The organism is Clostridia bacterium, from assembly GCA_012840125.1.
In the GTDB taxonomy this organism is placed as follows: Bacteria; Bacillota; DULZ01; order DULZ01; family DULZ01; genus DULZ01.
This window is the reverse complement of record DULZ01000061.1, coordinates 1-57,671: the sequence shown is the minus strand read 5'-3', so window position 1 is coordinate 57,671 and position 57,671 is coordinate 1. Positions and strand designations below refer to the sequence as shown.

Below are 57,671 nucleotides of genomic sequence, written 5' to 3'. Positions count from 1 at the left end.
TTAGCAGTGACGTAGTCAAAGTACAGAATATTGTTTTGGAAGAAGTGCCCCAAGGTACCATTGTTAATATGGATTTGACGGTTCGTTACGGCAAACCTTTTCCGCCTCTTCTGGATGCCGTGCAGGAACGAGTCAAACAGGTGCTGGAGCATATGACGGCCTTGCACGTGGTTCAAGTGAATATTTATGTACGAAAACTGGTGCTGCCTGAGGACATGAAAAAGACCTATGCCCATGCATAGGTCAAACATGTGCCAGGTGGCTTATGGTTGCGGGCCTTCGTCGATTAAGCTCGCCAAGCGGTTCAGCAGGTTGTACAGCCGGTAAGTGTCTTTCTTGCCGGTGTGCCGGTCGATAATGCCGGTCAGCCGGTGGTAAATACTTTGGGCCATATCATAAAGGGTTTCTCTGGTAACAGCGGTTTCAGCAGCCGGTTCCGCCCATTCTTCGGGAACTAGGTCATATTGTGCCAGGTATTTGGGGATAACTACTTCTGTCTTGAGCTGTTCCCTTAAAAGTTCGGCCAATGCAATCGCGGATTGGGGTTCCCCGTGGGTGACAAATATTCTTTGCGGCGGCTTCTTGAAGTTGTTCATCCACCGCAAGATGCCTTGCTGGTCTGCGTGGGCGGAAAAGCCCTCCAAGTTGACAATTTGAGCTTGCACTTTGATTTCTTCCCCGTGGATCCTAACCTGCTTTTCGCCGTCGATGAGACGTCTTCCGAGGGTACCGGGTGCTTGGTAACCAATAAAAACTACAGTTGACTCCGGCCTCCACAAATTATGCTTTAGATGATGTTTGATCCTACCTGCATCGGCCATGCCGCTGGCTGAGATGATAATGGCCCCGCTTTTAATCCGGTTAAGGGCCATGGATTCTTCCGCCGTCCGGCTGAAACGAAGTCCGGGGAGATACAGGGGGCAGTGGCCTTGCTTAGCCCGCCTCAGTTCGGCAAATTCTTCATCAAACAGGTGCTGGTGCCGGCAGAAAATCTCCGTGGCTGTGATAGCCAAAGGGCTGTCAATGTAAATGTCTTTTCCTTGAATTTTGTTTTCCTCGATGAGAAGGTGCAAGTTGTATAACAAGTCTTGGGTTCTTTCGATGGCAAAGGCAGGTATAATGACATTGCCTCCACGTTTAAAGGTGTCATGAATGATCTCGGCGAGGATCTCCCGGCGGTTTCCTATCTCCTTGTGCCGGCGATCCCCATAAGTAGATTCGATAATCAAATAGTTGGCATGATCGATGGGAGATGGGTCGTTAGTCATTGACCTGTCGAAATTGCCTAGATCTCCGGTAAAAACTAATTTGCACGTGCCGGTTCCGGATTCAAGCCAAATCTCCACGATGGCGGAACCCAAAATATGCCCGGCATCTTTAAAACGAACGGTGATGCCGGGTTTGATTTGCCAAAATTCATCATAGTTGACGCCTTGGAAATATTGCAAACAATGCTGCGCTTCAGCTGCGGTATAAATAGGCTCTAAAAGGGGGAGGCCGGAGCGCTGGTATTTCCTGTTCTTGCGTTCCACCTCCATCTCCTGAATAAAACCGCTGTCCGGCAGGACGGCGGTACACAGTTCCACCGTCGGGGCCGTAGCGATGACGGGTCCTTTAAAGCCGTGTTTATATAGTTTGGGGATCAGACCGCAATGATCGATGTGCGCATGAGTGAGCAGCAAAAAGTCAACTTCTGACGGATCGAAAGGGAAATCGCTGTAGTTCCTCTCTTTAATGTTTTTTCCACCTTGAAATAAGCCGCAATCTACTAAGAACTTGTAGATGCCGGTGTCCACCATATAGCAAGAACCGGTGACTGTTTCGGCAGCGCCAAAGAACTGAATTCTCAAAGCAGCACCCCCTGAAGAGACATACTGCTTAATGATTTCTGGATGCGCACCGGTTTTCCTCTAATTGGCCACCAGTTTTAACTGGTGTCTTTTGATAAATCGTTGGATGCGGTTCATGGCTTCTTCCAAATTGGCGACTGAATTGGCATAGGAAATGCGAATATGTCCCGTTCCGGAGGTGCCAAAGGCTTCACCGGGCACTACCGCTACTTTTTCTTCTTCTAGAAGTCGTTGCGCAAACTCTTCTGATGTAAAACCTGTGCTCGCTATGGAAGGAAAGATATAAAAGGCCCCTTTCGGTTCAAAACATTCCAAACCCATGGCTACAAGCCTGGAGTACACCAGTTTACGCCGGAAATCATAATGTTCTACCATGTGCTTGACTTCCGCAGCGCCGTGGCGCAGACCTTCCAAAGCTGCTTGCTGGGCCATGATCGGCGCACATAAAATGGTATACTGGTGAATCTTGGCCATGGCATTTAAAATCTGGGCCGGTGCGGCGGCAAAACCGATACGCCACCCGGTCATGGCAAAGGATTTAGAAAAGCCGGATACCAGGATGGTTCTTTCCTTCATGCCCGGAAATTCAATGATGCTGGTATGCTTGTTTTCATAGGTAAGCTCGGCATAAATCTCGTCTGACAGCACCAGGATGTTATGCTTTAAGATAATATCGGCAATAGGTTTAAGATCTTCTTTAGTCATCACGGCACCGGTAGGGTTATTGGGGTACGCTATGATGACCAGCTTGGTTCTGGGTGTAATAGCTGCTTCCAGCTCTTCCGGCATTAACTTAAAATCATTTTCGGCCTTCGTCTTAACGAAAACAGGAACACCGCCGGCCAGCAAGGTACAAGGCATGTAAGAGACGTATGCAGGTTCAACAATTATTACTTCATCTCCGGGACAGACTACAGCACGCAATGCTAAGTCGACAGCTTCGCTGGCGCCGATGGTTACCAAAATCTCGTTTTCCGGGTCATAGCTTACCTGGTGTTGTTTGCACAAGTAGTCAGATAGAGCTTGTCGAAGCTCAGGAGTGCCTTTATTAGAGGTATAACTGGTTTCGCCTCTATACAAAGCTTCAATGCTAGCCTTGCGGATAGACAGGGGCGTACTGAAGTCGGGTTCTCCGACACCTAAAGATATGACGTCAGGAGCACCGGCGATCAAATCAAAAAACTTTCTAATCCCTGAAGGAGGTAAAGATTTTACAACCGGAGAAATCATACTTTCCAGATTGAGAGCCATATGCAACACCTGCCATACAGTAGTCAAAAGATGGTTAGGCAAATAAAAAAACCTCTCATCCGGAAGGGACGAGAGGTATACCCGCGGTACCACCCTTATTGGCAAAAACCCAAACTCACCCTGAAAGTGCACTCAAATCAAATATATGCACTCCCAGACATTGATAACGGAACTACCCGGCCCGGCTTACTACAATTTCAGCCGGCGACTTAGGGGCGGCCTTCACTGGCGCCATCATACTGACTTGCACCAACCGTCAGCTCTCTGGATGTGGGAACCAGTTACTCTTCCCCTGCATTGCCTTTAACTCGGATAAAATTTTACTATCAGTATAGCAGGTTCTGATGACTCTGTCAAACGTTTTTACGAAATATTTTGGCTGATGTTTTGGGCTAATGACAACCTTAAGCTTCTGACTATGTGACGGATGCGTGAGTTTTCTTGCATGGCGATGGACAGGAGTCTAATGTTTTCTTGCCGGCAGTAGTATTCTTTCCAAATGGTTTCTTTTTTGTCCGTGGGATTGAGGTCAATGGCGATGGCGTATTCCGGGATGTAGTAAGAAAATGCCAACCCTTTCACGGTATGGTTCTTGATGATCGTGGCCTCGGGGAAAACCAGCTTCAAGGCCGCTTGCCAGTGGTCCTGGTCCGTGTCGTTAACTGGGATGCTTGCCTGGTTTTCACTGGTGTCTGCAGCGGACAGGCAGTTCTCACCATCTGCCGGGGGACCGGTGGCGCTGCCGGTTTCAGGTGTCAAGCTGCTGCTTGCCTGTTCTGAGGCAGGTGCAGGTTCTGGGGGACTTGACACGTCAACTTCATGATCCCATGAAGAAGGCATAAGACCGGCAGCAGGCTCAACATGGTTGTCTGTCTTAACCGTTTCCTCTTCTGCTCCAGTATTTGTGCTATGATGGGCTGGGGTCGTGACTGTTTCAGCTGGTTCATCACAAGTAACGGTGCATTCTTCCCCTGTTCCTCCTGCGCCGGAAGGGACAGGAGATGCCTCCTCGACAGCACCCGCGTCATTGGCTTCTTCCGGTTCTGTTGGTGCAGCACCGGTAATGTCTTCGGGCATTGGCCGGTTTTCATGGTAGAGCCTGAGACCATGATGAATGGCTTCTTCCAAGTAAGTGCTGAACTCGCCGAAACTGGCTAAAATGTTTTCATCCGGCAGCTTCTGCCTGGCCAGTTCCTTTATCACCTGGGCAAAGTGTTCCGGGGACCCGCCTAAATATGCCTCCAGTACAGCCGCCAGCTGGACAACAATATTGACTCCTTCTGCTTGTTTTCGTTCCAGTTCCTCTCCCGATAACATACTGATTTCGATGGTATTCTCGATTAAACGGTCGGTAAGCGCTAGTATTTCTCGTTCCAATTCCTGTTGTTCTCTTTCGTGTGACAAACGGGCTCACCTCTTTCTACAGAGTCCTTCTGTAGAAAAATATGCACGGCACAAGGGTTTTATGATAAGAATTACGGGATTGCCGGAACCCTCGGAGGAGACTGCGGCCAAAAAAAGCGGCATAGACTTAAGGGTCTATGCCGCTATTCCGGGTTATCCTTGGATGAAAAGCTTTACGTAGGAGTCGCAGTAGATTTTTTGGTTGAGCAGTATTTCGCCTGTAGCCGCTACCTCCATTAAGGCTTCATCATTGGCATCGGCAATGGCTGCATCCAAGCCGCAGGCCATGGCCATGGCCAAATAAGTCCTATTAATCAATGGGCGGTTCTGGCACCCGTTGGATACGTTGCTGAGACCGATGACTGTCTTAGGAGCCGGATTGGCCAGCATTTTAATCTGCTGCAAAGTCTTCAGCACTTCCGGAGCATGGTCTTGTGCTACATTGCAGGGCAGGATTAAGGGGTCAATGTACAGGTCTTCCATGGGTAACCCAAACTCATCGGCTGCTGCGACCAATTCCATGGCGAAGGCCAGCCGGCTATCGCTGTCTTTGGGAATCCCTTTGTTGTCCATGGTCAGGCCGATTAAGCCGGCACCGTATTTCACTGCCAGGGGAAAAGCGACTTCAATCTTGGAACGTTCTGCCGAAGTGGAGTTGATAATGGCCGGCTTCTTGCACAGCTTCAGCCCTTCTTCAATGGCATTGAAATCAGTGGAATCAAGGCACAGAGGCAGGTCGGAGACTTCTTGGACTACTTCTACCAGCCATTTCATGGCGCTGACTTTGTCCGATACAGCCGGTCCGACGTTGATATCCAGGTAGCGAGCCCCACCTTCTTCTTGACGTTTGGCCCATTCTTGCACCGGCTTAGGATCTCTGTCCTGGATCGCTTGTCTGATGTCCTTAAACATTCCGTTAATACGTTCACCAATAATAATCATGAGAACTCCTCCTTTTTAAGCGGTTTCACGCTTAATACTCGTTGGACATCATCAGTTGGTCAATGTGCTTTTTCACAATGGCGGCGGACTTGGGATGACGCATCAGCAGGATGTGGACACCGGACTGCAACAACGCTGTTGCGCAAGTGGCTTCCCACAGGATGCCCCGGTCTTCTTCGGCGCCCCAACCGGGATTCTCAGCCTGGCTCAAGTTAGCTTCCTTGGTCCGCCAGGATTCGTATCCTACGGTAGCGATGACAGGCATTGACAGCATTTTATCACCTTGGAGAGCTCCGAGGCGAGCCCTTTCCAAAATGGAATAGGCATACTCGATACCGTAACCCAATCCACCGATAGTCGGGTCAATGACAATCTTGGACAAGGGCAGGTTCATTTCGCTAATTAAGATGTTTAATTGCTTGCAAATGTTAATGTCTAGAGGAGACCTGGCAATGATATTATGCTTGTGCACCATACATGCGGCTGTAAGAGATTTATAGTTGTCTTGTTCAGCATTGCCTAAAAGCAGGTTTTCCCCAGCAGCCGCTTCGGCTACCGCGACCATTAAGTCGTGATCCTTTTCTTCGTCTTCGCAGCCGACAACAATCAACGGAACTCCTACGGCCTTCAGAACTTCTTTCAGTGCTGCGACACACTCATCAACGGATTTGTTGCCATTATCAGGGTGTGCCCCGTTTAGTTTCAAGTAGATCAAATCTGCGCCGTATTCTTCCACGCACTTTTTGGCCCATTGCCCGGGATCGTTCCACACATCGCGATAGTACTTGGCCAGGTTTTCGGGCCAATTGGGCACGATGTCCTGTACTTCCAAAGCGATGACCGGCCGGTGTTTAGTTTCTCCCTCAAAGTGATGGAACGGGAGAGCGGAATCTCCTCCCACGGTGATAGTGTGGGTTCTGGTGCCGCCTTGTTCCGGAGTGGCACCGAGGGTCACTTCCAGCACGCTAGCCCTACTCTTTTCCCTAAGAATTTCTACAGCCATTCGCCATTTCTCCTTTCCTAGCTTCGAATACTAACTAAAGATCAATTTTTTGTAAAATAGCCTCTACTGCCTGAACGGCCTTAGAGTCCGGAGGCAATCGGAACAGTGGTTTTCCTTCCGTATCGAATTGCACGACTAATGGATCTAAAGGAATCGTGCCAATCAAATTCAATCCCGTGTTCCGGATTTCCTCGGATAAAGGCTCTATGCCCTCTTCACCGACTTTGGAAACCACCAAATAAAGATTCTCGACTTTGCTGCCCAGGGATTGAACCAATTGGTGTACGCGTCCCGCCGAACGAATGCCCCGGGCCGAAGCATCGCTGATAACGAACAGGTGCTGTACCTGAGGTAAGATACCTCTGCTGATATGTTCCAATCCTGCTTCATTATCGACGACCAGGTATTCATAGTTTCCTGTTAAGTTTTCAATCTGCTTCCGCAGCAAATCGCTGGGGTAGCAATAGCACCCAGGTCCTTGCGGGCCGCCCATGACCAATAGGTCAACCAATTCATGTTCCACCAGCGCCTGGGACAGGCGGTAATCAATGAAGAGATCTTTACTCATGCCAGGGGGAATGGCTTTAGGATCTTTGGTCTCTGTAAGGATGTCAGATATAAACTGTGTGACTTCCAATCCTAACGCTTCATTAAGGTTAGCGTTAGGATCCGCGTCGACAGCGAGAATACTTCGCTTGTTGTGTTCAATAAGGTAACGGATTAGCAGAGCTACAAAAGTGGTTTTTCCCGTTCCTCCCTTTCCTGCTACGGAAATGTGTATTGCCAATTAAATCCCTTCCTTTCCTCAAGCTAACCTGCTACCGAGGGAAACAAGCTCAAATCGGTATGTGGCAGGAAGAGCGCGGAAACGAACTCGTCCATGAAGGTATTTCCCACTGAAAGCTCGATATAGGTCATTTTTCGTCCTATTTCAACGGCATCCTGGTAAGCTTGCCGGGATAACAAGCTTAGATGGGCACCTTTGACCGAGGTGTTCCCCACGAATTCATATTTTTCCAGTGGGACGTCAGGCAGCAAACCAATTTTGATAGCATCTGCCAAATTGAGATAGTTACCGAAGCCCCCGGCAATTAAGATCTTGTCAATTACATCCAAGTCCATTGCCACCATTTGCAGCAGGGTCCTGATCCCGGCATAGACAGCGCCTTTGGACCGAATCAGGTTTTTCACATCTGCTTCGGTAATCACGATATCCTTGTTGATACCGGAATTTTCGGCCCATACCAACACGAATTCCGGGCTTTCGTCATTCATGCGGAACCGGTTGGAAGGGACCTGTTGGAATTTACCCGTCCTGTCGATAATGCCGGCGTCCCGCAGCTTGGCAATGCAATCGATTAACCCTGAACCGCAAATGCCTATCGGTTTGCCGTTGCCAATGGTTTGTACCGCAACCTCATAGGTAGCAGTGTCAATGTCGATCCGCTCGATGGCTCCTTTCATAGCCCGCATCCCGAAAGTGATACCGCCACCTTCAAAAGCAGGACCTGCTGAACAAGCACAAGTCATCAGGAATTCTCGATTGCCGAGAACCATTTCCCCGTTGGTGCCGATATCAATGAACAAGGTCATTTCATCGGACTGGCTGATCCTGGTGCAAAGAACACCGGATACGATGTCGCCGCCAACATAGCTGGCTAAGGCCGAGAAGCTAAAGACCCAGGCTTCCGGGTTAATAGCCAGCCCTAAATCCTTAGCTGTAACTGGAGGCAGATCCGACGCCGTTGGAATATAGGGATCCAAACGGATGTATTTCGGTGTCAACCCCAGGAATAGGTGTGCCATGGTTGAGTTGCCGGCGGACATCACCACATTGATGTTGGCCTTATCAATTTGATGCTCGGTGCAAAGCTTGTCAATTAATTCGTTGACCGTACCGATAACGGCATCGTGAAGCCTTTCCAAGCCGTTGGGCTCATTGGCATAGATCATACGAGAAATTACATCATCACCGTAGCGTGCTTGCTTGTTATAGGTACCGGCCTTTCCCAGTACCTGACCCGTAGCCAGGTTGACCAGGTAGGCTACCACCGTAGTGGTACCTATATCAACGGCCAAACCGAAGGAAGTGGAAGCGGTGTTCCCGGGTTGGATGTTGACAATATGGGCATCGCCTTCGAAACATATCACCGAAACCGAAACCTTCCAATCGGCTCCCCGCAGCGTTTCTGCCAATTTCCGCAGGATGGATAACGGTATGCGGACGTCCCGGCAGTCAAGATGCTTTTTCAGTTCTCCTGTTAACCTGGTTAAATCGCTGGCGTTTTCCGTGATGGTGGGCGGCGACAATTCTAAATAAACGGTGCGGCAAATGGGATCAAATTCATAACCTGCTAAGAGATCTAACTCTTTTTCGACCAGTATTCCTTTCTCCTGTGTCCCGCCAACTAGTACCTGGTGTTCATCCAATCTGGATTCCTTTGGTATCTCGACGACAACGTCCCCTTCTACAAAAGTACGGCAAGCAAGCACGTGACCGGTATTACGGAGGCGGGAGGAAAGATTTCCTCCCAGGTTATTCACTTCGCCTCCGAGAACCTTAACCGCACATCTACCACACGTACCTTCTTCCCCGCAAGTACTTTTGAGCTCGATGCCTAAAGCGGCCGCTGCTTGTTTAATGGATGTCCCTTTTTCGACCTCAATGGAGACATTTTCGGGTAAAAAGGTAACTAGACACTTTGACATTCAATCACTCCTATGCAAAATGGCTCTTGGCAAAAGCGGGAATACCGGAAGCTTCCCGCGGGCCTACGATGACCTTCCAGCCAGAGGCCTCTTCAAGCTTGCCGCTTAAGACTGCCACTAGGCCCGGGATAACGATGTTGCGATGATTGACTTTTTCTTCCAAGCCGACTTTCTTCATCACATTGGCGATCTTATCCGCCTCAAATTTACCGTCAGCATAGGCGGTGAGTACTGATAACCCGTCGGTATCCACGGCCAAGATATAGCTCGGGATCTTGCTGGCCTCTACCTCGCCTTCCACTGAATAATATGTCAAGGAGAAGTTGGTGGTAATGTATACCGGCGAATCCGGTGTGACGTTGCCTACTTCATGGAGTTTTTCCTCTACCCTAATGGGAACCTGCGGGTCTGTGTAGAGGTTCTGTCTCCAGCTCAGCAACGGCAAGATATGCGCTTTATCCACTGTATTCATGACGATCAAGCTGGCATACTTGCTGACGTAAGCGGTTGCTTCGGCCACTTCGTCGAGGGGATCCGCTTCCGTGGTGAAAGCGATAATTGGGAACCCAAACGGGCGGAATCTCTTCTTGATGGCTTGCCGCCGGATTTGAGTGAAATCAGCGATAGCTATTGATACGTTCCTGGCACCGGGATCCAGGACCAGATCCTTCTTGCCCAGGGCCGTTACCTTTTCTACCAAAGCGGCCAGGCTTTCTAAATTGTCAGCCTTAACGGCCAAGGGGCAGTTTTTCTCAATGGCCAGTTTGGTCATGGCTTCGTAGTTGTCCTGATTGGCAGCGTAAATTAAAGGTTTGACCAACCCGTCGGCTGCCAGGGCTTTCGTCATGGCATCAACGTTTTCTGAGATGAGAACCAGGGGCAGCTTGGTGTTTTTCGCTACCGTTGCTACCGCTGCGGCGAATTTATCCGCATCGCCGGAAGCATTTTCCACAGCGATGCCTTGTACGCGGTATTCCAGGCCGACGCGGACAAAGACAAGATCGTTGATTTGCTCGGTCCTGGCCACGATGTCGCTTTCACTCAAGGTATCTTCGATTCTAAAAGCAATGGCGGTTTCATGATAGAATTTCTTATCATGCCGGAAGAGTTCCGTTTCATCACCCATGACGACTTGTCTTTCTCCGGCACCGAAGATGACTTTGGCAATAGGCGGTGCCGCTGCGGATTCCAGGGCAGCTCTTGCCTCATCAGACACGTAAGGACAACTGTCTAAAGAAGCTTTACCTCCGGCCAAAGCCATGGCAAAGGCCAAGCAAGTTGGGGGACCGCATTCTCCACAGTTTTTTTTCGGCAGTTGTTTGTAAATTTCCAACCCAGTTAAAGCCATCTTCCTTACTCCTTTCTGCAAATTAAACGTTTAATTTTACATGAGGGGATCCATGGTCAGAGCTGGATGACCCTTTTCTTCTAAGAAAGGAAGAATTTCTTCAACAGTGGTACCGACTGTTTCGTCAGCAATCATGTCGATAAAGTCTTCGGGCAGTCCTTCCTCAATGCTGCGTTTCACGAAATCTTCCCGCAAGAATTCTTTCAATTCTTTCGGCATCCACACGATTCTCTTGATACCGCCGTCGGCGGTGATAAACTTGCGGCTGACAATATAACTGCGTCCTACACCCATGAAACCGGGAGTCTGAACACCGCCACCCACCATGCCGGCCAGAGTGGAGAAGGTCATACCGCAAGGCGTTAAACCGCCGTGCTCCCGGGTGGTGATCATGATGCCGTTGGCTTCCGGCACAATGGCCAGAATGGCTTCAAAGCACCCACAGGAAGTCATGGGATTTTCCATCAAAGTGTAAAGACAGACCTCTTCCAGGTTGCGGTTGGAAGCGGTATATAAATAGTCGTTAACGGACTGCCACATCCCTTTTACTTCATCAATGGCTTCTCCTTTCGGGATCGGCTGGTTCGGACCCGTATTGTCAATCTCGTAAGAGGCTCTTGCATCCAACCAGGTGACGGCACCGCACAACCCTACCCGCTCAGGAGTCACGATACAGACATGGTTGGGAGCAAATGACTGGCACAGGACGCAGGAGTAGAAAGTATCCACGGCATCATCAGTTAATCCTCTCATGCGGTCGTCTCTCTTGCGATACCGTTCCCGGGCCAGTTTAATGTTCTCTTCCACTGCCTGCTGGTCCGTCAGGATGGTTACTTGTACCCTGTCCACGATGGCAGGGAATTCTTGTTTCATCTTGGCGACGAGAATTTCACCCATATGCCGGAACTTGACGCCCTTGGCGACGGCGTCTTTACTGATGCGCAGCCAGTTGATGTCCCGTTGGGCGGTATGCCATAAACCTTCGCCGTAGTTGATGAAGTCGTGAATCCGTCTTTCTAACACGCCTTCAAAGTCTTCCTGCATCTTGCGTCCATAAATATCAACCATGATGCCGAACGGGATCTTTTCGCCTTCGGCAATTTCGTCAAGCTCTCTACCGATGACGGTGACTTTACCGTCTTCGATTTCGTTTTCGGATACGCTGCGCACCAATTCAAAGGACATGGTGCGGCCGCCACCCATTTCAACATACATATCGCCTTTGCGAATGGTTTCCCCTTCGAAAGCAGGACCGAAGTTAATGGGGATATCCAGTTGGATATTGGTGAGCTTAATTCCCCTTACTTCGAGGGCTGTTTGCACAATCTTGTCATAATCGGGTACCGAGATGTACCAGTCGGGAATCTGCTCATCTTCAGCTAAGGGTTGATCGGTGATCACCGGGAAACCTAGGAAAATAGCACCCAGTTCGGCGGCCGTCTTGACGTAATCCCGCTCTCCCAAATGCAGGACGAAGGCACGGATACGGCGCCGCTGGTAGTCCCTGTGTTCCTCTCTTAAGCCTGGCGCAATGCCTCCAAACATCATACCGGCCCGTAAAGCATAGTTTACGGCATGTACCACTTGAGTGAAGTTGCCCAGCGGGAAAGCAATATAATCAATGCCCAGCTTGACGTTTTCTTCTAAAAGTTGTTCGATTACTTCATCAGCTAGGAACAGCATGAAACCTTTGCCCATCAAGTCTTGGACAATTTTAGCCAGCTTCTTGCTGTCCTTCGCCCGGCCGAGAATGACGGCTTCGCCCGGGATGGTCCAGTCAACCATTTTGATACCAAAGCGCCGGACCACGGGGTCGCCGATGAAGTTGGTCCAGGGTTCCACATTCTCGACTTCTCCCCTGACGTAACGGAGGGCTTCAATGATCTCGGCAGCATACAGCGTAGACTCTCCGGCCAGGCGAGCATTTTCGAAGGTATATTCGTAAGTTTTCACCTGGTTACGCATGCGGTTGAGAATGGGAACCAGGTCCTGCAAACAAGTCACTTCTTCACCGCTCAAACAGCGGATGACGGGCAAACCGTAAGCAGTATCGGGATATGCTACCGGTTTATCAGGACCGTATTTTCTAATGGCTTGATTTAATAGAATTTCAGCATAGCTGAGAGCAATGAGACTCCCTTCTACTGCTTGCCTAAACAACTTTTTGGGCTCTTTACCTTCTTGAACAGCGCCTTCATAAATCTTATCGAAATCCAAGGCCATTATGTCTCCCCCTTCTCTATGGCAATGCTCATGTCATTAATAATTCTGGCACAGAGCTGTTTCGTATCTTGCCGCTACATCCTTGTGGACACCCAGTTTCCAAGTCCGGTATTCCAGGGCACTGAGGATCTTCTTGGCGGCTACCGCAGGATCCATCTCAAAGATGAAGTACCCGCCGTATACGTCTGAGGCAATCTGGGTGAGGATACTGTAGAACATGTCGCTGCCTTCCACAGGAGGCATGGTTCCCACGTGAGTAGGAGCTCCCATAGCTACAAACCAGGTACCGATGGCGGTTGCTTTTCCGCTCATGGCTTCCGGAGCGGAGGCCACAAAAGGTACCTTAGGTGTATCCACGCCCAGCTCTCTAGCCATATCCATGAACAGAGCAGCGGCCCGGGAATTGTCAACACAAGAACCGAAATGGAAAGCCGGTGGTAACGGAGTGGCAAGGTTAGCTTTCTCCGAGATTCTCTTCAAGAACGCTTTTAATCCCTCCCCGGCGTACTGTTCGGTAGCTTCCGGTGACAGCAATCCATACTTGGCCATGGCTTGAGCAGAACACCCGGTGCAGACCACGAAGACATCGTTCTTCAACAATTCCTTAACAATTTCAATGTGGCTGTTGTCCTGGAATGTCTTGAGGTTATTGCAGCCGCAAAGGTTAACTACACCTTTGAGTTCTCCCGCCAGAATGGCGTCTGTTAAGACACTTACCGGCCGCTCGGGGTTAACCGTGGCAAACAGTTCCAACAATCTTTCGTAAGCAAAACCGGCTACGACAGTATTCTTAACCTTCGGAATATTGACGCGACCGCTGTTTCTCTCCCTGAAGGCCTCAATAGCCAGTCTGACAACTGTCTTGGCATCTTCTAATGCTCGTTCTGTGTTAAAGTCAATGTGATACGAACCAGGAATCTTGGCAATGGGTGATGTGGTGATCAATCTGGTATGATAGCATTCCGCTGCTTGCCTGAGTCCGGGCATAATGCATTGTACGTCAACTACCATGGCATCAACAGCCCCGGTGGCAATAGCTAATTCAGCGGAGGCAAAAGAAGTAACTAACGGCACACCTTTCCGCATGAGAATTTCGTTACCGGTACAGCAGATACCTACCAGGTTAATTCCTTCCGCCCCGGCAGCTTTCGCTTCATCTTCCAGTTGACTGGCGGCCAGGTAAACCATTTCACTGAGGAGCGGGTTATGTCCATGAAGTGCAATATTAACCTTGTTTTCTTTCAAAGTCGCCATGTTGGCTTCGGTGACAACAGGTTCCGGCGTACCAAAGAAAATGTCAGACAAATCGGTGGCGATAGCCATGCCTGTAAAGTCCGTTAAAGCAGTGCGAATCGCGCTAAAAGTCAAGTTAACGGCATCGTTGTCGTTGCCGGTATGGGCTTGGGCCAAAAGGTCCGAAATGGTGCCGTGAATGCCGGAAGGCATCACATTGCACTGGTCGAATTTCTGGTAGCGCTGTTCAATGATGGACGCTTTGGTCCAGACAGCGTCGCCTTCACCAGGCAACCGTTCAAAGTCCTTAAGAGCAATAATGGCTACTTCGCGGGCAATTTCCTCCGGCGTTTTCCCGTCGGTTTCCACATTCAGCTTTTTAGCGACGGCCATCAGTTTTTCTTTGTCTGTGATTTGATAGTCCTTGGCTCTCCCTTCAGCGCATGCTAACAGGGTTTCGGCAATATGCCTGGAGTGTTCACAGTGAGAAGCGGCACCTGTCAAGATCAGGGTACCAACGCTTCTGGCCACGATGGTCCATGGCGAAGCACCGCATATACCCCGACTGGCAGGTCCTTCGTCGAATCTAATGCGGCAAGGTCCCATCAGGCAGAAACGGCAGCAGATTCCCTGGTAGCCGAATTGACATTGCGGCTGTTGCGCCAAAAACCGGTCAAATGCAGTTTCGACATTGTCTTGCTTGGCCTTTTCCAGCATTTCCAAAGCAGCAGGGTCAATGGTTCTTTCTCTTTTTTTTCTTTCCAGGACCCTTGGTGCTTGGGAAGGCCGTGAATTGTGTTCAGGATCTCTAAATCTTGGCACTTGAAGATACCCCCTTAAAAATATTTAGCAAATGGATTTGGATAGGCTAGTTAACGAGTACCGACCTCCTTTAGCAGCCTCTCCCCCATCTCGCTCAATGAACTGGCTAACTTTTGGAGGTTTCCTGAATCTGGGTTCATTGACAGAATATTTATACTTTCCTGAAATTGGAGAAGGCCCAAAAAATTATGAGCTCCCAGATTCTTCTTCAAATACTCAGCTTCTTCCTGCCTGCGAATCTTGTTGCCAATGTATTTAATATGTTGAATGCCTAAATCGCTGGCCAATCCATGCACTGTTTTGGCAGTGTGGATACTGGTCCGTGACGGTTCGGTGACGATGAGCATCATATCTACGCCTTGAGCGGTGCCGCGGGTCAGGTGTTCAATACCTGCTCCCATATCTAAAACCACCACTTGATCCCTTCTCAGCAACAGGGACGCCACTAGGGCATGTAATACTGTGTTCTCACGACAATAACACGAGGAACCTCCCTGTTTCAGCGCCCCCATTTTAAGGAAGCGAATATTTCCTATGGGAATGGAAAACTCATCGATAATGTCATCTACTTCGGGGTTAAGGGTAAAAAAAGCTCCGTCGCCTGTTCTTTCTACAATTAGATCGCGCATATCAACGATAGGTTTTATGTGCTCAATTTGCTCATCGGGTAGTCCAAGCACCGTGCCCAGGCTTAGATCGGGATCGGCGTCAACCGCAATAACTTGATAGCCCCTCTGCTCAAAATACTTGATTAATCCTGCGGCAATGGTTGTTTTTCCTACCCCGCCCTTTCCGGATACGGCAATCTTCAACGGCGTCACCTTCTTTGTTGAGTTAGAAACGGTTCCGAGAATAGAGAATATCTCATTTATTAGTAACAATAATTATTTATAAGCCTAACATCCAGGAGAGTAGTTCAACATAAAAAGGTATTTTCCTGCTGGGTTTGTACAAAATTAATTTTTATTTTTAACTCCAGCGGTTATATACGGCCCGTCTATGGATTTGTACTAAGGGTGAATGGTAATTCAGTTACAAGCTCTCACATTAATCACACTATATGGAAACCGGAAAATTTAACTGGGCATAAAATTTGCTCACGATATCTTGACTAATGACGCGAGATTAGCTATAATTCAATATGCACGTTTCGGGGCGTGGCGCAGCTTGGTAGCGCACTTGGTTTGGGACCAAGGGGCCGGGGGTTCAAATCCCTCCGCCCCGACCAGGATAAGAAATATAATCATGGCCCGTTAGTCAAGTGGTTAAGACACCGGGCTTTCAATCCGGGATCAGGGGTTCGAATCCCCTACGGGTCACCACTTGCGGAGCTGTAGTGTAGCGGTCTAACATGTCGGCCTGTCACGCCGAAGATCGCGGGTTCGATTCCCGTCAGCTCCGCCACATGCCGACGTAGCTCAATTGGTAGAGCAGCTGACTTGTAATCAGCAGGTTGCGGGTTCGAGTCCCATCGTCGGCTCCATTTTTGGAGAGGTTCCCGAGTTGGCCAAAGGGGGCAGACTGTAAATCTGCTGGCACTGCCTTCACAGGTTCGAATCCTGTCCTCTCCACCATTTTCGTTGGGGCGTAGCCAAGCGGTAAGGCTGCGGACTTTGGATCCGCCATGCGTTGGTTCGAATCCAGCCGCCCCAGCCAGTTGAAAAAGTTCCCTTGAATTTTATCAAGGGAACTTTTTTTGTATCCCTTCCTTTTTGTTTCACAGTTTCGTTACTATCCTGATTTCCTTGTGAGCAGCTTCATGGAGCCGCCGGGTATTCAAAAAGGGAGCAGCCGGTATTCATGTGAATACTGCTGCTCCCTTCCTTCGTATAAAAAGACAAAAATAAAAAGCTCCAAAACAGAGCTTTTTTAAATGGTGCGGCAGAAGGGACTTGAACCCCCACCCTGCTAATCAGGACTAGAACCTGAATCTAGCGCGTCTGCCAATTCCGCCACTGCCGCATGTTCGTGACACGAGTATATTATAACAGCTTTGATGCTGCTCGTCAACACTATTTTTCGACCCAGCTGATGCGAACAACATCACCGCTGTTGATGGGGGTAACAAAGCTTGCCGGCTGGCCGTTTACCTCGAGCAATAGTTTTCGGCCATGGCCAGCTCTTGTATCAAAGTCAATAACTTTGAAGATGTCAGTCAGGATGGCTTGTTCTCCGTCGGCCACCGTTAATCGAACCGGTTGTTCGTTGACCTTAATCTCTACATAGTTAGCTGGCTCAACTGGTGGTTCATTTTTTTTTATGGCTGCTTGGTCAGGCAATATTTCTAATACGTCGCCCGGGGAAACCGGTGTTTCGTAGTTAAAGCATTCTTGACCGTTAATGATCACCCGGAGTGATTCGGCGGGATCATACCCTAATACCCTAATTACCCGGGCCACTGAGGTTAGGGCAGTGAATTCTACTTTGCAGCCGTCCCTCAAAGGAAGATGCAGACTATTGACGTAATGATTGTCCAGTTTAATCTGGGAAAGCATGGGGACTCTTTTGCTGTTGACGTAGATTTCTTTACCGATGAGGTCTTGCGGCAATACATCCATAATAGTCCCTTTGCCGGCGGCGCCGGTAGTGCCAGGGGTAAATGTGATGCGGTCCCCTTCGGTTATCTCCGTGGTAAGCTCCCCATCCTGATCGTTTACTCTGATCTGGCCGGTCTGTCCGGGTTGTCCCTTGACGAAAACTATTTCATTATTGACTTCCAGAGAAATGGCGGGACCCATGCGGCCTAAATACTGGCTGGGAGATATCCCTGCAGCCACTAAGGCATCCCCGACAGTGAGTTTGTTTGCCGCAAATAAGCGGACCGGTCTATGATTGACGGAAACGGTCATAATGTCCAGGGACCGGTGAAATAGGGCATCCGCTGCAATTGCCAGCGGGGTCACCCCTTGAGGAGATGCTAAAGCACCAGTTAGTTGTTTTATCGGTGCCGTGATGTCATCACCGATCACAGCCACCCTGTTTTCCGGCAGGTTTAATGCTTTGGCCAGTTCTTGCGGCAGGGTGGGTGTAAGGCTGCCGCCACCTACCAGCAGCACAGCCTGCGGGGGACGACCGTTGATTTCCAACACTTTATCGGCGATCTGTCGTACTAAGAAGGTTACGGTATCTTGAATGGCCGTTAATACTTGTACCCGGGCAACAGACTGCTGGTGCCTGGTAATGTCGTAAAAAGTAACGGTTTCATGGTGGCTGGACAACTGCCGTTTTACTTCTTCTCCCGTATGAAAGTCCAGCAGGAAGGCTTCGCACAGGGCCTCGGTGACTTGGTCGCCGGCCATGGGAATCATGCCGTAGCCCCGAATGGTGTTCTTGTCTACTACGGCGATGTCTGATGTGCCGGCGCCGATATCAATCATGGCGATGTTTAATTGTCTCATACTGTCAGGCACGGCCAGGTTGATAGCCGCAATTGGCTCCAAAGTAATATACTTCATTTCCAGCCCGGCTTTGTTGATGGCTGTATGCAGGGAATCTACCACCACCCTCGGCAAGAAAGTGGCAATGATCTCGACGGCGATTTTTTTGCCAATTTGGCCTAACAAGTTCTTGATGGCCACATCGTCCAGGTATTGGTGGAGCAAACTGAAACCTACACAATGATATTCGTTGCCCTGATCTGTACTTTTGATCTGCTGCTGGGCCTGTTTAACCGCTTCCAACTGCAGGGTCAGCAGTATTTCTTCTGTTACTTCCTGGGGAAAAGTGTAGGACAGTTCGGCTTTGCTGCAAGTGGATAAAAGGGAGCGACCTGCCGCTGCCACGGCCGCGCCGTGCAGTTTAGTGCCTAAGCGCGTTTCCAGGGCAGTTTTGATGTCGCTGATGGTCCTGGCCACCTTCGGGATGTCATGGATTTGGCCGCCGAGCATAGCTCTTTCAGGATGTTCCCTTACTTCGATATCAAGCACTTTAATGGTACCGTCATCTTCGGGTTGAGCCACCAGTCCTACCACCGTTTTCGTACCTATGTCCAAAGCAAAAACTTTGCCTTCCTCCAAAGAAACCTCCTCCCCCGACTTGTCCATCTAATCATATGTTCGACTGCCCGGCGAGAAAACCTTTCTTCCGTTGACATACTTTTCTATCCTTTGATAGAATTAGTACATATTGACATCAATGTGATTCTAGCAGGTGATCATGTGTTTTGGCAAGGATTTGCTTTAGGTAGTAGAGCTGCTTTGCCCATCGTCTTGGGGTATTTCCCTCTGGGACTGGCTTTTGGTGTTCTGGCAAGGGATGCAGGTTTGAATGTAGTTGAAGCTGTGGCTATGTCTTTTTTGGTTTTTGCAGGGGCAGGGCAGTACATTGCCATTAGTTTGTTTAAAGCCGGTGTGGACATGATTGCCATAATTGCCACTACATTCTTGGTTAATTTGCGCATGTTGCTGATGGGTATGGCATTGCAGCCTAAGTTAAAAGGTTGGTCAAAGCACAAGCTGGCCGTCATTGCCGCCGAAATCACGGATGAGACTTTCGTTATGGCCAGCAATCATTATGAAGAGCATGAGCCGTCCTGGCCTTTTCATTTAGGGCTGAATATGACGAGCCATTTTGCCTGGGTTTGCAGTTCCGGATTAGGGGCGGCCCTTGGCAATTTGATTCATGAACCATCCCGGTTCGGTCTCAATTTCGCCCTGCCCGCTATGTTTATTGCTTTGTTGGTCGGGCAGGTAAAAAACAAGATCGTCTTTATGGCAGCCTGTGGTGCGGGTCTCACTTCCTTGCTGGCCAAAATGCTGATTCCAGGTAATTGGCATGTCATGCTGGCCACCGTGGTCGGGGCAACTTTAGGGGTGGTGATTGATCAATGGAAGGGCAAGTCCTGCTCATGATTTTGGGTATGGCAATTGTTTCTTATCTTCCCAGAGCTTTACCTCTGCTGCTGTTCAGTAACATGGAGTTCCCTCCCTGGTTGGTGAAATGGTTGAGTTTTATCCCGGCGGCCGTTCTGGCGGCACTATTGACGCCGGACTTGTTTTTGCATGATGGAGAATTGCTGTTAACATACCGCAATCCTTACCTGCTGTCCGCCATACCTACCCTGCTGATTGCGGTGAAAACCAAGAGCATGATCTGGGCTCTGGTTGGCGGCATGGGGTGCTTTGCTCTGGTGCAACTATGGATATAAACAGAGGAGTGTCTCAGCGACACTCCTTCCTTTGTTTTTCTAGCGGCGCACCTGCCGGAAAGCATTTGCTGCTGCCTCGATGGTCCGATCGATGTCTTCATCGGAATGGGCTAAGGAGACAAAGGCTGCTTCAAATTGGGACGGGGCGAGGTAAATCCCCTGCTCCAGCATTGATTTAAAGAACTGGGCAAAGGCTTTGGTATCTGAAGTAGTAGCAGTGGTTAAATCAACGACCGGTTGATTGGTAAAGAAAGTGGTAAACATGGAACCGACCCGGTTGAAAGTGGTTGTTATGCCGGCGGCACGGGCGGCTTCTTTGAGGCCGTTTTCCAGCTGCTGTGATTTTCTCTCTAATTCTTCATAAACACCGGGTTCCTGCAGGATGCGCAATGTGGTTAATCCCGCCGTCATGGCTAGGGGATTGCCTGATAAAGTGCCTGCCTGATAAACGGGTCCTTGTGGAGCTACCATTTCCATGATTTCCCGTTTGCCCCCATAGGCGCCTACCGGCAATCCGCCGCCGATAATCTTCCCTAGGGTAGTCAAATCCGGTTCTACGTTGTAAAGGTTTTGCGCCCCGCCAAAAGCAACTCTAAAACCCGTCATTACCTCGTCAAAGATCAATAAAGCACCATATGCTCTGGTCAGCTGCCGCAGGCCTTGGAGGAACCCGGCCACAGGGGGAACGCATCCCATGTTGCCGGCAATGGGTTCCAGTATGACGGCGGCAATATTTTCTCCTTCTTGCCGGAAGATTTTTTCTAAAGTGTCCAGGTCATTATATGGAGCTACGATGGTGTTGGCACCGATACTGGCCGGAACGCCTGGACTCGTTGGCACACCAAGAGTTAGGGCGCCGGAACCGGCTTTGATGAGGAGGTGATCCGCATGACCATGATAACAACCTTCGAACTTGACGATCTTGTCTCTTTTGGTATAAGCGCGGGCCAGCCGTAGCGCGCTCATGGTGGCTTCCGTACCGGAATTGACCATGCGTACCATTTCCACAGATGGCAGGCTTTCCACCAGTAATTTGGCTAATTCGGTTTCAATTTCCGTGGGGGCGCCAAAGCTTGTCCCGATTTCCAGGCATTTGGTCAACGCCTCGACGACTTGGGGATGCCGGTGCCCCAGAATTAACGGTCCCCAAGAACCCACATAGTCGATGTAACAGTTGCCGTCAACGTCATAAATTCTGGAGCCTTCGCCTTTTGCAATAAAGGGAGGGTTTAGTCCCACGGATTTAAAAGCCCTTACCGGGCTGTTGACGCCACCGGGAATATACTGTTGTGCTTCTTGAAATAGGCTTAGGGATTTGACCAAGGTTGCCATGATCTTAACTCCTTTCCTCCAACCATTTGGCTGCCTCTAAAGCATGATAAGTAATGATGATGTCCGCCCCGGCCCGCTTCATACTCAATAGTATTTCCATGACAATGCGAGCTTCATCGATCCAGCCGTTTCGCGCCGCCGCCTTGACCATGGCGTATTCGCCGCTGACATTGTAGACCGCCAGGGGGACATTGAACTCTTGTCTTGCCCGCCGTACCACATCCAAATAAGAAAGGCCGGGTTTGACCATAATGATGTCAGCCCCTTCTTCAATGTCCAGGGCAATTTCTCGCATGGCTTCGTTGGTATTGGCCGGGTCCATTTGGTAAGTAGTCCGGTCACCGAATTTAGGTGCTGAATCTGCCGCATCCCGGAAAGGACCGTAGAAGGCGGATGCGTATTTGGCGGAGTAAGCCATGATAGGTATCTCGTGAAAACCGTTTTCATCCAAATTGCAGCGGATTGCGCCAACCCTGCCGTCCATCATGTCTGAAGGAGCGACGATATCGGCTCCGGCTTCCGCATGGGAAAGGGCAACATTGGCCAGCAGCTCCAAGGTCAGATCGTTGACCACGTATCCGTCTTTGATTAGGCCACAATGACCATGGCTGGAGTATTCACAGAGACACACGTCGGTGGCGACCAGAAGATCGGGAAAGTTCTTTTTCATAGCCCTGACGGCCCGCTGCACGATCCCCTCTTCATGATATGCTTCACTGCCAACTTCATCTTTATTAGCCGGAATACCGAAGAGCAGAATTGACTTGATTCCTTTTTCTACGACTAACTCTACTTCCCGCAACAGTTCATCTACCGACAACTGGTAAACACCGGGTAGAGACGGCACTTCATTCCTGACCTTTTTGCCGTCGATAACGAACATGGGATACATTAGATCTGATTTGGCCAGCTGGGTTTCTCTCACCATTTCTCTTAAAGCCGGAGATTTTCTAAGGCGACGCATGCGATGTACAGGAAATGCCATCTTTAGACCTCCTTACCTTAAAATTTGCGGACCTGGACGAAATCGGCCAGGCGAGTAAGAGTTTCTCGATGGTCAGGCGAAGGAATGTTTTTCAGTTCAGTCTTAGCCTTTTTGATATAGGCTTGCGCAATATTAAATGAGTATTCAATGGCACCGCATTCCTTGATGATGGCGATGGCCGTTTCAATATCACGGTTCGTTTTTTGTCGATTGGAAATAATGGCCGCCAGTTGCTCCGCATCCTTGGAATGTTTGAGGGCATAGATAGTGGGCAGCGTGATAATGCCCTGGCGCAGGTCACTGCCTACGGGCTTGCCCAACTCATCTTCATCGGCAACAATATCTAAAATATCATCGGTGATCTGAAATGCCATGCCTAAATAATGCCCATATTTGGTAAGGGAACGTTCCAATACAGGGTCAGCGTTGCTGGCTACTGCACCAAGCTGGCAGCTGGCGGAAATCAGCATCGCCGTTTTTCTCTTGATGCGATAAAAATAGTCTCGTAGGGACTGGTTCAGGTCAAAAGCGGTAACGATCTGTTGGATTTCTCCCAAGCACATTTCGACGCTTACATCAGCCAGGATTTTAGCGATACGGAAGTTCTTATACTGGGCGATCAACAAAAGAGACTTGGCAAAAAGGTAATCCCCGGTATGCAGCGATACCTTATCCCCCCATTGTGCCTTTACCGTGGGAATACCGCGACGGGTCAGAGAGTTATCAATAACATCATCGTGTACCAGAGACGCCATATGAATCAGTTCCAGGGCCACCGCTAAAGGTAATAAACGTTCCAGGCTTCCACCACAACACTTGCCTGCTAACAAAGCAAAAGCAGGTCTTAATCTTTTCCCACCTGCTTTAAAGAGATGCAAGGAAGCCTTTGTCAAAAGCGGTGATGAGGACTGGACGTATTCCGCGAGCCGGCTTTCTACAATTTTTAGATCAGATTTTATGCCATTGAGGAACTCAATGTCGAGCATGGTACCTCCGCTCCCATAATGCGTGTTTCAGTTCGTTTAGAGTCTATTCTGCCTCAACATCTTGAATCCTGCAATAGATTTGAAATAAAAAGCCCGCTTGTGCGGGCAATATGACAGTTATTTATTTGCTAAACCATTTAGAGAAGCTGTAGATGGTGGTTTCCCGGTTCAATTCGGCAATGGAGGTGGTCAAAGGCACATTTTTCGGGCAAACTTGCACGCAGTTTTGCGAATTGCCGCAATCAACGATGCCGCCTTTCCCCATAATGGCTTCTAACCGTTCGTGTTTGTCCATTTGACCCAGGGGATGCATGTTGAACAGCCGTACTTGACCGAAGGGGGCCGCGCCCATAAACTCTGATTTGCTGTTTACATTGGGGCAGGCCTCCATACAGCAGCCGCAGGTCATGCACCGGGATAATTGATAAGCGATTTTCCGCTGGTGTTCCGACTGGCGCGGTCCTCTCCCCAAGTCGAAGGAACCGTCAATATTGACCCAGGCTTTTACCTTTTTCAGGTGTTCGAACATGATTTGCCGGTCCACTTTAAGGTCTCGAATGACGGGAAACTTGGTCAAAGGCGCCAGGATAATCGGCTGCGGTAACTGGTCTATTAATGCTGAACAAGCTTGGCGGGGTTTGCCGTTAATCAACATGGTGCAGGCACCGCAAACCTCTTCTAAACAAGCGCAGTCCCATACCACCGGCGTTGTTTTTTGCCCGAAAGCATTGACCGGGTCTTTGCGCAGTTCCATTAGCACTGACACCACATTCATGTTTGGTTTATAAGGAATCTTAAACTCTTCCCAGCGAGGCGGCTCGTTGGGGCCGTCTTGTCGTTTGATTTTCAAATGAATATATTTGGACATTACTTTTCACCTCTGGCTACGTCGTACCGTCTTTTCACCGGCGTAATCAAAGACACATCTACATCGGAATAACTGAACTCCGGCCCGTCCGGTGTCCACCGGGCCCGGGTGGTTTTCAGCCATTCCTCGTCGTTCCGTTCCGGATATTCAGGTTTATAATGAGCTCCCCGGCTTTCATTTCGTTGCAAAGCTCCCAGCGCAATTACTCTGGCCAATTCCAGCATAGGCCATAATTGTTTAATAAACATGACCGTCTGGTTGGCCCACCGGCCGGTGTCGGATAACTTGATGCGCTTGTAACGATCCATGAGTTCTAAGATTTTCTCATCAGCTTTCATCAAATTATTGTTATATCGGATAACACCGACATTGGTCATCATGTTGTCGCCGAGTTCCTCATGGAGCTTGTAAGGATCCTCATATCCGTCCATCTTATAAACGGCTTCATCTAATTCAATTTGCCGCTGCTTTTCTTGTTCAAAAATGGACTGAGGCACATCGCCGGCACTGCGGTTCAGGTTCTTAACGTATTCAACTATTTTTGGCCCCACCACATATCCGCTGTAACTGGCGGAAAGCAATGAATTGGCTCCCAAACGATTGGCGCCGTGATACATGTAATCGCACTCACCGGCGGCAAACAAACCGGGTATGCCTGTCATGTGATTCCAATCTACATAGATGCCGCCCATAAAGTAATGGGGTGCCGGGAAAATCTTCATGGGTACCTTGCGGGGGTCTTCCCCTGTGAATTGTTCATAGATCTCCAGAATGCCGCCGAGGCGGTTTTCCAAGAATTCCGGGTCCAAATGGGTCAGGTCCAGGTAAACCTGGTTTTTCCCATCTATACCCAGTCCCATTTCCACGCACACTTTATAAATGGCCCGGGAAGCAATATCCCGCGGTACTAGATTGCCGTAAGCCGGATACCATTCTTCCAGGAAGTACCACGGTTTCCCGTCTTTATAAGTCCAAACCCGGCCACCCTCCCCGCGGGAGGCTTCTGACATGAGCCTGGTCTTGTCATCGCCCAACATGCCTGTAGGATGGAATTGGACGAACTCCCCGTTGGCAAATTCCACACCTTGGAGGTAAACCCTGCCCGCTGCGGCTCCGGTACAGATGACGGAATTGGTACTCCGTCCGTAAATCATACCCGCGCCGCCTGTGGCCAGCAGAACCGCGTCAGCGGCAAATGCCTGAATCTCCATGGTCGTCAAGTCTTGGGCGACAATGCCCCGGCAAATGCCCTGACTGTCGATGACGGCAGATAAGAATTCCCAGCCTTCATACTTGGTGACGAGGCCTTTGTCTTCGAACCGGCGTACTTGGGAATCCAAACCGTATAAGAGCTGTTGGCCGGTAGTTCCGCCGGCGAAAACAGTCCGCCTCTTTTTGACGCCGCCAAACAAGCGCAGGTCTAACAGACCTTCCGGAGTCCGGCTGAACACTACGCCCATACGGTCATACAGATGAATGATGCCGGGCGCGGCTTCGCACATGGCTTTGACCGGCGGCTGGTCGGCCAGGAAATCACCGCCGTAAATGGTATCGTAAAAATGTTCCCAGGTGGAGTCCCCTTCTCCTTTAGTATTCAGGGCCGCGTTGATGCCCCCTTGGGCACATAGGGAGTGAGAACGTTTCACGGGAACCAGGGAAAACAAATCCACATGATAACCTTTTTCGGCAATGCGCAGGGTAGCCATTAATCCGGCCAGTCCCCCGCCCACTACAATTACCTTTTGTGGTGCCATAACTTATTCCTCCTGTCTTTCTAGATAAAGGCAAACAGAGATTGGATACCCATTAACGAGAGAACGACAAACATGATGCCTGAGATAATCGTAGCGACCTTTTGGGAAAACGGGCCTACAGTGACACCCCAGGTAATGAGAAATGTTGCCAGCCCGTTGGCAAAATGGTAAACGGCAGCCACCAGGCCTATAATGTAAAATGCCAGCACCCAGGGATTGGATAAGACCGTGGTCATGGTGTTAAAGCTGATTTCCAGACCAAACAAGACCCTGCTGATGCTGAGGGTGTAAGTATGATAAAGGACGTAAATGAATGTGATGACGGCAGTCACTCTTTGTAGATAGAACAGCCAGTTACGGTAATATGTGTAAGTGAGTGCGTTATTTTTTGCCAGGTAAACGATCCACAAACCATACAGGGCATGGAAGGCAATGGGAACGGCGATCAACAGGATTTCCACTACCGGTAGAAACGGAATGCTGTGCAAGATAGCGATGGCTTTGTTGTAGGTGTCGGAACCCAACATGCTTAAGCTGTTAATGGTCAGGTGTTCCAGTAGGAAAATACCGACGGGTAGAATGCCGGACAAAGAATGCAGCTTACGGATAAAATAATGATGCTTCTCCAAATCCATGAATACAACTCCTTTCGCAAGTTTTTCAAATATGACAGAATATTATAACACTCATAAATATTCTCTAAACGGCTGGAAACTCCTCCTGTGGTGCAAGCTACTTTCCTTGACCTTTATGAACAAAAATGAAAGAAAAAACCCCTATGGGAAAATAGGGGTCAAGGACGCCAATTACTCAAGATGAAAGGTTTCTCCCGGCCGGAGGATGAGACAGCGGCTGTTGGTGGTTGCTTCTACCTGCTGTTTAAATAGTTCAGGATCTTGTTTGATAATGTCAAATGTGTTGTAGTGCATGGGAACGACTGTCTTGGGCCGGATCAGTTTAACGGCTCTCGCCGCATCTTCCGGGCCCATGACATAATTATCTCCAATGGGCAGCAAGGCTACATCAATGGGATATTTTTGGCCGATAAGCTCCATGTCGCCGAAAAGACCGGTATCACCTCCGTGATATATGTATTTACCCTCCAATTCTACGATGAAACCGCAGGGGCAGCCCAAGTAAATGTTGTCTCCCAGGATCGAAGATCCGTGCCAAGCGGGTGTCAACTGGAGGCGGCCAAAGGGAAACCGGTAGCTTCCGCCGATGTGCATCCCATGGGCCTTGGCTCCCTGGTTGGCGCAATAGGTGGCCAGTTCGGCGACACCGATGATGGTTGCTCCGGTTCTCTTGGCAATGGCGACGGCATCACCCAGATGATCAAAATGTCCATGGGTCACCAGCAAGTAATCACATTCCACTTCCTCCGGCTTTACATCGGTAAGTGGATTATCAGTAAACCACGGATCGATCACCAATTTGTGCCGGGATGTTTCCAAAGCAAAGCAGGAATGACCGAAAAAATGAACAGAAACCACTTCCTCCACCTCCTTTTCATAATCATAATATAGTTTACAATGAACTAGTCCAACCTGGCAACAATACCGGTTTTTCCTCGTTGATAATTCTGTTAGAATAAGACTGGTGATCAGGCAGAACAGGAGGTTTTATAAATCAATGTATATTCCGGCGGGAGCTATCAAAGATTTAGAACTCCAATTCGGAACCCCCAAAGAAATAACCATGGACCACTTCATTACATCTCCGGAAATGACCATGCTCAGAGCCAGTCAAAAACACGGGCGGGCTCATGACTTTACCTTTTTTATTATTGATCGTGACAACCGGGTAGCAGTGATCAGCAAACACAGCCATCCACCCGGATTTTACAGAGCTCCCAGCGGTGGTGTCAATCCAGGGGAAGATGTGCTGCAAGGCATGTATCGAGAAGCTTTTGAAGAAACAGGGATCAGAATTGATATCAAGCAATATATTTTGAGAATTAATGTGACATTTAAGTGCGACCGGATAGCCGTACCCTGGGTGAGTCACATTTTTACAGCCGCTCCCCTGACGACTCTGATGAAACCCATTGATACGAAGGAAATAAAAGAAGTGAAATGGGTTAGCTGGAAAGAATTGCAGGGTCCAATCAGAGACAACTTAAGCAAAAGCCCGGCGAAGTTGTTTCATTACCGGGTATTCCTAACGGATGCCGTGGCCCAATTACTCGGTGAACAGCCGGGCAGCTGCTTGTTTTAAATAGCTGCGAAATCCTTCCGCCACTTCTTCTCGGGTTAACGCTATTTCTACCGTGGCAATCAAAAAGCCCAATTTGTCGCCTACATCGTATCTTTTGCCTTGAAACTCATATCCGGTAATGGATTGGTGCTGGAGCAGTTCTTTCAAGGCATCGGTAAGCTGGATTTCTCCATTGCGACCCGGCGGAATTGCTGCCAGGATGTCAAATATCTCCGGCTGCAATATGTAGCGGCCCATGATGGCGAGATTAGAAGGAGCCTGATTAAGGGCCGGTTTTTCCACTAAGTCTGTTATTTGGTGCATGGACGGGGCAATGACCTTCGATGCTACTATCCCATAACTACTGACTTGTTCTTTGGGGACCGGCCTAATCCCTATGACATTTCCACCCACTTGCTGGTAAGTATGGATCAGCTGCTTTAAACATGGTTCGGGATTGACGACGATATCATCTCCCAGCAGGACGGCGAAAGGTTCATTGCCGATAAATTTCCTGCCGCAATAGATGGCGTGTCCCAGGCCCTTTGCTTCTTTCTGCCTGACATAATGAATGTCCGCCAGTGCCGAAATTCGACGGATCTCTTCTAAATGCTTAGTGTCGCCTTTTTGTTCCAAGATTAGCTCCAGTTCCACCGAGTGATCAAAATGGTCTTCGATGGCTCTTTTATTCCGGCCGGTAATGATCAAAATGTCTTCAATACCTGAAGCCACGGCTTCCTCAATAATGAATTGAATGGCGGGCTTGTCCACCACGGGCAGCATTTCCTTCGGTTGTGCCTTAGTAGCAGGTAAAAAACGCGTCCCTAAACCGGCCGCCGGGATGATTGCTTTCTTTATCTTCATCTAAACAGCCTCCAGCGCTATATTCCTCTTAAACTTACTGGGGTTTTGTGCCTACATGAACGGCCACGATGCCCCCTGTTAATTCATAATAGGCAGCGTCTTTCAACCCGATGTTGGTAAAGAGGTCCTTGATTTCCTTTTGATGAGGGAAAATCTTGACGGAATAAGGCAAATAACTATAGGGCCCGTCAACGCCAACCCTAAACCTGCCCAAGAGGGGCACGAATTTTTCAAAATAAAGCCAGAATAGCTGTTTAAATACGGGGGCTGACGGCTTGGCCAGTTCCAGGGAAATCACTTTCCCGCCCGGCTTTACTACCCGCATCATTTCTTGCAAAGTCTGAGTGATATCTGGCACATTCCTGAGGGCAAAACCGATGGTAGCGCAATCAAAGGTATTGTCGGGAAAAGGCAAATCCATTGCGTTTCCGTGTACCAGTTCGATTTGGGAACCCAGCGGGTGCTTGCTTAAGTTTTTGTCCGCCACCCGCAGCATATTTTCACAGAAATCCAATCCTATGACTTTACCTGTCTTCCCGACTTTTTTCGCCAGTTCTAAACACAGTTTACCCGTGCCGCAGCAAACATCGAGGGCCGTGCTGCCTTCGGAGAGGTTGGCTTGTTCTACGGTAAACCGTCGCCAGTACTTGTCCCGGTTGAATGTCATGACGGTGTTCATCCAGTCATATTTTGAAGCAATGGATGAAAAGATCTGGTGAACGTATTCTTCCTTGTTCTTGCTCTGATATACACCTGGTAATTTCATGCACAAACTCCTTTTCCTAACCCGCTAAACAAACCTGGTGTAATTCCTCTTGACAAGCGTCCAACAATCCCCATAAAATAGTTTTTTCAGTCTTGTCCGGCAGTTTGCTAAGTTCTTTTTCCGCATCGGACAAGAGCTGCCTGGCATGAGGCAGGTGTTGCTTTTGCTTGACCAGTTTTAGAGCTGCACCAAGATTAAGCCCAAAAGTTTTGAGCGGGGTTTCGTAGATAGTATTGCTTCCCGTCGCTTTAACACCAAAAGTACTGCATGTACCTAAGAGACTTGATTGTTTCTTGAGTAAACTAATATAGCTGTCCACATTTGATGATAGGGATTCTTGGTTTTCCGTTTCTCTTATCCCGGCATCGTGAACGTCGTTGATGACTTGAGCTAGCTCCGGCAGCCATTCCAGGGCCTCGACATTACAGAGGTAACTAAAAAACTTGGCATAAAAATAGTCACCAATTAAGACCGGTAATCCCGGTCGCTGGTCATATTCCCTGTAATGGATACCGGTGGCAATGTGAATAAACTGTACCACACAGGCCAGGTAAAGCATTTTCGGATGGGTATAGCCAAACATGCGACCGGACAGGATCAATACCGCCGGGTGCAGGTACCTGTCCCACCAGTGCAGCTGCAGGTTAATAAACTGGGAGATATGTCCCGCTTTAAGTTTCATTTCTTGGTGCATCCTTTGTTCCACTTGCTCTAAGTCCTTCTTTAAAGGTAACAGAATCTTAGGAAACACGGTTTCCAAGGATAGCGCTCCTTCCTGACTTTAACAAGCAGTATTTTGATCTATTCTCGACTCACTGTTAAATTCCTTCTGTTAAGCAGTGTGGGAATGCGAGAATAAATATAAGCCTTACAATACTCTCCCGTAGTACTGCAAGGCTTACGTTAAAGCTTGTTTTTTAAATTGAATAAAATAAATATCCCTCCTATTGATTTACCGCTTGCCGGTGAGGAGGTATGATGACACCGCGTTCTACTTCCCTTGCGTCAACATGTTGAGCTTTAAATTGTTCAGTGAGAAATCTGCAGGCATCCCACGGATTAACCCGTTCGCCGCAAGTAAACACATCAACAGCCGCGTAACCCAACTCAGGCCAAGTGTGGATGGCCAAATGGGATTCGGAAATCACAACTACGCCACTGACACCCTGCGGGCTGAACTTGTGGAAGACGAACTCACGTACCTCGGCACCGGCTTCCAAAGCGGCATTGACCATAATCTCTTCTACTTTCTTGATGTCGTTTAGAATACTGAAATCGCACCCGTAGATTTCAGCTAAGATGTGGCGGCCCAATGCGTTCAATTATCATTCCTCCTTTTTATATCAATCAAATTCAATTGTAATCACCTCGATAATGTTTGTCAACAAAATTCTACTTAGCTTATCTTTCTCCGCTGCCCGTCAATGTCACTTAAGGCTAGACTCAACAAAGGGTAAACGCAGAAAATCATGGCGGTCGCTGCGGCTACAATGCCTGAATCGTTCCATACCAAAGCGGTCATACTTCCTAATAGTATGGCGATGGAGGCTTCATAGATGGGTCGGCGTTTGTCAAATAATCGTTTCATGAAACCGGCCGGTTTGTACAACAAGATTCCCACAGCCAGTAAAGCTGCCAGGAAGACTTTCGTCCAAGGTGTATAGCGAATCAACTTTAAATTCATTTCCAGTTTTCGCAGCATGATGTACCAGAGCTCCTGAAGCCCTTCTTGCTGCACCAATTGTACCGTTCTCCCGATGTGAGAAGGCCGGTCATGCTGGAATCCCAAACCGACAGTGATGACGAAACCTAAGATGACCAGGCACAGAAGACATGAATAGCCGAAGTGTTGTTTTATATTGTCTTTTTGCCAGCGCCAAAACCAACAGCCGCAGGCCACCAGTAAAGTGATGGTACCTCCTAGGTTGGTGCCGAAATCTGCGGCGAACATAAGCCAGATTAGCAAGCTAAAATAGACTATGCTAAGGAGTATACTGATGGGTGCTTTCCGTTCATGGAAATATACACCAAATCCCATAAAAGAGGAACCTACTAACACTCCCATGTATTCATTGCCAATACCGTAATAACGTGCCCCGGCAATGGGATCGTAGCCCAATAAAGACTGTTTCATCAAGAACGAACCGGCAGCAAGATCGGCAATGATTAACCCTGCCGTGAGCATGCTTAACAGGACAAACGGGCGAATACTTCTATCGGGAAACAGGCCGTTGCACAATAAAGCCAGTAAGGCAGCCAATAATGCTAATATTATACTATATACAACAAGGTTTTCATGGGTGAACAGTTCTACCAGTAAAAGAGCCGCCGGGCCGGCTGCCATGAGAACCAGCAGGTACCGGTAATAAGGAATAGCTTTATGTGGCTTAAAGAACATGGGAATAGCACCAAAGATGGTTATGATCTGGAGACCTATATAAGGCTTAATGATGTTGGGACGATTTTGGTAAGTGAACAGCATTTCTTCGTGCATCTCCGCAAGATAACGCCAGGGGTTTCCCCGGTCAAAAGACACACCTGAGACTGGTTGGCCGGTTACCTGCGGCGTGGGCTCAATGCCCAAAAAGGCCAGAATACTGGCTGTTAAGTCTGTATTAGTGATCAAGCCGGGCCTGCGGGTGGTATTGCTGTATACGAGCCCAGGTGCTAACCGGCTGTTTGAGATGATTATTGGCACTAGAAAGTCCTTTTGCTGTAACTGGGCCGGGGATGGCGTGGTTGAAGCCAGGATCAAAAGGGTGTTCTCCGGATTCACCCTCTGGTATAGCTCATGGTAAAAGTCATTGATATCTTTGATAATAGTCTTCCGGTCTCGCAGCACCACGTCTTCAGAACCGTAATGCCGGGTGCTTTCAAGCCGGAACAGGTCTCCGGTGTCGATGACTACCAAGCTGGCGGTTTCCAAAGTCGCCAGTGTTTGCTCCAACAGCGCTTGGTAGTCGGTACGAAAAGGGAGAAAGCCCTTCGCAGGACGGGTAATGTCTCCGCCGACTTGACCGGATGGTATAATGCCCTCGAGATCGCTGGCAATCAGTCCTGCCGGGCGATGGACCGCAGCCGGAGTGTCAGAGTTGCCCAAAATCGCTACGGATAGACCGGCATCCTTCAGTTTCTCCCCCAATAAGCCGGGTAATGGTGCAGGCGGGCGCAGGTTTCCGTTGGCGCGCTGGATCTGGGGCCAATTGAGCACCAGCACATCAGTTTCTTTAGGTGTATTACCCGTATATCTGGTATAAAGGGATCCTGCTGTTTCTCCATCCATCCTTTCCCGGGCCGGGTAAGCCAGCACATAACCGGGTCCCCCCACCGCCGGCCTGCCGGCGCTGATCGTGGCATGGGTGTGGGGATGGGTGCGGGTACTATGGGCTGTATTGGTATTCATGAGGCCAACGGTACTCTTGAGAGCTGCTTCCTGCAGGAATACGGCCTCTTCTGACAACAAGTCATTTAAAGTTAAATAATCAGCCATCACAAAAATCACTTGTTTGTCTGGTTTGCCTTGGGCCGCCTCCGGGAAAGCATGCCAAACAAGACTGCAAGCAACCATAGCCAGGGCTAATGCTCTCTTAAGTTGTAGCCGCAAGGGAATCCGTCCTCCCCTTCTCCAAGTTTGCCAGTGCCTTTTGGTAAACAGCTTCCGTTTGCGCAATCATGTTTTGGACGGTAAAGTTTTGTTTGGCTCTCAAGTAGCCATTGAATCCTAAATATGCAGCATAGGCAGGCTCATCAAGCAAGCGTATCACTGCTTGTGACAAGCGATAAGTGTCGTATGGAGGAATCAGTATGCCTGTGTGACCGGGAATGATGAGTTCCGGCAGTGCCCCTACTCGGAAAGCCACCACCGGTTTTGCTCTGGCCATGGCTTCCAACGTGACTATAGAAAAACCTTCGGTACGGGAAGGGACCACTATCACATCCAGAGCATCAAGGAGTTGGACTGGACGCTCATGCATGCCGAAAAACTTCATGTTGGGCAGCAGACCTAGTTCCGCCGCTCTTTGCTCCAGCCTACCCCGCTCGGGTCCGTCCCCGGCCACCCAGAACTCGGCTTCCGGTTTACTTTCTTTGATGAAGCAAGCGCATTGAAGGAATAAATCAGCACCTTTTTCCTCTACCAGGCGGCCCATCATACCAATGACCTGTTTTCCGGTCGTAGACAGGGATCGATTTAAGAGTCTCTCATCCAGAAAGGCTTCTGTCTCCAATCCGTTGTATATTACTTCAATCTGATCCGGTGAGATGCGTTCCTGTTCGACTAACTGCCGTTTTAGGGCTTGGGAGACCGCGATGAATTGGTAGGTGTTGGAATTTAACAGGCGATTGCTCATGGCTATCAAGTGTTTTTGCCAGGCTGGGTAGGGACGGTCATAAATAAGATTGTGATAGGTGCAGATGACTACCGGCGTGCGAGACAACCTGGCCGCCAGCCGGCCCACCAGACTGGCCTGTACTCCATGGCAATGAAGGATTTGAATTTGATGTTCCTGCAGGTAGGAAACCAACCTGCCAATTTCTTGCGCCTTGCCCACGGGATGCAATCTCTCATTTATATCAAGATGCAAATGAGGTATGGCAAAGCCATGAACGGCTTGGGCCAACCCAGAGGGACCGATGCAATGGATGTCAAACCGGTCACGATCAAGATGCCGCAGTAATTGCAAGACATGTTTTTGCATACCGCCCTGCACGGGGCGGGTAAGGATCGCTACTTTGACAGGTGCCATATAGGTCTCTCCTTATTTTGCCAGCTAGTATATATCATCCCCTAAGAAACGAAAAAAACACGCCGATGTTTCATGTGGTCGCCCGGGGCGCAAATATAAACGAAACAAGCAAAAAGGCCGCTGCCCCCCAACGTTTAGGGGACAGCGACCTTCTTGCATGCTCATTTCGCCTTACGCAACCAATGAAAAAGGGCTTTTGGACTTTGCCAAAAACCCATTAGGTCTCATTAAAGAAATGGTCGGAGCGACTGGATTTGAACCAGCGACCTCTACCACCCCAAGGTAGCGCTCTACCAAGCTGAGCCACGCCCCGACAACCAGTATAATACACTGTTTTGCGGCTTATGTCAAGGCTTTATGAAATTAAGTTGGTCCAATCCAAAAGCTTCGTGCAATGCCACCACGGCACTGTCTGCTTGTTGTTCGTCAATGACACAGGAAATCTTAATCTCCGAGGTGGAAATCATCTGGATGTTGATGTTTTGCTTATATAACACCTCAAACATCTTAGCGGCGACACCCGGATTCGTCGTCATTCCGGCTCCTACAATACTGACCTTCGCCACGGTGTCATCAAAGGACACACCCTCGGCGCCGATCTCGTCCGCCACTTTCTTGGCAATCGCTACCGCATGTTTCTTGTCATCGCGGGTTACCGTAAAGGAAATGTCGTTCCTTTCGTCTTTTTCATGGCTTTGGATGATCATGTCCACATTAATATTTTCCCCAGCCAGGGCATTGAACAATTGGTACGCGATACCGGGCCTGTCTGGTACGCCGAAAACGGCAATCTTCGTTACGTTCTTGTCACAGGCAACCCCGGTTACAACCATCGCTCTTTCCATATTCTCATCAACCTCCTGAACAATGGTGCCTTCGGTGTGATTGAAACTGCTCCGGACGTGAAGTTTAACGTTGGTCAACTTGGCAAATTCTACCGCACGAGGTTGCAGCACTACCGCTCCCAGGCTGGCCAACTCCAACATCTCATCGTAAGACACGTAAGGTAGCTTGGCGGCGTTAGGGACCACTCTGGGATCTGAAGTGTAAACACCGTCAACATCCGTGTATATCTCGCAAACGTCAGCGTTAAGAGCAGCGGCCAACGCTACGGCTGTGGTATCGGAACCGCCGCGGCCCAGAGTGGTAATATCATTGTCCTCAGATATTCCTTGAAAACCTGCTACGATAATGATATTACCGCGGGACAACTCGGCTTCCAATCTTTTCGTGTCCACATCCAGGATTTTGGCCTTTCCGTGGGTGGCGTCGGTCTTGATCCCGGCTTGAGGACCCGTCAAAGAAATCACCTTGTAACCCTCGGCTTCAATGGCCATGGCCAGCAAAGCGATGGAAACCTGTTCACCGGTGGCGAGGAGCATATCCATCTCCCGCGGCGAAGGGTCTGCATTGATCTGCCTGGCCAGTTCAATCAGTTCGTCAGTAGAATCTCCCATGGCCGAAACCACGGTGATCACTTGATGGCCTTGACTCTTATACTCAATGACTCTTTTCGCTACATTCTTAATTCTTTCAGCATTTGCTACTGAGGAACCACCAAATTTCTGTACCACTAAACTCATCTTGTTCAATAACCCCCATTGATTACCCGCGCCCCTTGATTGTCGGGTAATAGTTTCATGATCGATACCTCAATCCCTTGTTCCTGAAAAGCGGTTTCCATGGCATGACATACCTCATCAATATTATGCTCCCCACAAAAGGCTACCAGGGTAGGCCCGGAACCGCTCAAGGCCACTCCCTGAGCTCCGGCCGCTCTGGCTCTTTGCAGCGCCTGTTCCATGCCCGGGATCACGGAAGAACGGTACGGCTGGTGGAGTTTGTCTTGCATCCCATAGGTCAACAAATCAAGCCGGTCTTGAAGGAAAGCCGTAATGAGAAAAGCCGTGCGGCTGATATTATATACCGCATCCTCTAAAGGCACTTGTTTCGGCAGCAGCTGGCGCCCCTTCTTGGTGGATAGAGGGAAATGCGGGATGACAGCGCCGATCCTGATGTCCGGCCTGATTTCAATCTTATGGGCATAAATGTGAGCACCGTCCACAATGCTCATCACCAGACCTCCCAGTAAGGCGGGAGCTACATTGTCGGGATGTCCTTCGAATTCTGAAGCCAATTTCAGCAGCTCCGTGGTAGACAGCGGGTAGCCGGCCAAGGCGTTGGCGGCTACAATGCCGCCGGTGATGGCAGCGGCACTGGAACCAAGACCACGAGCCAAAGGAATATTATTTGACAGTTTGATGTGCAATCCGGGATAGGCAAAACCGCATTTGTTCCAAACTTTTCGGGCGGCTTGGAACACAATATTGCGGTCATCGGTGGGAATGCTGGCTTTCCCCTCCCCTTCCACTTCAATGGTTAAACCTCGGGAAGATAAGCGCATTTCCACGAAATTGTACAGGTTTAAAGCTAATCCAAGCACATCAAACCCGGGGCCGAGATTAGCGGTTGTTGCTGGAACGCTAACTAAAACCATTAGTATTTCCTCCATATTATTACATGTACCAACCACAACTATTATACACTCAGTGTTTGCGAAGGGTGAGCGGTTTTAGGTACCGGTTTCTACGCGGATGATACTGTTGACTTGTTCGACGGTAGGGATGTTCTTAATCATGCTCATGGCATTGTTGAAACCTGCTTCCATGACTTGATGGGTAATAATTACAATCTCAGCAGAATTCCCTATGGTGCGCTTTTGCAGAACCGACGCAATGCTCACCTGGTTTTCCGCCAAAACTCCGGCTATGTTGGCCAGCACCCCGGGTTGATCGCGAACCAGTAACCGCAAATAATACGAAGACCGCACCTGGCCGATAGGCCGGATTCTCTTTTGATAGAAACAAGTACAGCCGGTTAGCTGCCCGGTAACACCCAGCTTAATGTTCTTGGCAATGGCCATGACGTCCCCTACCACGGAGCTGGCCGTGGGCATTTGCCCGGCTCCTGGGCCGAAAAACATGGTTTGCCCTACCGCATCTCCTTCCACGAACACAGCATTATATACATCGTTCACTGCTGCCAGGGGATGGGAGGCGGGAATCATCACAGGATGCACCCGGACCTCTATCTCACCGTCTACTTCCTGGGCCAATCCCAAGAGCTTGATGCTGTAGCCCAATTCCCTGGCGTACGCAATATCTAGTTGGGAAATGGACCTAATACCTTCCACATAGACTTCGTTGACGGAGACTCTCGTTTGGAAAGCAATGGAAGCTAAGATGGCAATTTTCCTGGCTGCATCCAGGCCGTCGATATCGGCCGAAGGATCCGCTTCCGCATATCCCAATGCTTGTGCTTCTTGTAATGCTTCAGCAAATTCCTTTCCTGCCGCGGTCATTTTAGTCAGTATATAATTGGTGGTCCCGTTAATAATCCCCATTACCCGGTGAATCCGGTTACCCGCCAGGGATTCTTTCAATGGTTGAATAATGGGGATGCCCCCCGCGACACTGGCTTCAAAACGCAAATCCTTTCCGTTTTCCGCTGCCGCATCAAATAGTTCCTTGCCATGGGCAGCCAGAAGGTCTTTGTTAGCCGTTACGATGTTTTTTCCTTTCTGGAGGGCAGTGACAACATAGCTTTTGGCCGGTTCAATACCGCCGATCAATTCAATGACGATTTGAATCTCGGGGTCTTCCAATATGTCGTTGACATCGGCAGTGAACAGCTCCGCAGGTATTTCATGTGGACGTTGCTTGGTCAGGTCCCGCACCAGGATCTTTTTTATTTCCAGTTGACAGCCTGTCTTCAAGGCAATGTTGTCTTGATTGGACATTAACTGTTTCACAACGCCCGAGCCGACAACCCCGCAGCCCAGCAGCCCAATTCTGATTGTATCCAATTTTATCGTTCCCTCCTACCATATATCAGCTGACAATTTCTACCTTGGAAACCCCCTTAACGGAGGCTAAACAAGACACCAGGTGGTCCGGTGAAGTGACGTTGTGATCAATTTCGGTAGTAATTGAAACGTTGGCTACACCTCTTACGGGAATATTCTGGTTAATCGTGACAATGTTGCCTCCGAGTTCAGTAATGGTACTGATGACACGAGATAACACCCCGGTTTGGTGGTTTAACAGTAGGGATAAACCGACCAGCTTTCTCTCGGCCGGCGGTGTATAAGGATAAATCCCGTCCTTGTATTTGTAAAAAGCGCTGCGGCTAATGCCCACAAGCCGGACGGCTTCGTTAACGGTCCGGGCTTTGCCTTGGGCCAGGAGTTCTTTGGCTTGAGCCGTTCTTAACAAGGCCTCGGGCAGTGCTGAGGATTTTACTAAGAACAATTGGTCAGTCATACCGCATCACCTATGTTCAGTAGAGAGAAACATATGCTTACACACAGTAGACATTATAGCATCATTGAGAGACTCACGGCAACAGGAATTTTAACCTGTGATTTGTGCTAAGAAGCGGCTGATTATGCGCTCTTGCTGTCCAAATTCAATCAAGAAGCCGTCATGGCCGTAGGGTGAATGGATCTCCTCGTAATAGGCCTGCCCTCCGGTTTTGAGAATCATCGAGACGATTTCTTTTTGCTGGTAGGTGGGATAGAGGAAGTCGCTGGATACCCCAATGGATAATACAGGTACTCGGATGCGCTTAAAAGCCTCTTCATAACTGTTAAACGGGTGTCCTATGTCGTGGAGATCCATGGCTTTCGTCAGGTACAGATAGCAGTTGGCGTCAAATCTCTTGACTAGTTTTTCCCCTTGATACAACAAGTAGTTTTCCACTTCAAAGCGCTGGTGCAATTCGTAATAATCTTCCGGACGCATTCCGGAAAAGGCCCTGGCAAACTTGTTATCCCAGGCTTGAATACTTTTATAGGTAATCGTTCCAATCATGCGGGCCAAAGCCAAACCTCGTCTCGGGGGTTCCCCCTCATAGTAATTGCCTTCCTTCCAATTGGGGTCCAAGTAAATTGCTTCCCGCTGTGTTTGGTTATAAGCTATGGTCTGGGCAGCCAAGCGGCCGGCGGTGGCAATGGGGATGGCCGAACGCAGCATGTCTGGGTAATGAATCGCCCATTCCAATACCTGCATCCCGCCCATGGACCCGCCAATGACCGTGACCAGCTGCTTGACTCCTAAATAATCCAGCAACGCTTTTTGGACATGCACCATGTCCCTGATGGTGAACACGGGAAAAGACATGCCATAGGGTTTGCCGGTTACAGGGTTGATGGAACTGGGGCCGGTGGTCCCGCTGCAACCACCCAGCACGTTTGAGCAAATGACAAAGTACTTGTCGGTGTCCAAAGCTCTCCCAGGGCCGATTAAAGGGTCCCACCAACCCGGCACTCGGTCTTGGGGGGAATGCCAGCCGGCGGCATGGGCGTCCCCGGTCAGGGCATGGCAGACCAAAACCCCATTGTCGCCGGCTGCGTTTAGAGTGCCGTAAGTCTCGTAAGCGATGGTGAGCTCCGGAAGTGTCTTCCCGCTTTCCAAAACCCAAGGCTTTCGGTCAGGGGAATAATATGCTGTTCTCACAATGCCGATATTGCCCATGTTGACTCCTTCCGTTTGCCATACTAGATGTTGTTGAATGCTTGCTCCAGGTCCGCTATTAAGTCCTCTGTTCCTTCAATGCCTATGGAAAGCCTAATCATGTCCGGCGAAATGCCGCCGGCTTCCATTTGTTCCGCTGACAGCTGTTGATGAGTGGTGCTGGCGGGATGGATAATCAAGGAACGGGTGTCCCCGACGTTGGCAACCAAATTGAACAGTTTGACACTGTTAATGAACTTCTTGCCGGCTGCCAGCCCACCTTTGATGCCGAAGGAGAGGATGGCGCCGAAACCATGCCGCAAGTACTTCTTGGCCTTTTCGTGGTCCCGGTGGGAAGCAAGACCGGGATAGTTGACCCAGCTTACTTTAGGATGCTGCTCCAGATACTCAGCGATGGACAGAGCATTGTTGCAGTGCTGCTGCATCCTCAAAGGAAGGGTTTCTATCCCTTGCAGGGTGAGAAAGGCGTTAAAGGGGCTTTGGCAGGCGCCCAGGTCTCTCATTAACTGCACCCTCGCCTTCACAATGTACGCCATCGGACCGAAAGCCTTTGTGTACGATACGCCGTGATAACTGGGATCCGGGTTAACTAATTCCGGAAACTTGCTGTCGTGCCAGGGAAACCTGCCGCTGTCCACAATAATGCCGCCGATGCTGTTGCCGTGGCCGTTGATGTACTTGGTGGTGGAGTGGACGACAATATCCGCCCCCCACTCAATGGGCCGGCACAAGTACGGGGTGGCGAAGGTATTATCCACGATCAACGGAATACCCAGGGAATGAGCCACCTTCGCATATTCTTCTAAATCGGCAATATCCAAGCCGGGGTTGCCGATGGTTTCCACAAAGAAAGCTTTAGTTCTCTCATCAGCGGCGGCGGCGAAAGCCTGCGGGTCGTTGGGCACCAGTTTGAACTCAATGCCCCATTTTGGCAGGGTATTGGCAAAGAGGTTGATGGTGCCGCCGTAAAGGTTGTTAGCTGCAACAATATTATCGCCCTGTTGGGCAATGTTATAGATGGCCAGGGTGATGGCTGCTTGGCCGCTGGAAGTGGCGAGGGCTCCCACGCCTCCCTCCAGAATAGCCAGCCTTTTTTCCAAAGCATCGACAGTGGGGTTCATGATCCGGGAATAGATGTTGCCTCCTTCTTCCAAGGCAAATAACCGGGCAGCGTGGTCAGCGTCCTGAAACTGGTAGGCTACTGTCTGGAAGACCGGTACAGCCAGCGCACCCGTCGCCGGATCAGGTGAATGACCGCCTCGCACCGCCAAGGTGTGAAAGCTCCAGTGTTTTTCCATGTGTCATCTTCCTTTCTTTTCTGCAAGATTTAAAAAAAAATCCTCTTCGACATGAAGAGGATCATTAGCCATGCACAGCATGGATCTTCCTCTCATCTCTCAGGTTACACCTGCAGGAATTGGCACCTTTCCCATCAGGGATGGTTGCCGGGTTTCATTGGGCCAGTCCCTCCACCTCTCTTGATAAGAGTTCACGCCTATGAAATTTTAATCATAGCATATCAACTGGACTGATTCTTGTCAACAACATTTTATAACAAAAAAGAAAGCCGGGCTAGCCGACTTAGATGATGATACAGATTAGACCACCACTTCCTTCATTGGCGATGCGTTCCAGAGTTTCTTGCAACTTGATTTGGGCGTTTTCCGGCATGTGGTAGAGCTTGCCTTGGATGCCCTCCCGCACCAGATCGCTTAATGTCTTACCGAATACATTGGTTTCCCAGATTTTCTGCGGGTCTTTCGCGAACTCTTCCATGATGTAGTCAATTAAGTCCTGGCACTGCTGCTGGGTACCGATGAGGGGAGTTAGCTCGGTAGTAATATTAGCCCTGATCATATGGATGGACGGGGCGGTAGCTCGCAGGCGTACGCCGTAGCGGCCCCCCTGTTTGATTAACTGGGGCTCCTCCAGTTCCATATCACCGACAGTCGGGGATACGATGCCGTAGCCGGTGTTTCGTACCTCTTGCAGCCCTGCCGCAACCTTATCAAATTCTTGTTTTATTTTGCTCAATTCAACCAGATGTTTCAGGATATGATGGCTGCCGGACAACTCATAACCGGTGAGCTCGCGCAGCACTTGATAGAAGAGGTCTTCCCTGGTGTTCATCTCAATAGTGGTGCTGCCGCTGCCCAAGTCTACCTGTTGCAGGGTTACTTTATCCACCCTATTGTTGTGCGCCAGTTCTTCAATTACCCGGTCAATGTCCCGGAGCCTGGTCACTTTATTAACCGCTTCCCTGACCGCTCCTTCCAGTTCAGCCCGCAGCCAGTAATCTGTTTCCAATTCTTCCACCCATCTTGGCAAATTCACTGTGACTTCCGTAACCGGGAATTCATATAATGCCTCCTCCAGGATATGAATGACGTCTTCGTGGGTTAAGGTAGCAACATTCAAGGGCAGCACTGGAACATCATATTGTTCCTCCAAGGAATGAGCCAAGGCCACAGTATCTTCCCGGTCGGGGTGCAGGGAGTTCAGCACTACGATAAAAGGTTTCTTGCTTTCTTTTAATTCATAAATGACCCTTTCTTCTGCATCCATGTAGTTCTCCCGGGGTATGTCGGAAATACTGCCGTCGGTGAAGACGGCGATGCCAATGGTGGAGTGTTCCGCAATGACTTTTCTGGTGCCGATTTCCGCGGCTTCCTGAAAAGGTATGGCCTCTTCGAACCAAGGAGTCCGCACCATGCGCGGCTGGCCGCTGTCTTCATAACCAACGGCTCCTTCGACATAATAACCTACGCAGTCCATCATCCTGACTCTCACGTTCAATCCTTGCTTAATGGTTACTTCCACCGCTTCTTTAGGAATGAATTTAATCTCCGTGGTCATAATGGTTCTGCCTGCTCCACTCTGGGGTAACTCGTCCCGGGTCCGGTCCCGCTCATTTGGATTCTTGATGTTTGGCAAAACCAAGAGTTCCATCATACGTTTTATTAAGGTGGATTTACCGGTCCTTACCGGGCCGGGAAATCCCAAGTAGATGTCTCCGCCCGTTCGTTCAGCAATGTCCATTAAAATGTCGGGTTTTTCCATGTTTTTCCCTCCTTTGAATAGGTCATCCTGCATCTTAGGTGAATAGCTACCCCATCCCTCCTTAACCAGAGAGTGATATCCCTTAGGCGTTTATGAGTGGTCATAACCTACGTTATTTTGACAGCCGTACACACTATATCTATATGACTTGACCATGGGAATATTACCCTAAAATAAAAAAAGTGCTGAAGAAAAGCACTTTTATTCAAACTGCCAGCTCTGGTCAAAAGCCATGGCTATTTCTTCCAATTCATGGGTTTTGCTTCGTCTCATTAAGCTGTCTACACTTTGCAAGGCGTCTTTGCCTTCAAACAAAATGTGGTACATTTCTGTCGCGATGGGCATCGGTACTTGGAGCTTCTGGGCCAGTTGATAAACGGTTTTGGTAATGGTAACTCCTTCCACCACCATGCCCATGGATGCCAGCACTTCCGCCAGGGGTACTCCTTTGCCCAAGGCGATCCCAGCCCGGCGATTGCGGCTGTGCATACTGCTGCAGGTAACAATCAAATCCCCAATCCCGGCTAAGCCGGCAAAAGTGAGGATCTCCGCCCCCATTTTGGTGCCTAACCGGGCAATCTCGACGGCTCCCCTGGTCATTAAGGCTGCCCGGGTATTGTCACCAAACCCTAACCCGTCGGCAATGCCCGTGGCCAGGGCGATGATGTTTTTCAGGGCACCCCCTAACTCCACCCCGATTATGTCCGGATTGGTATAGACCCGGAAGGCGGCATTCATGAATAAATCCTGTACCAGTTCCGCCGTGCGCCTGCTGAAAGACGATACCACTACGGCGGTGGGAAGCTGCCGGGCTACTTCTTCCGCATGGCTGGGGCCGGACAAAACGGCGATTTGATGCTTCCAATGAGGCAGTTCTTCCGACAGTACTTCGGACATGCGATAATAGGTATTCTGTTCCAAACCTTTGGCTGTGCTGATGATGAAAGCATCTCCCTTTAACAAAGGGCGAATCTGCACGGCTATGTGCCTGATGGCTTGAGACGGTACAGCCAGGACGACGAAATGGGTTTCACGCAAGGCTTCCTCAAGCTGTGCCGTGATCTTAAGCTCCCGGGGTAAGGCAATGCCGGGCAGGTATTGCCTGTTTTCCCCGTCGGCTATTAGTCTATCTACGGTTTCCGGTGAGCGAGCCCATAAGGTTACTGGAATCCCCTTGCTGACCAGATGGCATGCCAGAGCAGTGCCCCAACTGCCTGCTCCAAGTACGGCTGTTTTACAGTCCATGTTTATCTCTCCTTACGCTGGACCTTTTCTCCAAATTTGTACTCGGTTCCGTTCAGGAGTCTCTTGATATTAGGACGATGCCGGTAAATAACGAAGACTGCGGCTAAGAGTCCAAAAATAAACAATAACCAGGATTCATGAAATATTAATATTAAAATAGGTACAGAAACGGCACCCAATATTGAGCCTAAAGACACATAGCGGGTCAAGGCAATGGTAATGAGCCAGATAAGAGCAGCAATGCCGATGACTTTCGGAGCCAGGGCCAGAAAGACCCCCGCGCCGGTAGCCACGCCGCGCCCGCCGCTGAACTTTAAGAATAAAGACCAGTTATGCCCTGCGATGGCTGCCAAGCCCCCTAACATACCGGCTGTCTCCCCGCCTAGCCAACGGCCCACGAGAACTGCAATGACGCCTTTTAAAATGTCGCCGACCAAAACAATAATACCCGGGCCCCAACCTGCCGTTCTAAAAACATTGGTAAAGCCGATGTTGCCGCTGCCGTAACGACGAATGTCAATATTGTACAGCTTGCGTACCACGAGATAGCCAATGGGAATGGAGCCGATGAAATAACCGATGATGGCTGACCACACCAATGCCATTTGCCATCCCCCTTACGTTCTAACTTTGACAATAAAATTAATGGGGCTGCCTTCAAAGCCAAAAGCTTCTCTAAATTTGTTCTCCAGATACCGCTTGTAGGAAAAGTGCACCTGTTCCGGGCGGTTGGTAAAGATCACAAAGGTGGGGGGGCGTACACCTGATTGAGTTATGTAAAAGAACTTCAGGCTTTGGCCTTTGTCGGAAGGAGGTGGATTTAGGGTGGTCACCTCCTCTAAGTACTGGTTGAGCACCCTGGTGGGAATGCGTTTCACTGCTTGTTCATCTACAAAATTGATGAGTTCCACCAGTTTAGAAACTCGTTGCCCGTTTAATGCGGAAACGTATACGGAAGGCGCGTAGGCGATGAAGTTTAATTGTTCCCGCAGCGTTTGATCGAATTTATGCATGGTCTTGCTGTCTTTCTTTACCAAATCCCATTTATTGACCACTAAAATGCTCGCTTTTCCGGCCTCGTGGGGTAAGCCGGCAATGCGCTTGTCTTGTTCGGTAACACCTTCCTGAGCGTCAATCATGACCAGGGCAACATGGCACCGTTCCACTGCCCTGATGGCCCGCATGACGCTGTACTTTTCCGCAGCTTCGTTAATACGGGAACGACGGCGAATGCCGGCAGTATCGATCAGAATGTATTTCCGCCCGTCAATCCAAACTTCACTGTCAATGGCATCCCTGGTGGTACCGGGAATGTTGCTGACAATGGAACGTTGTTCACCTAAGATATAATTGACCAGTGAGGACTTACCCACATTGGGCCTCCCGATCACGGCTACTTTAATGGCATCTTCATCATCGGTTGTCTCCGTGACTGCAGGCAATTTAGCGATTACTAAATCGAGCAAGTCACCCACATTCATGCCGTGGGCGGCGGAGACAGGAACCGGGTCCCCCAGGCCCAGAGCATAAAATTCCGATAAAAAGTGAGTATCCGCAAAATTCTCTACTTTGTTAACTGCCAAAATGACCGGTTTGGCAGTCTTTCTCAGAATATCAGCCACCAACCAGTCATCAGGCGTCAAGCCTGTGCGAGAATCCACCACAAAAACTATTAAATCAGCTTCGGCAATGGCCACTTGGGCTTGATATCTCATTTGTTTTTCAATGAAGTCTCCGGCGGCAAGATCCGTGATCCCGCCGGTATCGACCAGGGTGAAAGTGCGTCCTAACCATTCGGCTTGCTGGTAAATGCGGTCTCGCGTCACCCCCGGGGTATCATCTACAATAGCAACCCGGTTACCGACAATCCGGTTAAAGAGAGTTGATTTGCCTACATTGGGGCGACCTACAATCGCAACAATTGGTTGTTGAGACATAGCTCGACCTCCGCTAACTGGGATTGACCAGGTAATCAATTAAGCTAGAACCATTGGTCGGCAAGAATACGACCTTATTGCCTAATATTGCCTCAAATTGGCTGGCGTGATAACTGTCGATGGTCAGCATGTCATCATTTAGTATGATATCCGGCAGCAATACCGTAGCATCACTGTCCTTCAGGAGCCGATCCTGCAGGGTTTCGATTATGTCAGCCCCGGATAAGAGGCCGGTTACCGTCACGGAGCTCCCCAAGAAGTGGTTCTCCACCGTCACCAGCTCCAGTGGATAGCCGGCAATACGGCGGTTCAGCTCAGCGACAGCCTTAGCCAGGATGGGAGTTGCGGCGCGGCCCGTTACGATGAGACAGCGTTCCTGAACCGGCAGCGGTTCTCTTAAATCCTCCAGTCTTGCCGCAAAATCATCCAAGAACAAGCGCACAATCCCCACCCCATTTTCCAGTTGAGGAAAATCTTCATACTCCTCTTGGGTGGGAATCTCTTTACCGGTCTGCAAGTAAAACTCGTCGGCCAGGAAGACAAATCTTGTCCCCATCTTTTCTAAATACTCTTGCTGGTACCGGGAAACAGATTCCACGATTTCTAAAGCGTTGCCCGGGCTGATGCCGTGCACCAAAGGCAGATCCCGGCGGAATTTGGTTAAGCCCACCGGGACTACCGCCAGGGATTGCACTGCGGGCCACAGCCGGGCCAATTCCCGGATGCTCCGTGCCAGCTCTGCCCCGTCGTTAATACCTTCACACAGTACTATTTGCGCGTGTATCTCAATGCCGTGTTGGCTCAAAAACTCTAATTGTTCCATAATCCGGGAAGCCTTCTTATTTCTCATCATTTGGGCTCTTAATTCCGGATTGGTAGTATGGACTGAGACATAGAGGGGACTTAAACGCATGGAAGCAATTTTCTTCAGGTCTTCCTCATCTACGTTCGTTAAAGTCACGAAAGTCCCCTGTAAGAAAGAATACCTATAATCATCGTCTTTCACGTACAGGGATTTTCTCAGGGATGGGGGCATTTGATCCACAAAACAAAAAAGACAACGGTTGCGGCATTGTCTGATCCCGTCATTGGTTATTTCGGTAAAGGATACACCCAGATCATCATCAAAATTTTTTTCAATTCGGTATAAAGTAACGTTGCCTTCTAAAGTACTGATACATATTTCCAGCGTGTCCTCGGCTACTTGGAACCGGTAATCCAGGATATCGTTAATATTCCTGCCGTTGATGGAGATGATCCGGTCGCCGGGTTTCCAGTTTAACCGGGCCCCGATACTATGCGGCGATATGCTCTGGATTGTTAAACCGGTGCACTTTTCATTCTTCAATTGTTTAGTCACCCCTATCCTCCTCATTATCCAACATAATTTGTCTAACGTCAAGCTAGCCGGCCGGTTCAAACAGTGGGATTGGGGATAGGGTATTGTCCGTGGTGTGATTGACGGATCCCGGTAAGGAATAAGTAATGGGACAGGTAATTGTTGCCGAAGAATCTCCTAAGGCAGCGAGCCAGGTTGGTTCTCCAGTTGTCATGGATGAGGGCATCTACCAGGATGATTTGACCCTGGCGGCCGGCAATGGCGGCTAGGGTGTGGGCCAGACGTGGGACCAGCTCTTTGTCTTTTTTTACCCACATGATATAAATACGATTTCCCCCAGCGTCGCGGCCCACCTCCAGGAGCTGACCCGGGGCCAGCCGGTCAATGCGTTTCCACCAGGTTAGTTGACACCATTGGAGGGCTGTCAGCTCTCCCGGCACAACGGCCCCCAGATGCATGAGAGCTCTATAAAGAGCTCCACGACCGTAGGCATGACAAAAAAACACTATGCTTTTCAACGGGCATTCCCTCCTGATGCCTGTGACTTTACGGTTTGTACCAACCTGACCAAATTCTTAAATGCTTTTTGAGTGCCTTTGATGACCAGGGGACGCCCGATCCTAATCCAACCCAAGCGGCGGGAGGTAAAGCCGCCAACCATCATCATCCAGTTAACATATGGCACCGTATCTACAATTAAAAACTCTTCCCTTGAGACATTTAACAGGGAAGCGAGGGATTGTACCAGGGTGACAAAGCAATCTTTGAGACCTCTGCGACCGATGACAAAAACCCGGTTGCCCGCCGTGTCGTCTCCCAAATATCGCAAGTAGCCGTGGTCGTCGTCGGTAGTTTGGTCATAAAAAGGAAGGGCCAGTAATTCTTCAGGAGTGGGAAGGCTGTTTTCCGCAATCAGACCTAAATGGATGCAGGCGGCGGTAATGGATGAGTGAGCACCGCCGAAACAATGATAAATGATATACATGACACCTCCAACAGCTTGGACCGGACAGCCGGGGACGGTGTGTGTTTTTAGCCGCCCGGCTGCCCGTCATGTTATTCTTCCGGATCTTGACCGGTTTTACGTTTTTTTCGGTGGGGGCTTCCCAAGAAGTTGGCCCACTCATCTGAGGAAAACTGTTTCAGTTTACGCATGGCTCCCGCAAAGCTGCCGGTACTGAGAAGCAAGAAGGCAGCGGCACCGAGTACGGCAATGGTGACGATCCACCAGAGGGATCTCCTGTCTCCCGGGGTACTAGTATCCGTTGGGGCCCTGGGGGTTTCCGGGGTGCTTATTCCCAGAATGTCAGGCAGAGCGTCGGCAAATAACATGGCGCCTTGTTCCGCCAATTGTCGTTCATTGGTGTGGGTTCCCACCTCCACCAAAATGGAACGGGGAGAAAGGTCCTGGTTGTAATTGCCTTTAGCCATGAAAATCCCATGTACCAGTCCGGGGTAGTACTTGTCCAATTGAGCTTTGATCTGTTTCGCAAAATCCAAATTGGCTTGCATGTTTTGGTTCTGCCGCCCTACTACCAGGCGAACCTTGGTTACATCCATACCGGCCACATTGGCGTAGTAGAAATCCGGGTCCGGTACCCCGTCCCGGTGCACATCAATAATGGCAGCGGGGGTCTTTTTCATCAGTTCGATGGCTGTTCTCCTGGAGCGCCGGTAGGCATCGGCATCGTGAGGTTCGTGAGGGGTCTTGTCATAGAGAACTTCTACTCCTTTTTCCCGGAACTTCTCTCCCATGCTCTCCCCTACTTTATAGATGCCCCCGTTGCCGGGTATGCTTTCAGTACCGTCGGTGGGAACATAGGATTCGTCGGTATGAGTATGATACATGGCAATTTTATTGTTAGATTCTTTACCTTGCGCCGCGACCTGCTGGGCAATAATGAGGTCTAGGCCGGCGAGGGCATTTTCCGTGAGGAGTTTGGCATACGCCTTGTCGCCTTCCACTCTTTCCACCCGGTAGTGGCGGTTGTTCGCGGCAATGAACTCGTCTTCCGGGTGCACCTGCCGGATAGTCTTGTCCAGGATGTTGCCTTCTTCATCTACTATGGTATAGTAGCCCCCGTCATCCCTCTCTTGCTCCCATACCCCTAAATCCGGTAGGTCGAGTTCAAACTCTGCTGCTGCTTGTTCAGCCGGTTTACTGGTTTGATAGCCCAGTATGATGATCCCTGCCAAAAGAGCGACAATCCCCAGCGTGATCCATCTATTCGTCGGTCTTTGCATCATGATCTTTCCTTTCCTGTGGCTCCTTTGCCAGTGGTTTTTGTGCCGGTTGAGGTACAGCCTTGTCAAGGCTTTCAAGCAGCTCCGGAGGTCTTCCTTCTTTTTCCGGCCCTCCTTGGAGCCGTTCTCGGCTTTCACCAATGATTTCTGCCAGGATAACCGCACCGATGCCGGCCATGATCACTGCATCAAAAGCCCCGCCGCCTCCAAAAGCTACGCGACCGGGAATCTTGTTGTTTACCAACTGGATATAGTTCATGACGTCTAAGCTCAAGACGCCCAAGGTGGCTGCCACAAATGCGGATCGCCTGGAACGGCCTGCTAGGTACGCCACGACTGCAGCGACAATAGGATAAGCCAGCAAAGGATCTATGAAATCAATTCTGCCGCGCCAGGGATCATCGGCAAAGAGATACCGGTTCACCAGGGTGATAACAACCACGGTGATGGCGGTAGCTACTATGGCTCTAATCCATTCCGCCCTTGTGCCCGCCTTGGCCAGCAGATAAACTGCCAGCCCAAAAGGAATCAAGGCACCGCCAACATTTACGGTGACCGCCGGAGGGCCGTCGGTGATGGGAATATTGATGAAACTGCCGGCGATGATAGCTCCAAGTAATAGCAAAGCAGTCCGGTCATTAATGCGCAGCCTGTCCAGCACGCGATGTGCCAAGCCGAAATAGATTAAAATGGTAACGACAATGAGCAGGATTATTCCCAGCGGATATCCACTCATACTGCCACCCCTTGTAGTGCAGTTTATGCTAATAGGATTCCCCTGCTCCCTGGCAAATATACAAAAAAACCGCCGTGTGGCGGTTAATGAATGCGTGTACGCTGGCGGTAATGGTCCAGTATTCCTCTTTGTTCCAGCCAGTCTTTGGTTCTGCCGGTTATCACCACCGGCACTTTCTTTAAATCTTCTAGTGAACGAGCGCCGGCCAGCAGCATCAACGCCCGAAAATCATAGATCAGCCGGTGGAAATAATTAAGTACTTCCGCTTCCGTGTGGTCCAGCAGGAGTTTGACTACGGGTCCGGCAATGCCGATTAAGTCAGCGCCTAGAGCCATTGCTTTGACTCCGTCCAGGGCCGAACGTATCCCTCCGGACGCAATGATGGTCACGGGTAACCCTTGACTGCTGACTTCAGCCACGGAAACAGCGGTGGGAATGCCCCACAGCTCAAAGACCGACGGCCCGGCCTGTTTTTGCCGCACCCGTTCAATGGTGCCGAAATTAGTGCCACCTTGTCCCCCCACATCAAAATGGGCGACGCCATGGGCGAAAAGCTGCCTGGCTGTTTCAACGGAAAGCCCAAAGCCAACTTCTTTCATAATGACGGGAACGGGTACTTTTTCTACGATGGCGGCGATGTTATCCAGCGCACGCCTGAAATCCCGGTCCCCTTCAGCCATGGCCAGTTCATGGGCCGCATTTAAGTGCAGCTGCAATCCATCAGCTGACAGCATTTCGATAGCTCGTAAAGCTTCGTCAGGAGACGCCAAAGCACTCAAATTGGCCAAAATGAGCCCGTGAGGATTCTCCTGACGGGCAATTGTATAGGTTAACGCCGCATTGGGGTCGTTAAGGGCCAGTGCTTGCGAACCCACTGCCATACCCATGTGGAGCTCCGCTGCCACCCTGGCCAGGCAGGCATTGATGTGCGAGGATATCTCCGGTCCTCCGGTCATGGCATTGATGATGAAAGGCACTGAAAGCTTCTTGTTGCAAAATGTGACCCCGCTGTCGACTTCATCAAGTTGGAGGGGGCTGACCGCCTGATGAATCAAGTGAACATCTTCAAAACCGGTTGATAATGGGCCGTCGTCCAGTTCTTTGGTCAACTGCAGGTGATCCAGCTTCCGGCTCAACTGCAGGGACTGCCGGTTAGGCGTTCGTGTTTTCTTCGAATAGTTCACCAAAGAGATCCCCCAACTTAACACCTGAATTCTCTTCTTCTTTAACCGTTTCTTGTTTCGGAGGTTGAGGGCGTTCTGCCTTGCGGGCTTCTTTCAGACTGAGACTCATCCGGTGGGCAGCCTGATCCACGCTCAGTACCTTGACCGGGATAATATCTCCCACGGAAACTACATCCTCGGTTTTTTCCACGTGATGATTGGCTAATTGAGAAATATGCACTAATCCCTCAATGCCGGGTTCTACCTCCACAAAGGCGCCAAAAGAGGCTATCCGCAGTACTTTTCCTTGGACAACGGAGCCTACCGGGTACCGTTCTTCGGCAGTATCCCAGGGATTTGGCAGTAATTGTTTCAAGCCTAAAGAGACTTTTTCCGCGGCCCGATCGACAGCTAGGACTTTGACTTCTATTTCCTGGCCTTCCGATAACACGTCTTTGGGATGGTCTATTCTACCCCAAGAGAGTTCGGAAACGTGGAGCAAACCGTCAATGCCGCCGATATCGACAAATGCGCCGAAATCAGTCAAACGCCTAACAATACCTTTGATGACTTGCCCTTCTTGTAAACTAGCCCAGGTAGCTTCCCGCAGTTTTTCGTATTCTTCGTCCAGAATGGCCTTTTGCGACAGGACCACTTTGTTCTTGCCGCGGTCCAGCTCGATGACCCGCAAGCGAAGTTCTTTCCCCACATACTGCTGCAGGTCCTCCACATAGCCTCTTTCCACCAGGGAAGCAGGGACAAAACCGCGTACACCTACGTCAACAAGCAGACCTCCTTTCACCACTTCGATGACGGGTGCTCTCAATTCTTCACCGGTCTCCAAAGCCTTTTCTAAAACTTCCCAGGCAATAACGCGGTCTGCTCTTCTCTTGGACAGTACCGGGTGACCTTCCTCATTTTCCACCCGCAGGACAAAGACTTTAACTTCATCGCCTACGGCAACAACTTCATGGGGGTTAGTAATGGGACGATTGGCCAATTCGTTTAATGGGATAATACCTTCGGATTTGCCGCCTACATCCACCATCACTTCATTATCATTAACCTGAACTACAGTCCCGGAAATGATATCCCCCCGGTGTAGTTCCATGGGATTGCTGGCTAAATCCAAGTCTACTTCTTCACTTCTTTGGTTGGATCCCCCTTGGGCCGCTGCTTGATTCCCCATTTCGGGGTTCCCAGCTTCTTGGACCTCCTCCGTTGTCAAGTTTTTTTCTTCATTCAGCTCTGTCATTCTTTCAACAACCTCCTCAATAATCCAATCTGGAGTAGAGGCACCAGCTGTGACCCCCACTCGCTTAGCATTTGTAAACCAATGGGGTTCAAGTTCGCCAGCCTGTTCAATTTGAAAGGTCAGCGTACCCGCCCTCTGGCAAATGCTCGCAAGTTTCCTTGTATTGGCACTGTGCTTCCCGCCTATGACGATCATCACGTCTACCGCTTGGGCCAGCTTAAAGGCTTCCTCCTGCCTGATTTTTGTTGCACTGCAAATGGTGTTATGGATTTGCAGTTGCTGGGTTTTGCCTCGTAGGAGCCTCGTTACCTCTTCAAAGGTGGAAAAATCCAATGTGGTTTGTGCCAATACACCAATCTTGGGGAAAAAAGGTAGTAATTGTACTTCTTGAGGATCTTTGATGACGATAGCACGGTTCTGGGTCCACTCTACAATACCCTTGACTTCCGGATGCTCTTTGTCACCTACCACGACCACTTGAAAGCCATCATTGTCCAACCGGTGTGCAATCCGTTGTGCCTTTTTCACAAAAGGACAGGTAGCATCGATCACTTTGTGGCCCTTTGCCTGAATTGCCTCCAGCGTCTCAGGGCCAACACCATGGGAGCGAATGATGACTTTTCCTGCTGCGATTTCCCGGGGATCCTCGACAGTCTTAAGACCTAGTTTTGCTAACTTGTCTACTACCTGCTGGTTGTGAATCAGGGAGCCGTATGTATAGACGTTATTACCTGCTTGTAGGCTATTCAGTGCAATATCTAGGGCTCTTTTGACACCAAAACAAAAACCGGCTCTGGGAGCCACCAAAATCTCCAAGAGAATTCACCTTCAGGTCGTAAAATGCTGCTCTATATTTATTTTGCACGTGAAGTCAATCATTATTATCTTTCGTGAAAAAGTGATAGAATCCTGCAAAAGCCAGAAAGGTTTAGCAGTTTTCCGCAAACTTAGGCGGATTTCAGTCCTTGTACGGCCTTTTCCATTTCCCTGGTCAGCCGTTCTACGTCATCGTCTTGCAGCTTGCCTTCATACTGCTGCGGCCAGGTGATAACCGGGCCAATGTTGACCTTAAGCTTGCCGAAAAGGATGGCCTTGGGAATGGAAGCGGTACCGATAATGGCTACCGGTAAGACAGGACTTTTGCTCTTGAGGGCGATGGCCGCTGCACCGGTACTAAAAACAATTCTGGTGGCATTCTTGCGCGTGCCCCCTTCCGGGAAGATACCTAACACCTCTTGACTTGCCAGTATCCTTAAAGATTGCTTGACAGCCTGAAAATCTGTCTTATTCCTGTCTACGGGAAAAGAGCCTAACAGGGAAATGAGTCCCCCTAAGACGGGTATATCGAACAATTCCTTTTTGGCCATGAAACGAATGGGTCGGGGTAAACCGACTCCTAAGACGATCGGGTCTAACACGCTCACATGATTAGCCACGACGATTAATTTTCCTTGCGGCGGGAGGTTTTCCAGGCCATGGACCTCTAACCGGTTCCAGAGCTTCAGGATGAGCCAGGCGATAGGTCTCAGTATCCTGTACAAGGTCATTTTGACTCACCCCCTTGACATTGGGCAACGATCAGATCCACTACTTGTTCGATGGACAAATTGGTTGTATCAACAATAACAGCGTCTTCAGCCGCGGTTAACGGAGCGACGGGCCGGTTCCGGTCCGCCTCATCCCGGGCCGCAATTTCTCGGTAGACCGTGGTCGGGTCCACGTCTATGCCCTTTTTTTTCATTTCTTCATACCGCCTGCGGCTTCTCTCCTCCAAGGAAGCCGTCAGAAAGAACTTAAAAGATGCATTGGGCATCACGACCGTGCCAATATCCCGGCCGTCCATTACGATACCGCCCTCTGCCGCATACTTTCGCTGCAATTGGGTTAACCCTTGACGCACCTCGGCAAAAGAAGAAACCAGGGAAACATGGTTGGAAACTTCCGGTGACCGGATATGTTCTGTTACGTCAATGTTATCACAAAAAACCCTAGGCGTATCATGGTTTGGGTCCTGTACAAAAGTGATTTCCGTGTTGCGAACCAATTCTGCCAGGCCCTCTTGGGTCAAGGGAACGCTGTTCTGTAGGGCTTTCCAGGTCAAAGCCCGGTACATGGCACCGGTGTCGAGATAGGTGAGCCCCAGCCTTTTTGCTACCAAGCGGGCGACGGTACTTTTTCCCGCGCCGGCAGGCCCGTCGATGGCGATATTAGGAAGCATGGCAACACCTCATTTTAATGACTGTAATGTAACGAAGAAATCTGGGTACGATACATTGACCGCTTCCGCTTGGACAATGGTGGTGGTGCCTGTGGCACGTAAACCTAAGACGGACAGCGCCATGGCGATGCGGTGGTCTCCATGGGAATAACAGGTGGTACCTTTCAGTTCTGTACAACCTTCAATGATCATACCGTCAGGCAGCTCCTGTACTTTAGCTCCAAACCTGGTCAATTCCTGAGTCATAATCCGGATCCGGTCGGTTTCTTTGACCCTCAATTCCCGGGCATGACGGATGACGGTTATCCCTTCGGCGAAAGCTGCCGCGATGCAAAGGGCGGGGATCTCATCGATTAAAGTAGGGATCCAGGCCGGTTCAAAGGAAATACCTTTCAGGGGAGCATATCTCACCCGGACATCAGCTACAGGTTCCCCCGTTTGTTCCCTGTAATTCATCACTTCTACGCCGGCTCCCATAGCTTGTAAAGCCGTAATCACTCCGGTTCGCGTAGGGTTCACTCCTACGTTTCTAATGATGATATCTGAGCCGGGGACAATGCTGGCAGCCACCATGAAAAAAGCAGCCGAGGAGATGTCACCTGGGACCAGGATTTCCTGGGGCGTCAAGGTGTCTTGCGGTGTGATTTGGATGCTCAGGTCCTGCACCGTAATGCCGGCACCGAAGGCGGCCAGCATACGCTCGGTATGATCCCGGGAACGCAATGGTTCCTCTATGCAAGTTGTATCGCTGCCTCCCAGAGCGGCCAACAGGATGGCGCTTTTGACCTGGGCGCTGGCCACAGGAAGACGGTAGTTAATGCCGCGAAGAGTACCGCCCTTGATAAATAACGGAGCCAGCTTATTATTCTCCCTGCCGTAAATGGTAGCACCCATTTGGGTTAAAGGCACAATGACCCTATCCATGGGGCGAGATCTAATGGATGCATCGCCGGTCAAGATGCTGGTGAAAGGCCGGCTGGCCAGTAAACCCGCCAGCAAACGAATGGTAGTCCCGGAATTACCCACGTCCAGCACGTTATCCGGTTCGCTCAATCCATGCAGACCTTTCCCGTGAATAATGTAATCACCCGGTTGCAACTGCTCCACATGAATCCCTAGGGATGACAAACATTGAAGGGTATGAAGGCAGTCCTGACCTTCCAAAAAGCCTTTAATGCGAGTCTTGCCCTCGGCGATGGCTCCCAGGATGGCTGCCCGGTGGGAGATGGATTTGTCACCGGGTACTTCCAGTTCACCGGTTAATGGACCTGTGCGGGCAACTTCTATATTCAAGCCGTTTCCTCCTTGTTTCGCAGGTTTTAGGTAAGCACCGGAAAAGAACCCAGCACTTTGATCATCACGTCCTTAGACTGCAGTTTGTTAAATGTCTTAGCCACGGTTTCCTCATGGACATGGCCAAGAAAATCAATGATGAAGAGATACTCTCCTAATTCTTTCTTAGTGGGCCTGGATTCGATCCGTGTTAGGTCCAGGGAAGCGGCGGCGAATTCCGTCAAGATCATGTGCAGGCCCCCGGGACGATTGTAAGGTAAAGCCACCACGATAGAAGTCTTGAAGTCACAATGTTCTTTACTTATGTTAATGGTACATGTTTCCGGTAAACCCACAGCCCAGAAACGGGTTTTGTTGCCGTGAAAATCTTGAATTCTTTCTGCCAGGACCGCCAAGTGGTATTTGGCCGCCGCGTCTGCCGACGTGACGGCGGCGATGGGTTCTGCCGCTTCGCTGACCAGGCGAGCTGCTTCCGCCGTGCTGGTAGTTTGCACTAATTTCGCCTTTCCAAGGTGACGTTCCAGGAACCGGTGGCACTGGGCCAGGGCCTGGGGATGAGAGTAAACGGCGGTGATGTCGGCTAACGGGAGCAGGGTTTTAGCCACCAGGTAGTGTTCCACGGCAAGGCTAATCTCTCCTAGCACCTTGATGCCTGGTAAGCTGATCAAGTAATCCTGGGTGACCGTTACAGCTCCTTCAATCGAGTTTTCCACCGGCACGATGATCTGGGCCAGCTGCCCGTTTTCCAGGTCGCGAAAAAGCTGCGGCAGGTTTTCTTTTGCTTCCAGGCGGTGGGGTGTTGAAACACATTGTAGCCACATACGGGCGGCTTTTTCTGAAAAAGTTCCCTCGGGTCCTAGATAGCCTATTTTAATCATCGCATCGCTCCAATGTCCTTTGAATTGCTTGCACCACTGATTGCAGCTCTGTCATTAAAGCCTTAAAGTTTTCAGGGGTAAGGGATTGAGGGCCGTCGGACAGGGCTTCGCTGGGGTTTGGATGTACTTCGATCATCAGCCCGTCGGCTCCGGCGGCGACTGCTGCTAAAGCCATCGGTTTCACCAGCTGCCACTTGCCGGTACCGTGGCTTGGATCTACCACGATGGGCAAATGGGTCAACTGCTTAATCACAGGGACGCTGCTTAAATCCAAGGTGTTACGGGTATAGGTCTCGAAAGTACGTATGCCCCGCTCGCAAAAGATGACATTGAAGTTACCTT

Annotated in this window: 51 protein-coding genes, 8 tRNA genes, 1 riboswitch and 1 other annotated feature (1 of these 61 running past the window's edge); of the genes, 10 read left to right on the top strand and 49 right to left on the bottom strand. The window is 49.8% G+C overall.

The features are described from left to right. Positions 1 to 242 carry the final stretch of an Asp23/Gls24 family envelope stress response protein gene (locus GXX34_07735; GenBank protein HHW07400.1) on the top strand. 613 nt of this gene lie to the left of the window's left edge, so the window shows 242 of its 855 coding nt (coding positions 614-855); its start codon lies off the left edge, out of view; it ends in the stop codon at positions 240 to 242. Positions 243 to 263: 21 nt separating this feature from the next. Here the strand turns inward: GXX34_07735 and GXX34_07730 are convergent, their stop codons facing one another. The 11 genes from GXX34_07730 to GXX34_07680 form a co-directional block, all read right to left on the bottom strand. Further along, on the bottom strand, positions 264 to 1,850 hold the full coding sequence (locus GXX34_07730; GenBank protein ID HHW07399.1) for an MBL fold metallo-hydrolase: 1,587 nt from the start codon (positions 1,848 to 1,850) through the stop codon (positions 264 to 266). Between the two features lie 60 nt (positions 1,851 to 1,910). Then, on the bottom strand, positions 1,911 to 3,101 hold the full coding sequence (locus tag GXX34_07725; GenBank protein HHW07398.1) for an aminotransferase class I/II-fold pyridoxal phosphate-dependent enzyme: 1,191 nt from the start codon (positions 3,099 to 3,101) through the stop codon (positions 1,911 to 1,913). A gap of 61 nt (positions 3,102 to 3,162) precedes the next feature. After that, positions 3,163 to 3,408 (bottom strand) — a binding site (T-box leader). Between the two features lie 56 nt (positions 3,409 to 3,464). Next, complete coding sequence (locus GXX34_07720) at positions 3,465 to 4,505, bottom strand: hypothetical protein (protein HHW07397.1); 1,041 nt, start codon at positions 4,503 to 4,505, stop codon at positions 3,465 to 3,467. 153 nt (positions 4,506 to 4,658) lie between these two features. After that, positions 4,659 to 5,447 carry a methyltetrahydrofolate cobalamin methyltransferase gene (locus GXX34_07715; protein HHW07396.1) on the bottom strand — a complete coding sequence of 263 codons (789 nt, stop codon included), beginning with the start codon at positions 5,445 to 5,447 and terminating at the stop codon, positions 4,659 to 4,661. A 31-nt stretch (positions 5,448 to 5,478) separates the two neighbouring features. Further along, positions 5,479 to 6,450 carry an acetyl-CoA decarbonylase/synthase complex subunit delta gene (locus GXX34_07710; protein ID HHW07395.1) on the bottom strand — a complete coding sequence of 324 codons (972 nt, stop codon included), beginning with the start codon at positions 6,448 to 6,450 and terminating at the stop codon, positions 5,479 to 5,481. 34 nt (positions 6,451 to 6,484) lie between these two features. Further along, positions 6,485 to 7,237 carry an AAA family ATPase gene (locus GXX34_07705; GenBank protein HHW07394.1) on the bottom strand — a complete coding sequence of 251 codons (753 nt, stop codon included), beginning with the start codon at positions 7,235 to 7,237 and terminating at the stop codon, positions 6,485 to 6,487. A 23-nt stretch (positions 7,238 to 7,260) separates the two neighbouring features. Beyond that, complete coding sequence (locus GXX34_07700; protein ID HHW07393.1) at positions 7,261 to 9,159, bottom strand: DUF4445 domain-containing protein; 1,899 nt, start codon at positions 9,157 to 9,159, stop codon at positions 7,261 to 7,263. Between the two features lie 10 nt (positions 9,160 to 9,169). Further along, the gene (locus GXX34_07695) at positions 9,170 to 10,507 is read right to left on the bottom strand and encodes an acetyl-CoA decarbonylase/synthase complex subunit gamma (GenBank protein ID HHW07392.1); all 1,338 of its coding nucleotides are present in this window, start codon (positions 10,505 to 10,507) and stop codon (positions 9,170 to 9,172) included. 36 nt (positions 10,508 to 10,543) lie between these two features. Continuing rightward, the gene (cdhC, locus tag GXX34_07690; GenBank protein ID HHW07391.1) at positions 10,544 to 12,724 is read right to left on the bottom strand and encodes a CO dehydrogenase/CO-methylating acetyl-CoA synthase complex subunit beta; all 2,181 of its coding nucleotides are present in this window, start codon (positions 12,722 to 12,724) and stop codon (positions 10,544 to 10,546) included. A 42-nt stretch (positions 12,725 to 12,766) separates the two neighbouring features. Continuing rightward, on the bottom strand, positions 12,767 to 14,785 hold the full coding sequence (gene cooS, locus GXX34_07685) for an anaerobic carbon-monoxide dehydrogenase catalytic subunit (GenBank protein ID HHW07390.1): 2,019 nt from the start codon (positions 14,783 to 14,785) through the stop codon (positions 12,767 to 12,769). 50 nt (positions 14,786 to 14,835) lie between these two features. Continuing rightward, positions 14,836 to 15,597, bottom strand: a complete 762-nt coding sequence (locus tag GXX34_07680) for a P-loop NTPase (protein ID HHW07389.1) — start codon at positions 15,595 to 15,597, stop codon at positions 14,836 to 14,838. Between the two features lie 339 nt (positions 15,598 to 15,936). Here GXX34_07680 and GXX34_07675 point away from each other — a divergent pair. From GXX34_07675 to GXX34_07650, 6 genes are all read left to right on the top strand, one after another. Next, positions 15,937 to 16,013, top strand: a tRNA-Pro gene (locus tag GXX34_07675). A gap of 19 nt (positions 16,014 to 16,032) precedes the next feature. Further along, positions 16,033 to 16,107 (top strand) — tRNA-Glu (locus GXX34_07670). Positions 16,108 to 16,112: 5 nt separating this feature from the next. Next, positions 16,113 to 16,189, top strand: a tRNA-Asp gene (locus tag GXX34_07665). 3 nt (positions 16,190 to 16,192) lie between these two features. After that, a tRNA-Thr gene (locus tag GXX34_07660) sits at positions 16,193 to 16,268 on the top strand. Between the two features lie 5 nt (positions 16,269 to 16,273). After that, positions 16,274 to 16,359: transfer RNA gene (locus GXX34_07655), tRNA-Tyr, on the top strand. 7 nt (positions 16,360 to 16,366) lie between these two features. Then, positions 16,367 to 16,441 (top strand) — tRNA-Gln (locus GXX34_07650). Positions 16,442 to 16,659: 218 nt separating this feature from the next. Here the strand turns inward: GXX34_07650 and GXX34_07645 are convergent. Together GXX34_07645 and GXX34_07640 are read right to left on the bottom strand one after the other, a co-directional pair. After that, positions 16,660 to 16,747 (bottom strand) — tRNA-Leu (locus GXX34_07645). A 50-nt stretch (positions 16,748 to 16,797) separates the two neighbouring features. Then, complete coding sequence (locus GXX34_07640; GenBank protein HHW07388.1) at positions 16,798 to 18,828, bottom strand: hypothetical protein; 2,031 nt, start codon at positions 18,826 to 18,828, stop codon at positions 16,798 to 16,800. A gap of 63 nt (positions 18,829 to 18,891) precedes the next feature. On the opposite strand from GXX34_07640, the gene GXX34_07635 reads away from it, so the two are divergent. Both GXX34_07635 and GXX34_07630 read left to right on the top strand, forming a co-directional pair. Beyond that, positions 18,892 to 19,635, top strand: coding sequence for an AzlC family ABC transporter permease (locus GXX34_07635; GenBank protein ID HHW07387.1), 744 nt, complete (start codon positions 18,892 to 18,894; stop codon positions 19,633 to 19,635). Beyond that, on the top strand, positions 19,611 to 19,931 hold the full coding sequence (locus GXX34_07630; protein ID HHW07386.1) for an AzlD domain-containing protein: 321 nt from the start codon (positions 19,611 to 19,613) through the stop codon (positions 19,929 to 19,931). The genes GXX34_07635 and GXX34_07630 overlap by 25 nt, the downstream gene beginning before the upstream one ends. Before the next feature lie 39 nt (positions 19,932 to 19,970). On the opposite strand, the gene hemL is transcribed toward GXX34_07630, so the two are convergent. The 7 genes from hemL to GXX34_07595 all read right to left on the bottom strand — a co-directional run bounded on the left by hemL (position 19,971) and on the right by GXX34_07595 (position 27,349). Further along, complete coding sequence (gene hemL, locus GXX34_07625) at positions 19,971 to 21,263, bottom strand: glutamate-1-semialdehyde 2,1-aminomutase (protein HHW07385.1); 1,293 nt, start codon at positions 21,261 to 21,263, stop codon at positions 19,971 to 19,973. Between the two features lie 4 nt (positions 21,264 to 21,267). Beyond that, the gene (hemB, locus tag GXX34_07620) at positions 21,268 to 22,248 is read right to left on the bottom strand and encodes a porphobilinogen synthase (protein HHW07384.1); all 981 of its coding nucleotides are present in this window, start codon (positions 22,246 to 22,248) and stop codon (positions 21,268 to 21,270) included. A gap of 17 nt (positions 22,249 to 22,265) precedes the next feature. Continuing rightward, positions 22,266 to 23,234 carry a heptaprenyl diphosphate synthase gene (locus GXX34_07615; GenBank protein ID HHW07383.1) on the bottom strand — a complete coding sequence of 323 codons (969 nt, stop codon included), beginning with the start codon at positions 23,232 to 23,234 and terminating at the stop codon, positions 22,266 to 22,268. 121 nt (positions 23,235 to 23,355) lie between these two features. Further along, complete coding sequence (sdhB, locus tag GXX34_07610; GenBank protein ID HHW07382.1) at positions 23,356 to 24,102, bottom strand: succinate dehydrogenase iron-sulfur subunit; 747 nt, start codon at positions 24,100 to 24,102, stop codon at positions 23,356 to 23,358. Continuing rightward, on the bottom strand, positions 24,102 to 25,856 hold the full coding sequence (gene sdhA, locus GXX34_07605) for a succinate dehydrogenase flavoprotein subunit (GenBank protein ID HHW07381.1): 1,755 nt from the start codon (positions 25,854 to 25,856) through the stop codon (positions 24,102 to 24,104). The genes sdhB and sdhA overlap by 1 nt, the downstream gene beginning before the upstream one ends. 20 nt (positions 25,857 to 25,876) lie before the next feature. Further along, positions 25,877 to 26,491 (bottom strand): succinate dehydrogenase, encoded by a 615-nt coding sequence (locus tag GXX34_07600; protein HHW07380.1) that lies wholly within the window; start codon positions 26,489 to 26,491, stop codon positions 25,877 to 25,879. Positions 26,492 to 26,662: 171 nt separating this feature from the next. Continuing rightward, positions 26,663 to 27,349 (bottom strand): metal-dependent hydrolase, encoded by a 687-nt coding sequence (locus tag GXX34_07595; GenBank protein HHW07379.1) that lies wholly within the window; start codon positions 27,347 to 27,349, stop codon positions 26,663 to 26,665. 139 nt (positions 27,350 to 27,488) lie between these two features. On the opposite strand from GXX34_07595, the gene GXX34_07590 reads away from it, so the two are divergent. Beyond that, positions 27,489 to 28,073: an NUDIX hydrolase gene (locus GXX34_07590; GenBank protein HHW07378.1), complete on the top strand. Its 585-nt coding sequence runs from the start codon at positions 27,489 to 27,491 to the stop codon at positions 28,071 to 28,073. Here the strand turns inward: GXX34_07590 and galU are convergent. The 29 genes from galU to GXX34_07445 form a co-directional block, all read right to left on the bottom strand. After that, complete coding sequence (galU, locus tag GXX34_07585) at positions 28,038 to 28,916, bottom strand: UTP--glucose-1-phosphate uridylyltransferase GalU (GenBank protein HHW07377.1); 879 nt, start codon at positions 28,914 to 28,916, stop codon at positions 28,038 to 28,040. The two genes, GXX34_07590 and galU, sit on opposite strands and share 36 nt — an antisense overlap. Before the next feature lie 34 nt (positions 28,917 to 28,950). Further along, the gene (locus GXX34_07580; GenBank protein ID HHW07376.1) at positions 28,951 to 29,682 is read right to left on the bottom strand and encodes a demethylmenaquinone methyltransferase; all 732 of its coding nucleotides are present in this window, start codon (positions 29,680 to 29,682) and stop codon (positions 28,951 to 28,953) included. Positions 29,683 to 29,698: 16 nt separating this feature from the next. Further along, positions 29,699 to 30,442: a hypothetical protein gene (locus GXX34_07575; protein HHW07375.1), complete on the bottom strand. Its 744-nt coding sequence runs from the start codon at positions 30,440 to 30,442 to the stop codon at positions 29,699 to 29,701. A gap of 184 nt (positions 30,443 to 30,626) precedes the next feature. Then, a complete protein-coding gene (locus GXX34_07570; protein HHW07374.1) occupies positions 30,627 to 31,004 on the bottom strand; it encodes an S-adenosylmethionine decarboxylase proenzyme in 378 nt (125 codons plus the stop codon). 74 nt (positions 31,005 to 31,078) lie between these two features. Then, a complete protein-coding gene (locus GXX34_07565) occupies positions 31,079 to 33,286 on the bottom strand; it encodes a hypothetical protein (protein ID HHW07373.1) in 2,208 nt (735 codons plus the stop codon). Further along, positions 33,270 to 34,427, bottom strand: a complete 1,158-nt coding sequence (locus tag GXX34_07560) for a glycosyltransferase family 4 protein (GenBank protein ID HHW07372.1) — start codon at positions 34,425 to 34,427, stop codon at positions 33,270 to 33,272. The genes GXX34_07565 and GXX34_07560 overlap by 17 nt, the downstream gene beginning before the upstream one ends. Before the next feature lie 236 nt (positions 34,428 to 34,663). Beyond that, positions 34,664 to 34,740: transfer RNA gene (locus GXX34_07555), tRNA-Pro, on the bottom strand. Between the two features lie 34 nt (positions 34,741 to 34,774). Beyond that, on the bottom strand, positions 34,775 to 36,010 hold the full coding sequence (locus GXX34_07550; protein HHW07371.1) for an aspartate kinase: 1,236 nt from the start codon (positions 36,008 to 36,010) through the stop codon (positions 34,775 to 34,777). Positions 36,011 to 36,015: 5 nt separating this feature from the next. After that, positions 36,016 to 36,924, bottom strand: coding sequence for a homoserine kinase (locus GXX34_07545; GenBank protein HHW07370.1), 909 nt, complete (start codon positions 36,922 to 36,924; stop codon positions 36,016 to 36,018). A gap of 75 nt (positions 36,925 to 36,999) precedes the next feature. Next, complete coding sequence (locus tag GXX34_07540) at positions 37,000 to 38,298, bottom strand: homoserine dehydrogenase (protein ID HHW07369.1); 1,299 nt, start codon at positions 38,296 to 38,298, stop codon at positions 37,000 to 37,002. 19 nt (positions 38,299 to 38,317) lie between these two features. Next, entirely contained in the window at positions 38,318 to 38,749 is a 432-nt protein-coding gene (locus GXX34_07535; protein ID HHW07368.1) for an ACT domain-containing protein, read from the bottom strand. A 90-nt stretch (positions 38,750 to 38,839) separates the two neighbouring features. Next, positions 38,840 to 39,961, bottom strand: coding sequence for a homoserine O-acetyltransferase (locus GXX34_07530; GenBank protein ID HHW07367.1), 1,122 nt, complete (start codon positions 39,959 to 39,961; stop codon positions 38,840 to 38,842). 23 nt (positions 39,962 to 39,984) lie between these two features. Next, positions 39,985 to 41,259 carry an O-acetylhomoserine aminocarboxypropyltransferase/cysteine synthase gene (locus tag GXX34_07525; GenBank protein HHW07366.1) on the bottom strand — a complete coding sequence of 425 codons (1,275 nt, stop codon included), beginning with the start codon at positions 41,257 to 41,259 and terminating at the stop codon, positions 39,985 to 39,987. An 89-nt stretch (positions 41,260 to 41,348) separates the two neighbouring features. Then, a riboswitch (SAM riboswitch) is annotated at positions 41,349 to 41,449 on the bottom strand. A 93-nt stretch (positions 41,450 to 41,542) separates the two neighbouring features. Beyond that, positions 41,543 to 43,021 carry a stage IV sporulation protein A gene (gene spoIVA, locus GXX34_07520; protein HHW07365.1) on the bottom strand — a complete coding sequence of 493 codons (1,479 nt, stop codon included), beginning with the start codon at positions 43,019 to 43,021 and terminating at the stop codon, positions 41,543 to 41,545. A 201-nt stretch (positions 43,022 to 43,222) separates the two neighbouring features. Then, a complete protein-coding gene (locus GXX34_07515) occupies positions 43,223 to 44,266 on the bottom strand; it encodes an NAD(P)H-dependent glycerol-3-phosphate dehydrogenase (protein ID HHW07364.1) in 1,044 nt (347 codons plus the stop codon). 2 nt (positions 44,267 to 44,268) lie between these two features. Continuing rightward, the gene (gene plsY, locus GXX34_07510) at positions 44,269 to 44,871 is read right to left on the bottom strand and encodes a glycerol-3-phosphate 1-O-acyltransferase PlsY (GenBank protein HHW07363.1); all 603 of its coding nucleotides are present in this window, start codon (positions 44,869 to 44,871) and stop codon (positions 44,269 to 44,271) included. Positions 44,872 to 44,883: 12 nt separating this feature from the next. Continuing rightward, positions 44,884 to 46,203, bottom strand: coding sequence for a ribosome biogenesis GTPase Der (locus GXX34_07505; protein HHW07362.1), 1,320 nt, complete (start codon positions 46,201 to 46,203; stop codon positions 44,884 to 44,886). Between the two features lie 13 nt (positions 46,204 to 46,216). Next, on the bottom strand, positions 46,217 to 47,563 hold the full coding sequence (locus GXX34_07500; GenBank protein HHW07361.1) for a DUF512 domain-containing protein: 1,347 nt from the start codon (positions 47,561 to 47,563) through the stop codon (positions 46,217 to 46,219). Between the two features lie 56 nt (positions 47,564 to 47,619). Beyond that, positions 47,620 to 48,060, bottom strand: coding sequence for a DUF3189 family protein (locus GXX34_07495; protein HHW07360.1), 441 nt, complete (start codon positions 48,058 to 48,060; stop codon positions 47,620 to 47,622). Further along, entirely contained in the window at positions 48,057 to 48,527 is a 471-nt protein-coding gene (locus tag GXX34_07490; GenBank protein HHW07359.1) for a DUF3189 family protein, read from the bottom strand. The genes GXX34_07495 and GXX34_07490 overlap by 4 nt, the downstream gene beginning before the upstream one ends. A gap of 71 nt (positions 48,528 to 48,598) precedes the next feature. After that, positions 48,599 to 49,789 carry a stage II sporulation protein P gene (locus tag GXX34_07485; protein ID HHW07358.1) on the bottom strand — a complete coding sequence of 397 codons (1,191 nt, stop codon included), beginning with the start codon at positions 49,787 to 49,789 and terminating at the stop codon, positions 48,599 to 48,601. Continuing rightward, positions 49,767 to 50,522 carry a DUF1614 domain-containing protein gene (locus GXX34_07480; protein HHW07357.1) on the bottom strand — a complete coding sequence of 252 codons (756 nt, stop codon included), beginning with the start codon at positions 50,520 to 50,522 and terminating at the stop codon, positions 49,767 to 49,769. Before GXX34_07480 ends, GXX34_07485 begins: the two co-directional genes overlap by 23 nt. Before the next feature lie 83 nt (positions 50,523 to 50,605). Continuing rightward, positions 50,606 to 51,706 (bottom strand): type 2 isopentenyl-diphosphate Delta-isomerase, encoded by a 1,101-nt coding sequence (locus tag GXX34_07475; GenBank protein HHW07356.1) that lies wholly within the window; start codon positions 51,704 to 51,706, stop codon positions 50,606 to 50,608. After that, a complete protein-coding gene (locus tag GXX34_07470) occupies positions 51,675 to 53,756 on the bottom strand; it encodes a bifunctional 4-hydroxy-3-methylbut-2-enyl diphosphate reductase/30S ribosomal protein S1 (GenBank protein ID HHW07355.1) in 2,082 nt (693 codons plus the stop codon). The genes GXX34_07475 and GXX34_07470 overlap by 32 nt, the downstream gene beginning before the upstream one ends. A gap of 131 nt (positions 53,757 to 53,887) precedes the next feature. Next, a complete protein-coding gene (locus tag GXX34_07465) occupies positions 53,888 to 54,487 on the bottom strand; it encodes a 1-acyl-sn-glycerol-3-phosphate acyltransferase (GenBank protein HHW07354.1) in 600 nt (199 codons plus the stop codon). Then, on the bottom strand, positions 54,484 to 55,158 hold the full coding sequence (locus tag GXX34_07460; protein ID HHW07353.1) for a (d)CMP kinase: 675 nt from the start codon (positions 55,156 to 55,158) through the stop codon (positions 54,484 to 54,486). The genes GXX34_07465 and GXX34_07460 overlap by 4 nt, the downstream gene beginning before the upstream one ends. 9 nt (positions 55,159 to 55,167) lie before the next feature. Beyond that, on the bottom strand, positions 55,168 to 56,451 hold the full coding sequence (gene aroA, locus GXX34_07455; GenBank protein ID HHW07352.1) for a 3-phosphoshikimate 1-carboxyvinyltransferase: 1,284 nt from the start codon (positions 56,449 to 56,451) through the stop codon (positions 55,168 to 55,170). 26 nt (positions 56,452 to 56,477) lie between these two features. After that, on the bottom strand, positions 56,478 to 57,329 hold the full coding sequence (gene pheA, locus GXX34_07450; GenBank protein HHW07351.1) for a prephenate dehydratase: 852 nt from the start codon (positions 57,327 to 57,329) through the stop codon (positions 56,478 to 56,480). Beyond that, positions 57,322 to 57,671 (bottom strand): 3-deoxy-7-phosphoheptulonate synthase (locus tag GXX34_07445; protein HHW07350.1); only part of this gene is annotated, 350 nt, incomplete at its 5' end. The genes GXX34_07445 and pheA, both read right to left, overlap by 8 nt.

Excerpts from the sequence above, each read along its gene's own strand:
- GXX34_07725 (HHW07398.1), bottom strand. The coding sequence starts at position 3,101 with ATGGCTCTCAATCTGGAAAGTATGATTTCTCCGGTTGTAAAATCTTTA.
- GXX34_07715 (HHW07396.1), bottom strand. The coding sequence starts at position 5,447 with ATGATTATTATTGGTGAACGTATTAACGGAATGTTTAAGGACATCAGA.
- GXX34_07710 (HHW07395.1), bottom strand. The coding sequence starts at position 6,450 with ATGGCTGTAGAAATTCTTAGGGAAAAGAGTAGGGCTAGCGTGCTGGAA.
- GXX34_07700 (HHW07393.1), bottom strand. The coding sequence starts at position 9,159 with ATGTCAAAGTGTCTAGTTACCTTTTTACCCGAAAATGTCTCCATTGAG.
- GXX34_07695 (HHW07392.1), bottom strand. The coding sequence starts at position 10,507 with ATGGCTTTAACTGGGTTGGAAATTTACAAACAACTGCCGAAAAAAAAC.
- GXX34_07640 (HHW07388.1), bottom strand. The coding sequence starts at position 18,828 with ATGGACAAGTCGGGGGAGGAGGTTTCTTTGGAGGAAGGCAAAGTTTTT.
- GXX34_07630 (HHW07386.1), top strand. The coding sequence starts at position 19,611 with ATGGAAGGGCAAGTCCTGCTCATGATTTTGGGTATGGCAATTGTTTCT.
- hemL (HHW07385.1), bottom strand. The coding sequence starts at position 21,263 with ATGGCAACCTTGGTCAAATCCCTAAGCCTATTTCAAGAAGCACAACAG.
- hemB (HHW07384.1), bottom strand. The coding sequence starts at position 22,248 with ATGGCATTTCCTGTACATCGCATGCGTCGCCTTAGAAAATCTCCGGCT.
- GXX34_07615 (HHW07383.1), bottom strand. The coding sequence starts at position 23,234 with ATGCTCGACATTGAGTTCCTCAATGGCATAAAATCTGATCTAAAAATT.
- sdhB (HHW07382.1), bottom strand. The coding sequence starts at position 24,102 with ATGTCCAAATATATTCATTTGAAAATCAAACGACAAGACGGCCCCAAC.
- sdhA (HHW07381.1), bottom strand. The coding sequence starts at position 25,856 with ATGGCACCACAAAAGGTAATTGTAGTGGGCGGGGGACTGGCCGGATTA.
- GXX34_07600 (HHW07380.1), bottom strand. The coding sequence starts at position 26,491 with ATGGATTTGGAGAAGCATCATTATTTTATCCGTAAGCTGCATTCTTTG.
- GXX34_07590 (HHW07378.1), top strand. The coding sequence starts at position 27,489 with ATGTATATTCCGGCGGGAGCTATCAAAGATTTAGAACTCCAATTCGGA.
- galU (HHW07377.1), bottom strand. The coding sequence starts at position 28,916 with ATGAAGATAAAGAAAGCAATCATCCCGGCGGCCGGTTTAGGGACGCGT.
- GXX34_07580 (HHW07376.1), bottom strand. The coding sequence starts at position 29,682 with ATGAAATTACCAGGTGTATATCAGAGCAAGAACAAGGAAGAATACGTT.
- GXX34_07560 (HHW07372.1), bottom strand. The coding sequence starts at position 34,427 with ATGGCACCTGTCAAAGTAGCGATCCTTACCCGCCCCGTGCAGGGCGGT.
- GXX34_07550 (HHW07371.1), bottom strand. The coding sequence starts at position 36,010 with ATGAGTTTAGTGGTACAGAAATTTGGTGGTTCCTCAGTAGCAAATGCT.
- GXX34_07545 (HHW07370.1), bottom strand. The coding sequence starts at position 36,924 with ATGGTTTTAGTTAGCGTTCCAGCAACAACCGCTAATCTCGGCCCCGGG.
- GXX34_07535 (HHW07368.1), bottom strand. The coding sequence starts at position 38,749 with ATGACTGACCAATTGTTCTTAGTAAAATCCTCAGCACTGCCCGAGGCC.
- GXX34_07530 (HHW07367.1), bottom strand. The coding sequence starts at position 39,961 with ATGGGCAATATCGGCATTGTGAGAACAGCATATTATTCCCCTGACCGA.
- GXX34_07525 (HHW07366.1), bottom strand. The coding sequence starts at position 41,259 with ATGGAAAAACACTGGAGCTTTCACACCTTGGCGGTGCGAGGCGGTCAT.
- spoIVA (HHW07365.1), bottom strand. The coding sequence starts at position 43,021 with ATGGAAAAACCCGACATTTTAATGGACATTGCTGAACGAACGGGCGGA.
- GXX34_07515 (HHW07364.1), bottom strand. The coding sequence starts at position 44,266 with ATGGACTGTAAAACAGCCGTACTTGGAGCAGGCAGTTGGGGCACTGCT.
- plsY (HHW07363.1), bottom strand. The coding sequence starts at position 44,871 with ATGGCATTGGTGTGGTCAGCCATCATCGGTTATTTCATCGGCTCCATT.
- GXX34_07505 (HHW07362.1), bottom strand. The coding sequence starts at position 46,203 with ATGTCTCAACAACCAATTGTTGCGATTGTAGGTCGCCCCAATGTAGGC.
- GXX34_07490 (HHW07359.1), bottom strand. The coding sequence starts at position 48,527 with ATGTATATCATTTATCATTGTTTCGGCGGTGCTCACTCATCCATTACC.
- GXX34_07485 (HHW07358.1), bottom strand. The coding sequence starts at position 49,789 with ATGATGCAAAGACCGACGAATAGATGGATCACGCTGGGGATTGTCGCT.
- GXX34_07480 (HHW07357.1), bottom strand. The coding sequence starts at position 50,522 with ATGAGTGGATATCCGCTGGGAATAATCCTGCTCATTGTCGTTACCATT.
- GXX34_07465 (HHW07354.1), bottom strand. The coding sequence starts at position 54,487 with ATGACCTTGTACAGGATACTGAGACCTATCGCCTGGCTCATCCTGAAG.
- GXX34_07460 (HHW07353.1), bottom strand. The coding sequence starts at position 55,158 with ATGCTTCCTAATATCGCCATCGACGGGCCTGCCGGCGCGGGAAAAAGT.
- pheA (HHW07351.1), bottom strand. The coding sequence starts at position 57,329 with ATGATTAAAATAGGCTATCTAGGACCCGAGGGAACTTTTTCAGAAAAA.